This window comes from Cryobacterium sp. Y50 (assembly GCF_002929805.1).
Classification (GTDB): Bacteria; Actinomycetota; Actinomycetes; order Actinomycetales; family Microbacteriaceae; genus Cryobacterium.
Window position 1 is genome coordinate 1 of sequence record NZ_PJJM01000072.1, and the last position, 42,255, is coordinate 42,255.

Sequence of the window (42,255 nt, forward strand, 5' to 3'; positions counted from 1 at the left end):
CCATACCCGCCACCCGAGGGTGATCGACACACTACGACAGTCCCGAAATCACCCACCACAACAACGTAAGGAAGGAGACCTGATCTTAGGGTCACACTGCCGGTCGGCGATCGCTACGTTGGTGGAGCGTCGGACACGGTTCACGATGCTGGTCCACCTCCCCGGTGACCCGGCGCGACCACGGTTCGCGAGGGGCTGATGGCCGCAATTAAAAGTCTCCCCGAGCACTTGGTTAAGACTCTGACGTGGGATCAGGGCACCGAGCTAGCCCAGCACCGGCAGATCACGATGGCCACCACAATAGCTATCTACTTCTGTGATCCACATTCACCGTGGCAGCGGGGCACCAACGAGAACACCAACGGTCTGCTCCGCCAATATTTCCCCAAAGGCACCGACTTATCCATCCATTCGCCCGAGCGGCTACTCGAAGTCGCTACCGAACTCAACAATCGACCCCGCAAAACACTCGGCGGCATCACACCCGCTCAAGCCATGCAACGACTATTACCAGAGCCAGAAAAACCCATCGTTGCAACGACCGGTTGAATCCGCCGTTCGCCTTGCGGACTGCCCTCCAGGATCATCGGGTGACGGCGCTCACCGGCCGTGAACCGGACTAGGCCCACTGATCCTGCGACCGCACGAAGGCCCCATCCATCCCGGCCGAGCCATTGAATCTAACGCGAGCATTCAAAGAGCGGCGTGCTGCGTCCGTTCAAGTTCAGACGGAGAGTCATGGATCGCTTGAGGCCTGGCTGTGACTGCTCGCCGCCTACTTGCTCGAAAAGCGACGAGACACAGCAGCGCTGCGCCGTGGGCCATGGGCCCCCACCAATAGATGTTCATGATGAATCCGGACCCGAACTGCATTCCGATGCCGACAACCGCCAGCGTTACAGCCAGGGCCACGCTGACGCCCACTAATATCGCCCATGCGGTCCGACTGCCGCGCCACACGCCGAACAAGATCACCGCATGGAGGATCAACCAGAGGACAGACCATAGGGCATCCTCGCCGCCAAAGTATCCAACGACTGTCAGCAGAACCGCAATCGCAAACCATGTTGTTGCGCCTACGCGCATGATGCTTTCCCACAGGCCCATCATGCAACCACCCTATCGCCGGACGTCCGCAAAGGGTTCGGCATGCGGGTATTCGCTTGTTGCTTTCATTTAGATAGCCTGAAGGCATGTCATCGGCTCAGATCAGCTTATCGCGACGCAGGATGTGGATTTTCGGGATCGTTTACAGTGTGGTGATTCTCGGGGTCGGTCTGTGGGTGGGCCTGGGTACTGGCAACTGGCTTGTGCTCCTCTGCGCCGGAGGTTTGGTCGTTGTGCCTGTCGGTCGGGTGGCTCTTCGATCGCGTAAATCCCGCTAACCCTTCCTCTTGCGGATGCATGACAAAGCGAAGGCGGGCAGAAATTGCAATAGAGTCAGCGCAGGATGAAGAGCAGGATGGCACTGACGCGGTCTATCGGTATTTCTCTGATCGTGGTCGGTGTTATCGCTGCACTTTGCGTAGTCGCGTTGGCTTGGCTATCCGCCACGTACGGCGGACTCGACTACAAGTGCCTCGTTGAAGGACCATGGCGGGTGTCCGCCCCTTTCGCGGTCGCGTCGGAAGCCGTGCGGGTGCATGGATCTTTCTCCTGGTGGACGTTGGGGCGAGCCTGTAACTGGCAGCGTGCAGACGGGCAAGGTTTTGTGATGGCCGGCCCTGTCTGGACCACCACGATCACATTCCTCGTCTGTGCCGCCGTTGCATCCGTGGGCGGACTCCTCATCGCCATCGGAAATGCGCGCACGCGCTCCTTGGCCGCAGTGGGACGCCAAGGCCTTCGCGGCTAAGCGTCCCGCGAGAAGTTGCTTCTGCGGGCCTCTCTGTTCGTTCGGACCGCAGCCACAGCCACAGGTCATGGCGCAAGTCGAAGAGCCTGCATCAGGGCCGCGGCTCACGCATAGACCGCGCACACACGACCGCAACTGCCGAATTGTCCAACGAGCTCGGGCAGTGCAAAACTCAACGTGAACCGGTGGGTCGCCCACGCGCAGCCCGACGACGTCATCTCAACGCGGAGTAGACGATAAAAACCAAGGAGATTCTATGAAACGTGTGACGTTCGCATTAGCCGCAGCGACCGCATCGGCTGTTATCTTGTCAAGCAGAGCAACCCGTTGTACCTGATTCATCAGCGACTGTTTCGTCGACCCCCACCCAAACGGATGAACCCACTGCGCAGGAATATGCGCAGGCGTGGGCGGACGAGACATTCGGGACGTTTACGGCTTTCACCGATACCGGTAGTGGAGCTGATGATATTATCTTTCCCGACGACGCTAAAGCTGGCTTCTACACGATCACGTGGGCACCCGGCCACTGGGTTAATGAGGACTCCTATGCGCAGGTTTATGGGGAGGACGGCACCTTCCACGAAGCCGGAACGACGGATTACATGGGTGATTCTGCCAGCGTGGCCTACGGTTTGGACCCCACCGCTGGCCCGGCCGGCTGGATAGGTATTGAGGCCGGCGCGGGTGAATGGTCCATTACCGTGTCACCAATTTCGGCGCTTCCCCCATTGCCGCAGACCGGCGGCTACGACGCCCATTTGTATGCGGGCGCTGAGCAACCAGTCGTTTTCTCGTCCACAAACTCGGGACGGGTCAACGTTCGACAGTTCAATGGCATCGATCCGACCGACAGCATCCTCCCTCAGCAAGACTTCACGGCTGTCGGTACTCTCCTCGCTGGACCCAGCGTCGTCAACGTCCAACTGGACAGCGTGAGCCCCTGGGCGCGATCCACAAACTAGCCAGGGCGACACGAACTGATCAGCAGCCGGTTCGGTCTACGGGCCAGTTTGGTGAACCGCATCGCTGTCTCTGGCACAGTGAGAGCGAGTAAGAGAACATCGCTCCGCCTATTAGAACGTTCAGCAATGCACCACACGGGCGCAGTCCGCTATACGCGCTCGGATGTTCTCGCAGAGCGCTGGGTCACTCGGTGCTTCATACCGGCTTATATTTCTTTGGCCGGCTTCTCGATGGACGTGGTAAAAAATGCCGTCAGCCGCGAAGTAGGTCCTGGACAAATATCGATATGGATCGAATACGTGTAGCGCAGTGGTCGCCCCGGCGAGCATCGCCACAGCGCGTTTACATTCCCCATACGAGGCTCCGTGGCCTCGACATTGACTTGACCTAGGGGGGGGTTGTGTTGATACGTTTAAAAAGAGACAAAGGTCATCTCGAGCCAATAAACTAATGGGGATTCAAATGAAAAAGCGTCTTTCTGTATCCGTTTCCGCTCTATCTATCGCGGGTTTGCTTTGTCTTGGCGCATCGCCCGCCTTCGCCGATAGCCCCTCTTACGACCAACCTATGCCACAGGAATTACTTCCCACCTCAAATAACACCTCGATCCAGGTCAATGGGTCATCCAGCAAGGAGGACGATTCCTCGACAAATGCAACAGTAGTGATGGATGGCACGCTGAGCGGGTACTCGCAGGAAAACATAACGCCCCCTGGCGGTATCGCAAACGACATTACGACTGGATTTGCAAGCAACGTAGACTTTGGCGGCTCGTTGATAACCGCTGCCGTTCTCAATGGACAGTCGTACGGGATCTGGCACGGGACCAGCCCCTGGACAGCGACGTCGATTAAGTTGACTGATACGTTTTGGTCCACCGGCGTAGGCGTAACGGCAAGCTACCCCGGTGCAAACGTCAGCATTACCGGCCAGTCCGTCACGATAAATAATACCGTGAGCAACACGCGAGAAAATCGTCACTACTACTCGAATCTAACGTTTAGCGGGACGCTGTTCACAGTGAATCAAGAAGCAAATACAAGCTTCCAGTTTGGATCATCCTTTTTCAATGACTACGTTGACTAGGGATGAGTGAACGCACCATTCAGAGAGGGCGGGTCTTCGGACTCGCCCTCCTGCTTTCCCTTACGCTGATCTGCTTGTCTGGCTGCGCGTCACCTCCGCAAAAGCTAAGCATGCTCGAGAAAACGTGTAAAACCGTGTCGCCTTACGTGGGAGCATTAAGTGATCCATCCCGCGTCGGCGCTGTCGGTACTTTCGGCGACGTGCCTGGTTTCGAAGGCAATTTTTCCTTGTATGAGTCAGCGTGGAACACGCTGATTGTTAGCGCGACATCCTCTGGAAGAGAACAACTCAATTCACTTGGGCTGACCTCACAGTTTGAATTGAACCTGAACGAGTCCCGCGCCGTCGAAGGCGACCAACTGTCGCGGCTAACGAACCGTGCGCTAAGCGTCCGCGCGCTCGCTGCACTTGATTCTAAGCTCCCCATCTCCGATTCAACCTTCTTTGAATGGTTCGAGAGCGATCGCTATACGGAACTCGATAGTGCGGGCGAGAGCATCGATATGACTCCCGTCGTTGCGGAGGCTTACGCTGAGGCCGAACACGAACTTCCAAAAGCGGTAATCGAGTCGGCACGCGCGCGGACATTGCACTTGGATGAGTCAGACCCTTCCGACGAGGTGATACTTCGAGACGGAATTCCTCTCCTGTATGTAGCTTCCCTGGGTGACCGGCTGAGCGGCGCCGCGAATCACAAATTTGCAGAGATTTACGAACAATGGAACACCACTGCACTTAGTTTGGGCTCGGGCATAGTTGGACTGCGGTCCTTGTACTACCTGCACTTATCAGCCGAACTGCTTGGACTCACAAGCGCTGCCGTACCCCAAACCTTTCTATCAGGACTAGCCATTGACGTCAGTGCTTCCGGGAACTTGTCTAAAACCGGCACGAGCTACGAACCACAAGCTCACTTCTACGCGATCAAATTAGGATTGATACCGGCTGAATCGGCACACTATTTTGCCCAGCGTCAGCTTATTCCAGGGGGGTGGTTAGATGTTGTTTCACAGCCGACCCTCGCGTCGACGTTTCATGCAGCGATCATTTTTGCGGCGTGCGGAGGGGAAATGGGACTATCCGATGCTCAGACTGAGGCCTGGACAGAGCAAGTAAAGAGCACCCACGGTACGACGAAGGGAGCGGCCCAACTTTGCGTAGTTGAAGCTGCCAACGCTGCTCGTTCTTTGCAGGAAATAGAAAGCATCTGCAACGGCATGTTAGAAGACCTTGCTGTCGAAATGCGAGCCGAGACCCAGAGTATTCTTGCTGTGGCTGCCGGCGAATATTCAAGGACGGATACTGATCTGTCAGTATTTGAGGACTACAGCACAGGCTCTGATTTTGGCTTCCTCCAAGAGTCGGACGGGCCGGACATCGTAGCGACAGCTATAGCTCACACTTTCACGGGCGCGAACCAGGACGAGCGTGCCGAAAGTCTGCAGACATTCTCCACTGGCTCTCTTTGGGCGATCAACGCAGGCGATGAGCACTCAAACCTGCTGGCAATGATGTTCGCAACGGTCTTGTCCTTGGAGGGCAAGCAAACGGGCAGGCTGGCCATCGCCTTCTAGCCCGAAGTTACGTGGTCTGTCGACATGTTTATTTAGCTTGATCTCGGTTTTTGGTTGGGGTTGATCTGTTGTTTTGGCTACTTCAGCGTGGTGGGGATGGGTTGGCCGATGAGGTCGAAAGCGCGGCGCCGGATCGGGGTCGGTGTGGCGACCAGCTCAAAGCCGATGTTGGCGTCGTGGCAGCTGATGTGCATGCGGTTGCGGGTGAGGTCGCGAGGTGGCGGAGCAGACTGGTGAATCGCTGCGCGGGCTCGCCGCTGCCGGTGGTTCGAGTCGACGCCTTCGCGTGAACGGTCGTGGAGCACAGCGCTGGAGCGACGGGATCGGTGGGGGTGGACCAGTTTTCGCCGGTGAAGGTCAGCGACTCCCAGGCCCGGCGAAGGTGCCAGACGAGGTGGGCGGCGAGCATGTAGAGAAGTACGTGGACGCGCACTCGATTCTCGGTCCAGTGATGGATGGGACGCAGGTCCAGATCGATGCTCTTCCGACTGCAGAAGTCTCGCTCTACTCGGGCGAGAATGCGGGCCGAAGTAATCACGCCGCGGTCCCCGACCATGTCTGTGACCCCGAATGTTCTCTTCATCTCGATCGCAATCTGTTCGAACGCGGTCGGGTCTGCGGACTTGCCCAGCACCACCCGAATCGCGATCGGACGCCCGGTCCGATCGATGAGCAGGCCGTATTCAATGCGGAGGACCCTTCTTCCCATCCCGGAAGTACCCGCGCGCCGCGGGCTCGCAATGTTCCCCGTTCACCCGCGACGACGACAAGTTAAACAGCGCCAACCGGTCCGGGTCCGCCTCCAAGGTCAGGTGTTTTCGGGCGAGTTTCTTCTCCAGTGCTTGTTGCCGGCTGGCGCCAGTCCATCGCCGTGTAGACCTTGTCGGTGCTGACCTGACCGGGGCAAAAGTCTTCGGCGAGGGTGGTGTCTGCCCACCACCGGGTCGTGGCGAGTTTGGACCGAGGCTGGCAGACTCGAGCGACGATCAACGCCAGGACGATGTCCTGTGCTCGGCAATTCGGGCCGAGCATCGCGGGCGACCCGAGCTCTTTCGCCTGCGCGGCAACGGCCGCGGCATGGCCATGCGGGAGGGACCGGGTGATTTCTAGGCCGTTCCCAGCCACGACGAGGGCCTTGCTCGCCAGCGATGCTTTGAGGACCTCGATGGCGCTTTCCGGCGGCGCGGCCAAGGTCGCCAGCGTCGTGTGTTTGACCGGTGCGCCCTCGCGGTAGGAACGGCGCAAGAAAACCGATTCGTAGACGCGTTCCTCCCCAATCGTCGTCCGGGTCTTACTGCGCACTTTGTCCATATGCATCGCCGTCGATGACTTCGTCATGCCCTATTTTACCGCGATTCCTGACGTCTAATCATTAATCAGCCAGGAGTTTAGTGGCTGCAAATGCACAGGCGAAAGAGCTCTACTCCCTGTAACGACAGGGAGGCCGGGGCTCAGGACACTCGTAACTTCGGTCTCGTGCCTCTTACTACCTCAGTGCTATGCGTTCAAAGTCTGTTCGCGGAAAGCGAGATAGCCTGCTCCGGCGACGACCGCAGCGAGCATGACCCCAGCGGCTGCTACAGGCACAATCGTCAACCCCAAGGCCAAGAAAGCAAAATCGACAAGCAGAGTCGAGGCTGCAATTCCCGATGCAAACGATGCACGACGCCTTTGCTCGCCGACATTCAGGCTCTTGGCAGCAAATAGCGCAAGGAGTCCTCCTGAGACCGCCACTACCCAGAAAATTAGCCCGTAGGAAGCCCACCGGATAAAGAATCCGAAGTAGGCAGAAAAATCCGATGTCTGAAGAGGCATCGTCGCGATTAGAAGTCCGCTGGCAATGGTCAGGCTAAGGAAAAGACAGACTATAAGCAACCATATGACGGCTGGTTTCGTTGCATTATTCCCCGCGACGGTTTGAATTACCATTAATGAAGGCTACCCAATCCCTGGCTATCCCGCCAACCGTACCGTGGAGAAGTTAGGTTCCGAGATGCGAAAAAATGGGCGCGTTACCTGCACAAGGCATCACCAGCGGATGTCGACCGAGGTCGGCTCAATGACGCTTTGGCCGCTTTTCGAGACTTCCGCAACAGGGTGGCGCACCACGAAAACATCCTCGATGACTCGGAAAGCGTACGGCGCCGAACAGTCTTCGAGGATGTTTGCTCTCGAGCGACGCGCTGGCCCACGTCTCGGTCAACAGCGACGTGGCCACGATTCTGGTCCAACGACCTTTGGTGACGCGTAGATCATGGGACTGTCTGACGAGTGATTCCCAGAATCTGACTGTGCACGTCGTGCTGTCGCGCACGGTTCTCTTCCGGCCGCCGCTGTGAAGGAGACAAACGCGAGGCGCATCGTTGACGAATGGACGACTACGCACCAAGTGAAGTTCGTGCGCCCGGTTTCGCACGCTCCAGCGGTTCCGCGGAGATAGACGGCCAGGATAAGGCTCGAGCGGAGTCCATCCCGGACGGCTCTGGAACGATCAACATGAGTACTCGTGGGTTCCGGCCTGGGCTGGGCCCTGGATGCGATGGACGTTGGACTCATCTCCTTCGTCCTTGCCCAGTTGGCGGTGCAATGGAATACCACAGACGCGGAACTGTCCTGGATCGCATCAGCCGGGTTCATCGGCATGGCCATTGGCGCCGTCCTCGGCGGCTTGCTGGCCGACCGCATCGGTCGACGTCAGGTTTTCGCGCTCACCTTGCTCGTCTACGGACTCGCGACGGGAGCGTCGGCATTACCCGGGTTCGTGGCCATACTCATTGCCTGGCGATTCGTCGTGGGGTTCGGTCTCGGTGGTGAGCTTCCGGTCGCCTCGACGCTCGTGAGCGAGTTCGCGCGGCCACGAATTCGTGGCCGAATCATCGTCTTCCTCGAATCGTTCTGGGCCATCGGCTGGACTCTTTCCGCCGTGATCGGGTTTCTCGTTGTACCGTCTTCAACCGACGGTTGGCGCTGGGCGCTGGCTATTGGAGCGGCTCCGTCCGTGTACGCGGTGGTCATGCGGCTGCGGCTGCCGGAGTCGGTTCGCTACCTCGAGTCGCGTGGCCGTTCCCAGGACGCGGAGTCGACCGTTCGACGCTTCGAAAAGTCCGCCGGAGTCACCGCTACACCCGATGATTTGGCACTGCCTGCGGCGATGAGTCCAGGACCGACCATTCCCGCGGCCAAAACGCGCCTCATCGCGCTGTGGTCGCCTGGCCTGCGTCGCCGAACCGGTGCGTTATGGCTGGTTTGGTTCTGCGTGAACTTCTCCTACTACGGCGCCTTTATCTGGCTTCCGACCATCCTGGTCGCGTCGGGATTCTCCCTTGTTCGCTCCTTCGCGTACACGTTCATCATCACCGTGGCTCAACTGCCGGGATACGCTGCCTCGGCGTACCTGATCGAACGGTGGGGGCGGCGCCGGACTCTCGCCGTGTTCCTCATCGGCTCGGCACTCTCGGCGGCGCTTTTCGGCGGCGCCGGAGACGCCACCCGGGTGATCGGTGCCGGCATGCTGCTTTCTTTCTTCAACCTCGGCGCATGGGGAGCGCTGTATACCGTTCCCCCGAGCTCTACCCCACACGCATCCGAGCCACCGGGGCCGGATGGGCGGCCGGCATCGGACGGATCGCCGCAATCCTGGCGCCGCTGGCCGTGCCGATGCTGCGCGAGACGGGCGGGACCGGCCTCCTGTTCGCGGTATTTGCCCTGTTCTTCGTGGTTGCGGCCCTCGGCGCTTTCGGACTCCCCGAGAAACAGGGCGAAGCCCTCGAGGACTGAAACAGTATCGACGCCAGCCAGGCGCCCACATCGGGCGCTGTCACAAGCGTGATCCAGAACTGGCGTGACTTACAGTGTCAGAAGAGTTATAGACGTTGTCGTAGAAATCCCCATTTGGAGCGGACCGCGGAGCATCCGCAGCAGCCTGAACGCATACATTGCCCTGACGAAACCTCGGTCAATTGAGTCGCTTCTTCTGATTACCATTCCGACGATGTCCTCGCTGAGAACAGTGTTCCGAGCCTTAGGCTCGTGCTCGCGACGCTCGTGGGCGAGGCGTCGAGCGCAACTGTTACATCGACCGCGGCATCGACCGGGTGATGCTCCGCGCTCAGGGGCGCCCCCTAGCCACGGGCGAGCTCGGAATTTGTCAAGGTGAACAGCTATTCAGCCGCCGAGGCCACCATCGACGTTGCGTACACGATTACGTCAGAGGGCGGTTCCCTCGTGAGCTATCCGACAGTGGTCCGTTGGGAAGATGGCGATTGGAAGGTCGTCATAACGGAAACTGGGGCACCTATCGCGCCGGGCCCGTTGTCCAATCTTGGCGGCTACATTCCTTGGGCGGGTGTCTAGCTTGGCCGCGACGGATATTGATTGCTCAAACCCGGCCAACGCCATTCTCCACGCCGCTGAATGCGCCCAACAGGGCATGGGCGACTTCGTTGCGAATGCGTCGAACGATGCCGTTCAGGAGTTGGCCAACAGCGTTCTGGAAGGTTTCGGGAAGGCTTTGGCGAGTGTTGGGACGATGTGGGTCGCCGTGCCAACCCCCGTTCTTACCGCTGGTGACGGCACGACGAGGCTCCCCACGAATAGCCCTGGCTCAGCAGAGTTCTCAACGATCCTCGGGTACGTAACGTACATCGGTCTCACGCTTGCAGTGTTGTCGATCATCGCTCTCGGCGCGACCATCGCTCTTCGGATCCGGCGTGGTGAGGGTTTTCGTCATGTGGGCACCCTCAGGGTCATTTTCATAGCGACCTTGCTCATCTCGGGTGCGTCCGCGCTCGTCGGTGGGCTGTTGGGTGCGAATGCGCCCGGGGGATCATCGACGACCGTCGGGTTCTTGCAGAACTCGCTCTGGTACTACGTCGGTGGCCTGGCGATCCTCTCCGTGATCATCGGCGGGATTCGAATGGCGTGGGAACAGCGTGCACAGCCGGGCAAGGATCTCATCCAGTCACTGATTACCCTCATTGTGGTTTCGGGTACTGGGCTTGCAATTATTACCCTCGCGACGACTGCTGCCGATGCGTTCTCGATCTGGATCCTCAACGGAGCTACGGACTGTGATGTGTCAGCGGCCGGAGAATCCAACTGCTTCGGGACGAACGTTGCGGCGATGGTCGCCATTACCGCCAGCTCACCGATTGGACTTATCGGGGTCCTCATTCTGGGCTCGATCGCTCTTCTGATGACCTACGTCCAGGTTGCACTCATGGTCGTTCGCGGTGGACTGCTGGTCATCCTGGCCGGCGTGTTGCCGCTGACGGCAAGCTTCACGAACACGCAAATGGGTAAGCAGTGGTTCGGGAAGGTGATCGGCTGGACGATCGCCTTCATTCTCTACAAGCCCGCCGCGGCGCTTATCTATGCAGCGGCGTTCAGCCTCACCGGCACGGACGCTTTCCAAGATGACGGCGGAGGTATTTGGACAATCCTCACCGGGCTCGCGCTGATGCTCATGGCCCTGATCGCTTTGCCCGCTCTCCTCAAATTCGTCGCTCCCATGACAGGTGCTGTCGCCGGCGGCGGCACCGCGGGCATGGCCATGGCTGGCGCAGCAGGCGCGATCGGCGGCGACCTCGCCAGCGGAGCAATCAAACGAATGAGCAGCTCGTCATCGACCCCCACCAGCAGCGGTAACGGCGGCGGCGGTAGCAGCGATGCTCCGACCGGTTCAAGCACGCCCGGCGGCGGCAAGCCCTCGGCTCCCACTCCGACGCTTTCTGGCGCGGGGAGCAGCTCTGCATCTGGGGCAGGAGCCGGGGCAGCCAGCGGTGGCGGTGCCGCGGCAGCTGCGGCCGGGCCTGCCGCGCCCATTGTGATGGGCGCACAGATGGCGGGCACCGCCGCCCAGGGCGCCGCTGTCGCTGCGAAGAGTGCCGTGCAGTCGGCGGCCGATGACTCAACCGGACCTAGCGGTTCCTAAATAGGAGGTTCTCGATGACAACGCATAGCGCACCGCGCAGCTACGGCAATTGGACGAAACCCAAGACCGCCGGTCTTCTAGGCTTGGGGTCAATCGGCACGGCGATCCTATTCGTTGGGGCCGGTTTCAGCGTCATCGTGACGATGGCCTCAAACATTCTGAACGGCGTCGTCACGGCGTTCGTTTTCGGGGTGTTCCTTCTGACAGTCGCAGTCAAAGACAAGCATGGTCAGAGCCTGCTGATGCGGGCCACCACACGGGTTGGGTGGATGGTGACTAAGAGTACGGGGACGCATCTCTACCGGTCGGGGCCGCTCGGCCGGGCAGAGTGGGGCACGGCGCAACTGCCGGGCCTGGCCGCGGGCTCACGGCTGACGGAGTGGCGCGATAGCTACAACCGTCCGTTCGCCTTGCTGCAGATCCCCACGACGTCGGATTACACCGTCGTCATCGCGACGGAGCCCGACGGCGCAGCGCTCGTCGACCGCGAACAGGTCGACGTGTGGGTTGCCGAGTGGGGCATGTGGCTCGCCAGCCTCGGCGACGAACCCGGCATCGAGGCCGTATCCGTGACGATTGAAACAGCTCCCGACACGGGCACGCGGCTCCGCCGCGAAGTGAACAGTCGGATTGATCCAGCCGCCCCAGAATTTGCCAAAAGCATCCTCCACGACCTGGTGCGGCAGTACCCGGCCGGTTCCGCGACCATCAAGGCCTATGTCGCCATCACCTTCAACGCCGCTGCCCGCGTCGGAGGGAAGAAGCGCACCCCCCATGAAATGGGCCGCGAGCTGGCCTCGCGCCTGCCCGGCCTCACGCAAAGCCTCTCCTCGACCGGCGCGGGAGCAACACGCCCCCTGAGCGCACAAGAACTCTGCGAAGTCATCCGCGTCGCCTACGACCCCGCTGCAGCACGACTCATCGACGACGCGAACGCGGCCGGTGAGCCGCCCGAGCTCTATTGGCCCGAGGTCGGCCCCACAGCACATCAGGCGAACTGGGACACCTACCGGCACGATTCGGCTCTGTCGGTGACGTGGATGATGAGCGGCGCCCCGCGCGGCAACGTCCCCTCAAGCATCCTGGCCCGCCTGCTGGCGCCACACCGCTACGTCGCGCGAAAACGCGTCACACTGCTCTACCGGCCGATTGATGCGGCCAAGGCTGCGGCGATCGTCGAGGCAGACGTGCGCGCCTCGACGTTCAATGTGCAGTCCTCGAACAAGCCCACAGCACGGAGCATGACCGCGACACGGGCCGCTCTCGCTACGGCGCAGGAGGAAGCCTCGGGCGCTGGTCTGGTCAATTTCGGGATGCTCGTCACCGCCACGGTGACCGATGCCGCCCACGAGGCCGACGCGAAGGCCGCAATCGACAACCTCTCCGCTACCGCCCGGCTGCGCCTTCGTATCGTGCACGGTTCTCAGGATTCCGCGTTTGCGGCCGCCCTTCCGCTCGGTCTGGTCCTGCCGAAGCATGTGCGGATTCCGTCTGAGGTTAGGGAGCAGCTCTAATGCCCGCCATTGATTCCACCCGGCGCAAGGCTGCGAATTCGAAACTCACGTCGAAGCCACGCGAGCTGGCCCGGGCCAAGCAGACGAAGGCAGACAAGGAGAAGAAACCCGCTATCCGTCGTCCCGGTCCCCGGGGCTGGTTGGGGCGTGGTCGGGGTGAGGCCAGCGTCATCCAGCCGGCCGATGAGTGGCGCGGAACGACCGTGCAAGTGTGCGGCATGCACCCCTTCTCCGTCGGAACAGGAACCCCGATGATCGGCGTACCCATCGGACTCCAGCTCTTCACCGGGGCGACCGTCTGCGCCGACCCCATTTCCTGGTTCCAAGACGCCGGCCTCATCTCAAACCCCTCCGTGTTTGTGCTCGGCCTGCCGGGCCTGGGCAAGTCAACGCTCATCCGAAGGATGGCCGCCGGCGGCGCAGGATTCGGAAACCTGCCGCTGGTTTTGGGCGATCTGAAACCCGACTACGTCGACATGATCCGTGCCCTCGGCGGGCAAGTCATCACCCTCGGCCGTGGCCGCGGGCATCTCAACATTCTCGATCCCGGCGAAGCCACCGCCGCCGCCGAACGGCTACGCCTCGCCGGTAAAGAGAAGGAACGGCACATGGTGCTCGCCGACGCTCACGGACGCCGGCAAACGATGGTGTCCGCCCTATTGACGATCCTGCGCAAAGACCCACCCTCTGCTCGCGAGGAAGCCATCATCGACCGCGCCCTCACCGTCCTCGACGACCGCAATGGGGGAGTTCCCGTGCTGGGCGACTTACTGCGCGTGATTCAGGAAGCACCCGCAGAAGTACGCGCGGTAGCCCTGGACCGCGGCGACCTTGAGCGATATAAGAAGATCACGGAGGAACTGGAGGCCTCACTCATCAGCCTCACCTCGGGTGGACGTTTGGGCGAAACCTTTGCCCATCCCACCGACGTTCCCATGATGAGGGACCGACCCGTTGTCTACGACGTGTCCTCGATCGATGACTCCGACACCGACATGCAAGCCGCAATTCTCCTGGCCTGCTGGTCGGCCGGCTTTGGCACCGTGAACATCGCCAACGCTCTCGCTGACGCCGGCCTCGAACCACGCCGCCACTACCTCGTCGTCCTCGACGAGCTCTGGCGGGCACTGCGCGCGGGTGCGGGCATGGTCGACCGGGTCGACGCCCTCACCCGGCTCAACCGTCAACGCGGTGTGGGCCTGGCAATGATTTCACACACGATGAGCGACCTCCTCTCCCTGCCGAGCGAGTCCGACCGGATGAAAGCACGCGGATTCGTCGAACGGTCTGGCATGGTGATCGCCGGCGGTCTACCGGGCGCGGAAATGCCCATGCTCACCAGCGCCGTCCCACTCTCGCGCGCCGAACAGGAACTGCTCACGTCCTGGCAAGATCCCGGCACCTGGGACACCGGGTTGGGGCGCGAATCCGACCCTCCCGGCCGGGGCAAATTCCTCATCAAAGTCGGCGGCCACCCCGGCATCCCCGTCAAGGTCGAACTGATCGAATCAGAACGCGCCATCAACGACACCAACAAACTCTGGCACCCCGCATCCTCGTTCCCCGAACCCGACGAGTCCAACCCCATCAGTGGACAGGGCAACGCCGACGACGCCCGGCATGACATCGACGCCGACCGCACAATGGCCGAAGAGGACAGTGCGGCATGAGTGCATCGAATAGGCGAAACCAGAACGGCCTCGATGCGCAGACGATCATGCTGATCGTCTGCCTCGCGCTCGTCGCCGTAACCCTAGGCGCTGTGTGGGTGGCCGTGACGTGGGGCTCACACCTGGACGGGGTCAACCCCGACCTGACCGGTGACCCGTTCGGGCTGTTTTTCGGCGTGCTGGGAGGCTCCGTAATCTGGCCGGCCTCCGGGACGTGGATCCTCGCGGCCACACTCGTCGCGGTCCTCGTCCTAAGCATTCTCGTCGCCGTATCGGTCTCGCGTGCTCGGCGGCGTCGAAGCAACGTCGACGGAGCTGCAACTTATATGGGCAAGGGGCGCGATCTTCGCGCGCTGTCGGCCACGGGCGCGAAGGCCACCGCGCATCGTCTCGGCGTCACCGACTGGCTCGGCGTCCCGATCGGCATCACCGTTGCCGGAAGGCACAAGCTCTACGGCTCTGCCGAAGATATGCACGTCGATATCTGGGGGCCACGCACCGGAAAATCCACCAGCCGTGCAATCCCAGCGATCCTGTCCGCCCCCGGCGCCGTCCTCACCACGTCGAACAAACGAGACGTTCTGGACGCCACGCGTGATGTGCGAGCCGCCGGCGGCGGCCGCATCTGGGCGTTCGACCCGCAACGCATCGCTCTTGAGGAACCAACCTGGTGGTGGAACCCACTCAGCTACGTTACCGACGACGTGAAGGCCGCCAAGCTCGCCGAGCACTTCGCTACCGGTTCTCGCGCCGGCGACTCTCGCGCCGACCCGTACTTCGACAACGCCGGCCAAGACCTCCTCGCCGGCTTCCTCCTCGCCGCCGCCGTAGCCGGCCTACCCATCACCAAGGTCTTCACCTGGACCACAACCCCCGGCGATGAAGCTCCCGTCGACATTCTGCGCGCTCACGGATACGACCAGATGGCCGACGCCGTCGACGGCCAAGTGAACGGCGAACCGCGACGTCGCGACAGCGTCTATGGGACGGCCGCACAGATGGCGTCATGCTTGAAGGTCCGCGCGATCGGGCAGTGGGTGACCCCCCTAGGCGGCAACATGACCGGGGACTCCCGGCCACAGTTCGACCCACACGCCTTCGTACGCAGCCGCGACACCCTCTACAGCCTCTCCAAAGAAGGCAAAGGAACCGCCGGCCCCCTCGTCACCGCTCTCACCGCAGCCACCGTCGAAGCGGCAGAAGAACTGGCCACAACCCAGCCCGGCGGACGTCTCGCCGTTCCGTTGCTCGGCGTTCTGGACGAAGCAGCAAACGTGTGCCGCTGGCACGGCCTCCCCGACCTGTACTCCCACTACGGCTCACGAGGAATCGTCCTCATGACCATCCTGCAATCCTGGTCACAAGGCGTCGAAGTCTGGGGACGCGATGGAATGCGCAAACTCTGGTCAGCCTCCAACATCGCCGTCTACGGCGGCGGCGTCAAAGAACCAGAATTCCTAAACGAGCTCTCCCAAATGGTCGGCGACTACGGCAAACACACGACCTCGACCAGTGTCGGCCGAGGAAACCGGTCAACATCTCACCAAGTACAACGCGAACGCACCCTGGACGTCGCCGACCTTGGAGCACTACCCCGCGGCCGCGCCGTCGTGTTCGCCTCCGGCGCACCCGCAACACTGATCGAAACAGTGCCGTGGATGCGCAGCCCACAGGCAGACGCTGTGCGCGCATCCATCGCCGCACACGACCCAAGCCGCACGACGCAGGGCGACGACCACCCAACACCGATCACACCGGCCGGCGACACGCACGCCTGGTTGAACGCAGCTCCAAAACAGGAGGACGACCTGTGAGCGAGTTCGACGCACTCCGCGACGACGACGACGAAATAGAAGCGACCGAGGAGGCCGTGCCGCAGCTGTTCTACGGCTCGTCGGACGAGTTCATGCGCGACCGACTCCGCCACATGTACTCCCGCCGCGTCGGCCCCGGCAACGCCAGCTTCCGATGGGCCGCAAACTGGTGGAACTACCCCGAAGCCCTCGCCCGCATCGACGCCCTCTGGCGCGCCTGGGAACACCTCAGACTCGACGCCGCCACCGGATCAAGCACCTGGTGGATCGAACACGCCGACCACCACATGCCCATCCTCCTCAGCACAGAAGGACCCTTCGCAAAATCAGAAGACACAAACAAACCCGGCGAACCACTGCCCTACACAGCACCACCAGAAGGACTCTTCCGCGACATGCGAGAGAACTGAACGCGACCACCGCAGCGTCGAGCCTGCTCATTCTCGCTGTGCTCGAAGCGGACAGGCCTGGGCGTGGGCGTCACTGCAGAGCATCGGTGCTTTCATCATCGGCGGGTTGCTCCGTGTGGGATTCGTTTTCGCACAAACGGTGGCCGCCGAGCCGCGGACAGGTGCCGGTAACCGTCGAAGCAGCCTCCACTAGCGTGTTTATGGAAGTGCTGATCACTGCAACGGTCACCGTCGTCGCCGTGATCGCCATGCCACGCAAGCAGCGACGCCTGCACGCACCCCAGAGATTCGCTTAGTCGGCCGCTGGCAGCAGCCCCGCGACCGCGGCTTCGCGCAGGAGTTGGAGGCGCAGCGTGCGCGCTGTCTCCATGTGCTGGCGGGCAATGCCTCTGGCGTCCTCTATCCGTCGCTCGCCGATTGCCTGGGCGAGAGCCGCATGCTCATCCAGGGCATTTTCCCACCGATGAGCGACAATCAGCGTCGAATGCGGAGCGTGGATCGAATGGGTGGACAGTCGCTCGAGCAGGTCTTCGAGCACCCGGTTGTGGGCGGCTGACCACACCGCCGCATGAAACTCAAGGTTGCACCTCACCCGGGTCTGGTCGTCGGGAGTGATCAAACCGAGGTCCCGTTCCATGAGGGCCCCGAGGCGCAGCTGATCCGCTGCGCCCCGGCTCTGCGCTGCCTGACCCGCGGCATCCTCTTCCAGCATGACCCGTAGGTCATAGATTTGGATCACCTCTTGCGGATCGATACGGGGCACCCGCAGTCCACGGTCGGCGCGTTCAAGCAGGCGTTCGTGTTGCAGCCGACGCAGCGCCTCGCGAACCGGTGTCCTCGAAACGCCGAATCGTTCCGACAAGCCGACCTCGCGAAGTGGTGTACCTGGAGGATGCACACCGGTGAGGATTTCGTGCCGGAGGACCACGAAGATGGTCTCACCCCCGACGCGCTCAGACGAATCAGTCAATCCAGACAAAGCGCTGTCCTCACACTGGTAGCGACGACCCCAGGTAGCCCTGAAGACGGGAGTTCCAACTCTAGGCCAAGGTCCCGGCCCTGCGTCCGAACACCATGCCGGCGGCCAGTCCACTTCCACCCGGGTAGTTTTCGCTGAAGAGACCACCGAGCATTTCGCCGCACACATACAGCCCAGCAATGTACTCCCCGCCCTCGTGCAGAACCCGGCCGTAGGTGTCGGATTTCAGCCCGCCGAACGTGAAGGTAATGCCGCAGGTGACCGCGAACGCGTAGAACGGTCCGGTGCGAAGCGGAGCCGCCCAGTTGCTCTTGGGTGGTTCAACGTGTGCGACTCGTCCGTCTTTCAAGGTCGGATCCCACGAAATGCTCTCGTCGATGGAGTCGTTGAATTCCCGAATCGTTCCGCCCAGTGCGGACGCGTCGATGCCAATCTTCTGTGCGAGTTCCTCGATCGAATCGGCTGTTTCGACCGAGATGCCCGGCATGTCGTATTCCTCGCTGCGGAGCAAGGCCCGCTGCGGGGCGTCGAACACCTGGTAGGCGATCGAACCGGTCTGTTTGAGGATCTCTTTGCCGTACTTCGCATACGTGTAGTTGCGGAAATCTGCCCCTTCGTCAAGGAAGCGCTCACCCGCCCTGTTGACGATGATGCCGAGCGGATAGCCGCCACGGGTCAGCCGGTTCGTGAGTTCGCGATTGCTTTCGTTGCAATCGGAGAACGCATCCCACTGGACGCTGTGGCAGGTGTTCCAGTCCCCGCCTGGCACGGCACCGAGTTCGAGTGCAGCCATGAGGACCGAACCGTCGTTGTACGGGGTGCCCCGCACCTTTGCGTTCGCCCACCCCTGGCCCAGGTATTTTTCACAAAGCTCCGGATTGGATTCGAATCCACCGGCGGCCAGCACTACCGACTCCGCACGCAGCTGACCGGACTCCCCCTCGGCGGTGGTGAACGAGACACCCACCACGCGCTCGTTCTCGCTGGTCAGGCCGGTCACCGTGTGACCGTAGCGAACGTCAATTCCCAACTCGCCGGCGACCCTGGTGTGGTCTTTCATCAGACCCTCGCCGCCGCCGGTGTTACCCACGTGAAGCCCACCCCAAAACAGGTAGCTACCGTCGGGGCGCGAGTAGGCCTGGCGCTCGTACATCATCCTGTACCTCAGGCCGAGTTGGTTCAGCCAGCGCACGGTGGCCTGGCTCTCCTCAACGAGTACGCGGGTCAGCTCGGGATCGTTCTTGCCATTGGTCACCTTGCACAAGTCCGCAGCATATTCCTCAGCGGGATACGGCGGAACGTCGGTGAGGGCGTGGCGGTCATCCGGGTCGACCCAATCGCGAAGATCATCCATGCCGTTGTGGCTGAAGCGCGTCGCCCCAGCCGTGTAGTAGCTATTCCCGCCGGCCATGTCCCGCGCGCCCTTTTCGAGGAGCACGACCGATCGGCCGCGCACCGCGGCCGCATGGGCTGCGGTAAATCCGGCGTTGCCGCCACCGACGACGATGACGTCCACGGTGCTATTTGCGGCACCTGTCGCCTCCGCGAATGAACTAGAAGATGTCTGCACCAAAGCCTCCTCGACCATGTCGACCTCAATTGTATACACTGGCATACAGAAACTCAAGAACCCGCGTTGACTCATAAAAACCTCCACTTTGCGGCGTGGTTTCTGAATTGATGGCAGATCTGCGTTACGCCGTTTTTATGGAGCTGACAATGACGCAGCGGCACGCTGTGACGCTGAAGATCGTGAAACCGAGGCCGAGGCGGCCCGCATGTATGGGCCCGCCGTGACGACGGCGTTGGTGAAGTGTTGGGCGGTGTTGCGGGCGCCGGCTGGCCCCGGAGTGGGGGCGCTCGCATACGAAGCCGGGGACGCTGTTGAAATCACAGGTCCCGATCCGGAGATGGGCGGATTGAGATGACGCCGTGCCGGGTTTGTGGAGATTGAACTGGTCGGTCATGAGGGCGGCAACGCGTCCGAGGAATTCTGTTTCACCCTGACCGTCACTGACGTCTCACCGGGGTGGACGGTGAACCGGTCCGTACGAAACAAGGCGTCGAGGTGGGTGTTCGAAGCGTTGCAACCATTGACTAACGAAGCTTCATCACAGGACCTATCGCGTGACCTTGCCGCTCAACGAGGCGAGAAACCGGATCGTAAATGGCGTCACCGCTATCCAACCGACAATCGCGACGACCATTGACACGGCGAAGATCCAGAACCCGACCCAGTTGTCATCGTTTCTTCCGGCATACATGTGGTTGAGGTTGTTGAGTGCGCCGGTCGCGAAGACCAGCACCAGGTGGACGAAAGTGAATGCCACAAACCAGACCATTACATAGAAGTGAAGCTTGCGAGCGGCTGGAACGCTGATCGGGAATCTATTAATCCTGAGTCCAGTAGGGAACGTCCTCAGACCGGTGATCACCGCCAGCGGGGCCGCGATGAAAACGGTAACGAAATAGGCGATCAACTGCAGACCGTTGTAGTTGACCCAACCATTCTCCAGTGGCCACTCCAATGAGGCGTACTGAATCGCCACCGATATCGCGTTTGGGAAGACGTCCCAGTGCAACGGAACCAGGCGCATCCACTGGCCGGTGGCAAAAAGCAGGACAAAAAATACGACGCCATTTACGAGCCATAGCGCGTCAAGACTAACGTGCCACCAAATCCCCAAACTGAGCCGTTCCCCTTGCTCTCTTGCCGGGAAAGGGCCTCTAGCCAGGCGTGCACGAGGGGTCCAGAACCCTCGAGCACTGCCGGCGTGGATCGCCCAACCTGAGCGAATAATAAGGAGAAGGAAGAAAAAGTTCAAAAAATGCTGCCAGCCTAACCACCTCGGAAATCCGATGGGGGCATTGCCTGGTAGCTCCGAGGTGCCTGGGTACCGCTGCATAAGGGACTGCATCGCAGGCAACTCGCGAAGGAATCTCGCTAGCAGCACCATCAGTGCTAACAGGACCAACCCGGCAGGAACCATCCAGAGCAGCTTGTACCACGTGCTCTTGTTCTTATTAATTTGCGTCTCTCTTCCGACCCCAGCACCGTTATGCGGCGGGCGTGCCAACAGCGGTACTGCCCGCAGATGCGCCGGCGATACGCCCGAACACGGAACCGTTGGTGAGGCCGGAGCCGCCCGGGTAGTTGAAGTAGAAGATCCCGCCAACCATCTCGCCACAGGCATACAGGCCTGGAATCGGATCGCCCTCATTGTCAATCACCTGCGCATCGGCGTTGATCTTGACGCCACCGAAAGTAAACGTAACGCCACAGGTAATCATGTATGCCTCGAACGGGCCATCGTCGAGGATGTTAGCCCAGTTTGACTTGGGGACATCGAGGCCGACCGTGCCGCGTCCGTCTTTCACATTGGGATTGAACGGCACTTCTTTCTTAATAGCAGCGTTGTACTCGTCGACCGTCTGAAGGAACCTCGCTGGGTCGACACCCTCGAGTTTGCCGGCGAGTTGCTCGAGTGAGTTCGCGGTGACCTTGGTTACCTGCTTAATCCGATATTCATCTCTCAGCAAATGAGTGATCTTGCTGTCGAAGATCTGCCAGGCGAACTGACCGGGTTGTGCTAGCACTTCGCGTCCGTACTTCGCGTACGTGTAGTTGCGGAAATCCGCACCCTCGTCGACAAAGCGTTCACCGTCGGCATTGACCATGATCCCGAACGGGTAGCTGTGCTTCTGGAAACCATCGCCGACCGCGAGGTCGCCGTATGCGGGGGCGTTGAAGTCCCACCCGACAGCATGACATCCAGACCAATTGCCCCACGCCATGGCATTTGCGTCTAGCGCCATCTGAATACCGTCACCGGTGTTGAACCGGGTACCGCGCACCTTAGCCATCTCCCAATTAGGGCCGAGGTACCGGGTGCGCCACTCGACATTCGATTGGAATCCGCCAGCAGCAAGAACAACCGACGCCGCCATGACCTTATGGGTCACACCATCCTTACGCACGCGAACGCCAGTGACTCGAGCCTCATCTGTGATCAGAGACATCGCCCGGGACGAATACACGATTTCGATTCCTGCATTCTGCGCTCCCTGGGTCAGCGAGTCCACCAGACCCGGACCGCCGCCATTGGCCTCCAGGGTGAGGCCGCCCCAGAACGTGAACTTCCCATCAACCTCGAACGCCTGCCGACCGTAAATCGGCAGGAACCGCACCCCTTTTGAACGCATCCACTTCAACGTCTCGAAGCTGTTCGAAACGAGGATGTCGGCGAGTTCGGGATCGGTACGCATTTGGGTGATCCGCTCGAGGTCGCCATAGAACTGCTCCGCGGTGTATGAGCCAAAATCCGTGGTGGCGCGCTCCTGCTCCGTCAGATCCGGCACCAATTCGAGGATCTCTTCAACGCCGTCGTAGGCGAACCGCATGGCGCCGGCGGTAAACGTCGAGTTGCCGCCACGTTCTTTCTCTGGAGCACGTTCCAGGACCAATACTCGAGCGCCGGTTTCGCGCGCCGACAAGGCCGCACACAACGCGGCATTGCCCCCACCCACGATGACAACGTCATATGAACTTTCCATGTGATACTCCTCTAGAAAATAAGTTGCGCGATATCTAAATGTTGATCAGTTCATCACTGCGTCGCGCGTTAACCGCCTTGATTAGTTGCGGAACGATCTCAAAAAGGTCGCCGACTATGCCAAAATCAGCGAATTGGAATATAGGAGCGTTTGCGTCCTTATTAATGGCGACAATAGTTTTCGCGCTCTGCATCCCAGCCAAATGCTGGATTGCTCCAGAGATCCCGACGGCAACATACAGCCGGGGTGAGACTGTTGCCCCAGTTTGGCCAACTTGAGCCTTGTGTTCGATATAGCCGGCGTCGACAGCAGCTCGTGACGCTCCCACTGCCGCGCCTAACGCATCCGCCAATTGCTCGATAATGGCGAAGTTTTCCTTTGACCCGATGCCGCGGCCGCCTGACACAATAATGTCGGCGGTACGCAAGTCTGGTCGCCCACTGGAGGCGATTTCGTCTTCGTCCCTGGCAACGACCTGGCCGGATCCCACCGGGTCCACAACGATATCGATAGTGATCTTGCTTGGCTGAGCGGAAGTGGGCTGGGTGACCTCGATAGTCCCGGGCCTTATGGTGATTATCGGAATGCCTCGGACCGTCGACTTCACCGAGTAGGTCCCACCAAGGACCTGCTGGGTCGCCATAACGGTGCCGTCACTTTCTTCGACGTTAACAGCATCGGCGATTAGACCGGTGTTCAGACGCACGCTCAGTCGCGCCGCGACGTCCTTGCCATCAACACTTGAGGCAATCAGGATTCCTGCAATGTCGTCGACAGTGTTCGCTACCGTTTCCAACGCCAACACGGCCGGCGTGGCGAGAACGTCCTCGGCATGCTCCGTTTCGGCTACATACGCCGTCTTCGCCCCTGCCGCGCCAAGCTCCGCGAGAAGCGCGTCACCGGTGCCGGGAAGCCCGACAACGACCGCGACCGGCTCTCCTATGCGCGCCGCAGCGGCGAGTAACTCCCGAGTGACGTCCTTCAACGCGTGCTGGTCGTGCTCGGCCAAAACCAGAATCTTTCCCATGTCTCTCCTACTTGCTAAATCAGTTTGGCCGCGGCCAAGAAGCCTGCGAGCTGGGTCCCGGCTGTGCCGTCATCCGTGATGACCGTGCCGCTGGTACGAGCTGGCTGAGCGATGACGTCATTAACCTGTGTCCATGAGTTCTCGCCTCCGGCTTCTAAGGGGAAAAGGCCGAGGTCCGAGATTGACAGAGTGGTAATGGGCTTCCTTCGTGCGGCCAACACGCCTTTGAGTTTCGGGAAACGTGGATCCGCGATCTTTTCAGCAACTGAGACCACGGCAGGAAGACTCGCGCGGACCTCCATGGTGCCGTTCTCAACGGAGCGGGTGCCGGCTACGGAGCCTTGTGCAACGGACAAGGTCACCAAGTTGGTTAACAGCGAAACTTTTAGCCGCTCGGAGAGCATCGCCGGAACTGCGGAGGACCTTCCATCGGTCGACTCGTTGCCAGCAATGACCAAATCGAACTCTATAGTTTTGAGCGCTGCTGCGATTGCCCCGGAGGTTTGGAGGGCGTCTGAGCCGGCCAACCCGTCGTCGACGATGTGGATCGCTTTATTCGCTCCCATCGCGAGTGCCTTGCGTATTGTGTCAACCGCGCTTTTAGGCCCCATGGTCACCACTGTGACCTCGCCACCTACGTCCTCCTGGAGCTGTAATGCAATTTCTACCGCCCGTTCGTTGATCTCATCGATGATCACGTCGGACACGTCCCGATCCAGCCTCCCCTCCGGGCTGAGTTTGCGCTCACCATAGGTATCAGGAACCTGCTTTATTAGTACGACTACGTTCATCTACTGCTCCAAGCTTCCAGCGAAAATTGAATTATCCACACACTTTCCTACAGGTTGCGTGCGCGGTAATTTTGGTTGGACTGCTGATCGAGGAGAAACGCGGGTGGCAGTCGCATTGAAGTATCTGCGGTACTCGGCCAGGAACTGACTCTTCGTATTAGCGAACTTTGCAAGCTGATTGACGTCCTTGGAGACCCCGTGTTGTAGCTGATTCCGCCGGATGGCATCCACGCTGCTATTCGCGGCACCTGCTGCTTGCGCGGATGAACTAGAAGATGTCTGCACCGAAGTTTCCTCGACCATGTGAATTTCATTGTATACACTGGCATACAGAAGTTCAATAGTCGGTCTTCCCGCCTGATCTTCGCTGGCATCCGCGCGGATTCTCCGCACAGAGCGGGCAACGGATAGTGAACCTGGAGTGAACCATGAGCCGCGACAACGCTGAGCGCCACCTCACCGAGGCAAACCATTCGACCGACGCAGCAGACTCGCCACAGGTGGTGAACCTCACTGCCCTCGCGGGCGATGGCATCGGCCCGGAGCTGGTGAAGAGCGCTCTCACTGTGATGGAGTCTGCCTGTGCCATCAAAGGGGTCGAGCTCGTTCTGAACGAGGAACGCGGCGGTGCCGCGCTGTATCAGGAAACCGGCGCTGCCCTTCTTCCCGGCGCCCTTGACAGGCTCCGCAGGGCAGACGGCGTCCTCAAGGGTCCCGTCGGACTTCCCGAGGTTCGGAAGCCCGACGGGACGGAGGCTGGCCTGCTGGGCGGCCTGCTTCGGATCGGACTTGACACCTTTGCCAATGTCAGGCCGATCAGGCTCCTCCCCGGTGTCGCTGCGGCGACCCGCGCCGAGCCTGGCTCCATCGATTACGTGATCATTCGTGAAAACACAGAGGGATTGTACCTTTCCCGAGGGGCCGGTGTGCGCAATTACCACGCCGCGGTCGACCAAATGCTCATCACCCGCGCGGGTACCGAACGGATCGCCCGGTTCGCGTTCGAGAAGGCGACGCACCGCACCGGGGCGCCGCGCGACGGCGTGCGGCGGGTCACCTGCGTAGACAAGAGCAACGTGCTTCGAAGCTTCGCCTTGTTCCGTGAGGTCTTCGACGAGGTCGCCGCCGAGTACCCGCATATCGAGGCGGACCACATCTATGCGGATGCCGCGGCGCACGCCCTCGTGGTTGAGCCCGATCGTTTCGACGTGCTCGTGATGGAGAACTTCCTCGGCGACATTCTCAGCGATCTCGGGGCCGGCACCGTCGGCGGGCTGGGCATGTGCCCCTCCGGCAACATCGGAATCGACGCAGCCTACTTCGAACCGATCCACGGCACCGCCCCGACAATCGCCGGCCGCAACCTGGCAAATCCGATATCCCAAATTCTCAGCGGCGCCATGCTCTTGCAGCACTGCGGGCAGGAGGGCAGCGCGCGCCTGATCACCACCGCGGTCGAGCGTGCCTTTGCCGACGGAAGCATCCGGGTCCTCCCGTCCGGCGGCCCGGCCAACGGCACTGAAGCCGTGACCGAGGCGGTCGTGGAGCGGCTCACTGCCTAGGCACCTCCGGTCCCGGTTCATCCGGGCGCGTCACGGGCCGGTGCGCCTGGGCGCTTCCATCGTGAGGCCCAGCGCACGAGGAACGGAAGCATCCACAGTGTGATCAGCAACCGGATGACGTGGACGCCGGCGACCAGCGCGCTGTCGGCGCCGAGCGCCGACGAGGCGGCCACCATTTCCCCGACTCCCCCTGGCACCATACCGAGCAGCGACTCAGCGGGGCCGATGAGATGGAAGTAGCTCATGACAATGGCGCTGCTGACGCCTGCCACCACTAGGGTCAGTACCACGACGATGGCGGGCAGGATCAGCGCGCCGAGCGCTTTCAGGAAGCCGGGCAGCACCGACGCGCCGACGGCGGTCCCTACCAGAACCTGAGCGAAGAAACTCAGCCCGAAGGGCATCGTGACGGCGCTGGCCTGAATGATGTTCGCAGCAGCCGACCCGAGCAGAGCTCCGGTGATCGGCCACATCGGCAACTTCAGCAGGCGACCGATGGCCGCCCCCGCGGCGCCGCTGGCAATGAGCACAAGCAGTTGGATGCTCATAGCGTTTTCAGAATATGAAGCAGGATCGGCAAGACGAGCAGCACCACGACCAGCACGCGGAAGAGGTGAATGGCCAGGACGACGTGCATTACGGCCCCCTGCCGCTGGGCCGTAATCGCCAATTCACTGATTCCACCGGGTGCCGCTGACATGACCGCCGTCAAAGGATCCACGCCGTGGCGGGTGAACAGGTACCGGGCTAGGAGCATGGACAACGCGAGGATGAAGACGACCGCAATGATGACCGGCAGTAGCGAGCGGAGCAGGGTCACCAGGGTCTCCTCGTTCAGTCGTGCGCCAGCCAGGACTCCGAGGAGCACCTGGCCGATGACACGAACTGATCCCGGAAGACGGCGCAGGTAAGCCCGGGCGACACGTCCTGATCGCCGGTGCGAGAGGGAATCGGACACCTTGCTCATGGCCATCGCGCCGAGCACGGACCCGATCAACGCACCGGCAGGCACGTGCAATACGCTCAGCAGGATCGCTCCGCTGAATCCTCCCGCCAGCAGGAGGAGCGTACTGAGCAGGATCTGTCTTCGGCGCGGCCAATTGGTTCCACTCGGCTCTGGAGTCACGATTGATGAATGCCCCTCTAGTGCCGGGTCCCTCCTGCGAGACCGCCGTGTGCCGATTCACGGATGACGACGGTTCCATCGAGCAGTTCGCCCCGGTCGAGCGTTCCAGCCAGATACTGTTCTAGCTGATCGGCCGCGATATCGGCGAATTCGGTGAGGACTTCTTCGACAGTCCAGCCGATGTGCGGGGTGAGAACAACATTGGGCAGCATGCGAAGCGGAGAATCACCTGCCAACGGCTCGTGCGTGAACACGTCAAGTGCTGCCGCGGAAAGCGGCCCAGTCTGCAACGCCGCGATGAGGGCATCCTCGTCGACGATCGTCCCCCGTGACGTGTTGACCAGGATCGATCCCGGCTTCATCTGGGCCAGCCGTTTGGCGTCCAGAAGCTCCCGCGATTCATCGCTGAGCTTAAGGTGGATGCTCACGACATCGCTTTCGGCCAGAAGTTCATCAAGCCCTACGCGTTCCACGTCGCCCTGCACTGGCCCGCCTTCGGCACGTTGCCACACCAGGACCTTCATCCCATACGCCTTTGCGATGCGAGCGACGTTGGTGCCATGGCGCCCGTAGCCGAGGATGCCCAGCGTTCGGCCGCCGAGGGTGCGTCCCATGAACGGCCGCCACTGCCCGGCGACCATCGACTGGTGCGCCGCCGGAATCATGCGCAGCGCGGCAACCGCGAGCGCGAACGTGAGCTCGGGAATAGCTGCCTTGGGGCCGAGCGCCCGTCGTCCAAGGCTCACCGGAATGCCGTGTACCGCTGCATACTCGGCATCCAAGTGATAGGCGTGCCCACCGGTCTGCAGGATGAGTTCCAACGAGGGGAGCCGTGCCAGCGTGGCGGCGTCCAGGCGTGTCCGTTCCCGAACCGCCATGAGCACCTGCACGCCGACCAGGTCGGCGTCGGTCACCTGGTCAAGTGACCCCTCGAGGATTCGGACATCCGCAAGCTCCCGCATCTGCCGGACGCCGGGCGACCGCGAGATCAGTCCTTCCTTGTCATCGATGATGAGCAGCGATGTCGCTCTCATGAGGCTGCCAGCGCTTCGGCCGCGGCCCCGGCGCCGGCAAGTCGCCCGAACACCGCACCCCGAACCAGTCCGGCCCCGGCCGGATAGTTGTGGTAAAAGAATCCGCCGGTCAACTCTCCCGTTGCGTGTAGGCCGGGCATGACACGGTCGGCCACGTCCTTGACCCGCGCGGTGTCATCCACGTCCAGACCACCGTAGGTGAAGGTGATCCCGCAGGTGACGGGGTACACGACGTACGGTGCGGTATCAATTTTCTGCGCCCAGTTGGATTTCACCGGCTGGCCGGCGGGGGCGGCACTGAGACCGTCCATGCTAAACGGATCAAATTCACCGTCGCCGCACGCCGCATTGAACGCGTTCACCGTGTCGACCAGGGCGGCGGGGCTGACGCCGAGCAATCCCGCGAGGGTAGGCAGGTCGTCGGCCACGATTGGGGTGCCGGTCGAATAGCGCGGTTCGAGCAGGTGGGAGGTCTTGGCGTCGAAGAGCTGGAAGGCCCAGGCCCCCGTCTGTCCGCGAATTGCTGCGCCGGTCTTCGCGTACGTTAGCCAGACGTGCTTCTCTCCTTCGTCGACGAAGCGTTCGCAGTCCGAGTTGAGCAGCAGTGCGTACGGATAGCTGTAGCGGCTCATCTTGTCGGTCACACGCAAGTCGCCAACATCCGGGGCGCTGGCATCAATCGGAACGGCGTGGCAGCCGCCCCAGTGGCCGACCGGCTTCGCTCCGGCCTCCATCGCAGCGTTCAGGACCGCTCCCATGTTGAAGCGGGTTCCGCGAACCTTGACGAGGTCCCATCCCGGCCCGAGCCAGCGCTGGCGCATCTCCGAGTTTGCCTCGAACCCACCGGCAGCCAGCACTGTGACGGCGTGGACTTCGCTGAAGCCCGATGTTCCCTGGATGACGACCCCGCGACAGGTGGAACCCTCCATCAGGAGTTCGGAAACCGGGGAGTCGTACCAGACATCGATGTTTGCTTTCTCGACCGCCGCGAAGAGATCGTCGATGAGGCCAACGCCTTCGTCGGCTGCACGCAGGGCGCCCCCCGGTGGCAGAGCGTAGACCTCTCCCTCGGGGATCTTGTCCGGGTCGATCAGCTTGCCGACGGTCAACTCCCAGCGCACGCCGTGGTCAGCCATCCACTGCACGGTCTCGTAGGACTCATCAATGACCCGAGCCGTCAGCCCCTCGTCGTTTCGACCCAGGCTGGACTGGTCGTATTCGGCCTTGTAGACCTCGGCCGGGTAGGGGGCGACGGAGACTCGGTCTGCCCAGCGGGCCGACTCTTTCGTGATCAGCGGCAGCAGGGATTCCATGCCATTGTGCGCGCAGCGAAAGATTCCGCCGCTGAAGCGACTATTGCCGCCCCGTTCCGCCTCCGGCGCGGCTTCGAGTACCAGTACCCGGGCCCCGTCGTCGTTTGCAGCCAATGCCGCCACCAGACCGGCATTGCCTGCTCCCACCACCACGACGTCGTACTGGTCGTGAATCCGGGAGCCGGATTCCACAGTTGTGCGTTCACTCATAGTCAAACTCCTAGATTCCGAGATTCATGTAGCCGTTAGGAAGAACGATGCCGACGTATTGCTGCGCCACGAGCAGAATGGCAACGACGACGATCGGATAGATGATGAGCGCCCGGACTCTGGCCCGCGCAACGCGCCAGAGGAACAATGGAACGTAGATCGCGGTGGCCACGACAACGCCGAAGATGTAGATGAGCACGACGAACGCGAGCAGCCACAGGATGGACATCGCGATCACTCGCATCGTGTGCCGCCATCCTGCGGCTGCGGCTTCCGAAGCCGGGCCCTCCTTCTTCCACTTGCGAAGGTCCACCAGGAAACCGGCCAGGGAGAGGGCAGCTCCCAGGACCGTGATCACGTTGGGCATCAACTGTGCGGCTTCCGCGAAGTCCTGCGCCAGGATGAAGGCGCCGACGAACAGCACGAAGAATGCGGCGGACACGATGGCGGACCATCTGCGGGGTCCCTGGTCTTCGTCGACCTCAGCCTCGTCATCGTCGAAGGTTTCAATCCGCTGCGGGTTTCTCTTCGCCCGGATCCATCGGATCGCCGCGAACACCAACGGCAGAACCAGGATTGCGGCCATGACAAGTACCCCGGGGCGAACGGCCCACTCCGAGAACTCATAGAGGTTGTCGGTGAGGTAGTAGTAGCGCTCCAGCGGGATGCTAAGCACGAAACCGATCAGGAAGGGCGCCCGTGGAAAGTTGAACGCCTTCATCAACCAGCCGACGACGCCGAGCACGAGCATGAGCGGGATGATTTGGAGTTGCTTGGCACCCTGGAAACCGGCGATGAACAGGATCGGGATCAGGCCAGCGGCCAGGAGGGGGAACGGGACGAACGAGAGCTTGGACAGCGGCTTGGCGATGACGAAACAGAGCAGGGAACCGAGCACGCTCGCAATGGCGAACGACCAGATAATCACATAGATCACATCGAGGTGATCGGTGATGATTCGGGGGCCGGGCTCGATCCCGAACATCAGGAGGGCACCCAGCAGCAAGGCGGAGGGAGCGCCGCCGGGAATTCCAAACAGGAGCGTCGGGATCAGGTCGCCGGCCTCGACCGAGTTGGCGGCGGACTCGGGGGCGATGATGCCTCGCGGATCGCCCTTGCCGAATTTGCGCTTGCTCTCACCCTTCGCTGTGGCCTGTGCCTGGCCGTAGGCCATCCAGGTTCCGGCCGTCGCACCGACGCCGGGCAGGACACCGGCCCAGATTCCGATCAGCGCACCCCGGAGTACGTGGGTCCAGTGGTGGAAGAACTCCCGAACCCCCTCGCCCCAACCGGTGCCCAGGGTGTTGACGGTTGCGATGGCTCGCTTGCGTGCCACGAGGGAGATGACCTCGGCGATGCCGAAGATGGCCAAGGCGACCGCCACGAGGTCGATGCCGTTTGAAAGCCACAGGTTTCCGAACGTGAACCGGTAGTCCGGTGATGCGGGCGCGGCGCCGATCTGGCCCAGCAGCACGCCGAAGGCACCGGCGATGAGGCCCTTCAGCAGGTTGCCCTTGGATAGCAAGGCGGTGAGGGAGATGCCGAGCACTGTGAGCATGAAGATCTCCGGTGACCCGAAGAGCAAGACCAGGGGCCGCGCGAGGGGAATAGAGATGGTCAGTCCGATGGCGCCGAGCAGCCCGCCGGCCATGGATGACATGAACGCTAACGAAAGGGCTTTGGCGCCCTTTCCCTGTTTGGCCATCTCATGGCCGTCGAGCAGCAGGACTGCCGCCGCCGACGAGCCCGGTATCCCCATCAGGATGGAGGCGATCGCGTCGGAGTGGTGCACGACGGCGACCGCGCCGATGATGAGGGCCATGGCTGGACCGGTGTCAAGCACGAAGATGAAGGGAAGCAGGATCGCGACCGCAGCGGTGCCGCCAAGTCCGGGGATGACCCCGACCACCAGTCCGGCGATCACTCCGATCATGAGGAAGAGCAGCATCGATGGATCCAGAAAGGATCCAAGTGCGGCGAAAGCAGCGTCCATTGAGAAGCGTCCTTGCTAGGTGGTGGATGAAGTCGGCGGCCGTTGCCTGGCCTAGGGATTCTCCCTGGGCCAGGCAACGGCCACGCAGTCGTTACGTTGTTACGTCCTTGCGCTTCTACTTCGTGACTGTGTTACTTGGCCTCGATCGTGACGTCGTATTTGTCGGCGAGCAAATCCAACGTGTATTTGCGAACATCATCGGTGATGGCAAACGCGTCCGCGAGGGCTGTGGCCGCTTCCTCACCAGAGATCAGCGGATAGCCGCCGAGGAATTCCTCGCTCTTGCTCACGAAGTCCTTGTCGTTGGCAATTTTTTCCGAAGCGTCGCGGTACGCCTTCACGATCGAATCTGGGGTGCCTTCGTGGGCCCAGATGCCCTTCTGATAGAAATACGCGGCCGAAAGGAAGGCACGGTAGGCGTCGTACGCGTCTCCCTCAGGAGCTGCGCCGTTCACGGTTTCGTATACTTCTTCCAGTGTGGGCAGGTCAGGCAGAGCGGGATCGCGAACGATCTTGTCACCCTCGGGAACACCGAACGAGAACAGCGGCACTGCTTTCTTGTCCGCGACCATCGGCTCGACCTGCGTGAGATAGGCGGATGTCGTCTGGTAGTCCAGGTTGATCTCGCCGCGCTCGAGGGCAAGCCGGGCCGGACCACGGCCTTCGAACCCGAAGGTCGCGTCGATGTCAATGCTGAGGACGTCCATCGCCAGGAGTGCCACGAGGTCGTTACCGGTCGCACTGATGCCGCCGTAAACGAGCGTCTTGTCATAGCCGGCCAGGTCCGCGGCCTTAGTAATGCCGGTATCGGGCGATACGTATACGGCTCCGCCGGTTCCATTCACCATGATCGGGATCAGCGTGGTGAAGTCGTATTCAACTTCTTTGCGGTTCAAAAGGGCCGGCAGATACGTGCTTCCGGAGGTGACCAGGAGCTGGTCCCCGGCCGTGCCGGTATCGCGGACGAACGCATTCGCACCGGTGATCGACTCGCCGCCCTCGACGTTCTCCACAACAACCTTGGGCGTGCCCTCGACTTGCTCCTGCAGGTATGGCGTAATGAACCTAGCCCAGACGTCGGTTCCACCACCGGCAGCGAATGGAACGATCAATTTGATCGACGATGGCACTTTCGCGTCGGCGTTGGTATCGCCACCTCCACCGCCCTGTTGGGGGGTTGAGCACGCTGCGAGTGCAAGTGCGGTCACAACCCCGACAGCCATGAACGCTGCGCGTTTTACTGACTTAATCTTCACGTTCGTTCTCCCCTTATACGGTGCAGTAGTCATGACCGATTGATCATGACCAGGGTTTGCCTAGTGGAGTCGTTCATCAGGCACCAGCACGTGCCCCTCCATCAGACGGCGTGAGGTTCGGAAGCCGGAAACGCTGTTAACTTTCCAGCCGGAGCCCTCCTGCTCGATGTCGACGGACATGGGCAGAAGTCCTGACGGGTGGCCGATGACGACCTGGTCCCCATTGGTGACTGCTACATCGTGAACGAGGGTTCCGGGGATGTTCGCTGCCACGGCCGTCGCTATGGCGCCGGTAAGCGGATAGGACGGATGCAGATACCCCATCGACATCATGGCAGCACGCACACTCATCTCGCCGGACGCAATCTTCGTTCCATCCGTCGTGGTGTAGTCGCGTGGCGCCCCCACAATGGAGAGCTTGGGAACCGACGGTGCGAGTCGTGTCGCGTCTTCGACGGTTTCCGCGATACCGGCCAGCACGGATGCGTGCGCACGGATCGATTCGATCCGCTTGCGGAGTTCGACGTCAGCATCGAGGTCGACCGGAAATTCTAGCCCCGTGAGTCCGAGGTCTTCCCAGCGCACAAAGACAAGGGGGTTCGCGGCATCGACCAGGGAGACGGGAATCTTTCCAAGCCCTGGCACGTATAAATCGTCAACCACGTTCCCACTGGGCAGCAGCTTGCCGGTGACGGATCCCGCCGGGTTCAGATAGTCCAGCTGGAGTCGGGAACCAGTGCCGGGGATTCCAGGCAATTCGAAATCGCCGATCGGGTCGAAGCGGCCGTTCCGCGTCGGCACGTGGGCGACAATCACTTTGTTCGTGTTTGTGTTCAGGAACTTCACGATCGTGATCGGGTCGGTCGGTGTGACTAGGCCCTCGTCGACCGCGAACGGACCCACGGCAGAGGAGATGTTCCCGCAATTGCCACGACGGTCGATCAGCGCCTGGTCGATGCCGACCTGCCCGAATTCATAGGTGACGTCAACGCCGTGTGCCGCGCCGTCGCCGATGATGGCAACCTTGCTGGTAGAGGAGACCGCCCCGCCCAAGCCGTCGATCTGGCGCCGGTAGGGATCCGGACTGCCGAACGCGGAAAGGATGAATTCGTCACGAACCGTTCCGTCGGTCGGAAGATCCTTCTCGTGAAAGAACAGGGCCCGACTAGTCCCGCCGCGCATAACAGTAGTTGGAATTCGCATGAAAGTCCCCTTTGGCTTTCTCAGACCGTCACAATGTATACGGCTGTATCCAAGCTCCTCCTCTGGTCACGCTTAAGCAAGTCCAGAGTTCTGAACGGTAACTTAAGGTGTGCTTAAGCCGCCAGGGATATCGACAGCCGTTCCTGAACGCGCCTCAAATCGTGCAAGGATGCCAATATGACTGGAATCAACGCACCCCGCCTCGTCGACCTCGGAACGCGGATTCTCGTGGCGCTCGGCGTTCCGGAAGCAGACGCCCGCCTGGTCAGCGACAGCCTGGTGACCGCGGATATGTGGGGTCATGCCTCGCACGGCATGTTGCGGCTACCCTGGTACGCCGCGCGGCTCCGCTCCGGAGCGATGAATTCCGTCACCGCGCCGCAGACGGTCCTAGACAACGGGGCCCTTGCCGTTCTCGACGGGCGGGACGGGATCGGGCAGATCATCACGAATCTCGCCTGCGAAGAAGCGGTGCGCCGGGCGGGGGTGCACGGTGTGGGCGTCGTCGCCGTGCGAAACAGCAATCATTTCGGCACCGCTGCGTATTGGACCAAGCGGATGACCCGGGCCGGCTGTGTCGGCATTCTGACCACCAACAGCTCTCCGGCCATGGCCCCGTGGGGCGGCATGAAAAAAACCGTCGGCGCGAACCCGTGGTCCATTGCGACCCCGGGCGGAAGCCACACTCCGGTCGTCCTCGACATCTCCAACACCAGCGTCGCCCGCGGGAAGATCTACTCCGCCCTGCAGAAGAAGCAGGGGATCCCACTAGGGTGGGCCATCGACCAGGACGGACAACCAACCACCGATCCACAATCGGCGCTGGACGGGATCATGCTCCCGGTTGGCGAGCACAAAGGCTACGGCATCTCGTTCATGATGGACATCCTCTCCGGTGTGCTCACGGGAAGCTCCTATGCCACCGGGGTCACCGGCCCATACATAGCAGACCAGAAAAGCGGCTGTGGCCACCTCGTCATCGCGCTCAAGATTGACACCATGGTCGGCGATGCAGTGTTCGGGGCAGGCATCGACGACCTGATCGAATCCACCAAGGCGGTGCCGCTGGCACACGGCGTCTCCGAGATCTACTACCCGGGTGAGATCGAAGCACGGGCGGAAGAAGCTGCGCAGACCTCGGGAGTTGCACTGCCCGAGAAGACTCTCGCAGACCTGCGTGACCTGGCTGCCTCCGCGGGCGTCGAATTCAGACTCGACGAAGAATGACGCCCGCGTGATGGACCGATGATTTGCCTGCCCCGGACTCTGGTACTCGTCGTCAGCCACGCGGTGCTGGTTCAGATCATCACCTTCGCCCTGCAGCCGACACTGCCGTACGCGGTGCTGGATTCCGGTGCTTCGCCGGCGATTTTGGGAATCATCTCGGCAGTTTTTGCCTTCCCGGGGCTGCTCCTGGCCTTGCCGACCGGCCACGCACTCGACCGGTTTGGGGAACGACTCCTGCTTGTCCTCGGACTGCCCTCCCGCATCGGTACGGCCCTCCTCGCCGTCATCGCTGGCTCGTCCATTGTCCTGCTCATCCTGGCCACTGCACTGCTCGGCATGGGCCACCTCGCTCATCGGACAACAGTCTATGGTCGCCAACACCACACCACGAGGACGGTTCGATTCGGTCTTCGGGATGGATGCCTTCGGGGTCTCGCGCGGCCAGACACTCGGTCCGCTTCTGCTGATCCTTCCCGGTGGCTCTGCGCCCCCCTCCGCTCCAGCTGATCTTTCTGGTGTGCGGTGGGATTAGTGTCGTCATGCTCCTGCCGTCGGCGTTCATAAGAAGTTCCGTGCGGGAACGCCTCGAAAGTGCGCCAGGGATGCTGCGAATCGCGGCTGTGCTCATCCGCACCCCCGGCCTGCCGCAATCGCTGATTGCGACAAGCATTGTGATGTCTTCGCTGGGACATCTTCCTCACCTACATGCCCACTCTCGGTCATAAGCGCGCGGGCTCTCGGCTGGTCAGTACGATGCTGCTGGTCGCACGGTCAATGTTCTCCATGCTCTCGCGGTTGTTCCCGGGCCGCATGGTCCGCGCCTTCGGGTGCCGGAGGCATCGCGCTGCCCATGATCGAGACCGCAGAGGATGCCAGGAAGATCTTCCGTCTCTTGCGCTATTCGCCGGTGGGCGACCGGACGCTCTGCTCCACCGCACGGGCCTCGGGCCACGGCACCCAGAGGCACGAGTTCGGAAAATTCCTAGAGTGGTCCAACGACAGCATCGCCACCGTATGCCTGATGGAGACACCGCAGGGCCTGGAGAACGTCGAGGTGATCATCGCTGAAGGAATCGACGTACTCATGCTCGGCCACGGAGCCAGAACCCGCGCCACGGCTCCGGTATCCGCGACACGTCGCACGAAGTCGCACCCCGCAGCAAGGACCGAAGGGTGGTTCGGGGCATAACCAAGGCCAATCTTAACCGACACACGGCCACTGATGCCCGCGAGTGGATCGACCTCGGCGCGCGCTTCATCATGTACTCGCAGCCGGAGTGCTGTCGGACACCTACCGAGCTGCTCGGGACGCCATCATGGGCGCCGACGCTTAATCATCACGAGAGCATTCGGAATAGAGGTTAAGCTACTCTTAAACCCGTGATCGCAACCGCCAGTGTCGAACGTATCCTTCTGTTTGCCAACGTTGCCCGGCACGGCACGATGACGCGGGCAGCTCAGGCGGTCGGGTATTCAGTCTCCGCGATCTCCCAGCAGATTCGCAAGCTTGAATTGGAAGCCGGGCAGCCTCTCCTCCAGAGGCACAGTCGTGGAATCGTGCTGACTGATGCCGGGCAGGCGGTCTTGGCGCATGCGGAGCAGATCCACAGCCAGCTCAAATCCCTGCAATACTCGCTGGACGACATTGCGGGGATCCGTGCGGGCTCGCTGCGCATGGGCACCTTTCCCACGGCGGGGTCTTCCCTGCTTCCGCTGGCCATCAGCCGGTTCCGAAGCGAGCACGCCGGGATTGATCTCACCGTTCGCAGCTTCCGTCTCGCCGCGCTTCTCAGCATGCTCAACAGCCGCGAGATCTCGATGAGCCTGCTGTGGGACTATGAATGGTCGCGCCTGGACCTGCCCGACATGGAGGTGCGACTTCTTCTCGACGACCCGACCGACCTTGTCGTCTCCGCGACACACCCGCTTGCCGCACGGGACACGGTCACCATCTCAGAGCTGCTAGACGAATCCTGGGTCGTACGTGCCGAGAACCATCCGATGATTGACGTCATCGTGCGCGCGGCCAATGACGTCGGTTTTCAACCCAAAGTTGCGTACGAGGCCAATGACTACCAGGAGGTCCAGGCCATGGTGGCCGTGGGAGTCGGCGTTTCCCTCGTTCCTCGCCTCGCCCTCACGGTTCTCCGGAACGACGTGCAGGTCATTCCGCTCTCGGGTGTGGTGCCCAGACGGCGGATCCTGCTGGCGCGGGTCAAGGACAGCCACCCGACCGGCGCGGAAATCGCCATGACAGCGATGCTCGTCGAAGCGGCCGACGACCTCACTCTCGCGTCACATGGATGAGCACCTTGCCTACGGCGGCGGACTCGAAGGCAGCGTGGGCGTCAGCGGTGCAGGCGTCAGCGGTGCAGGCGTCAGCGGTGCAGGCGTCAGCGGTGCAGGCGTCAGCGGTGCAGGCGTCAGCGGTGGACAAGGTCGAAACGATGCAACGGCAGGCCTTGGTAACGCGGAAATTCGGTGACACTGCAAAGGTGACTCACTCTGAAAACGTCATCGTGAGAGCCCGCCACGGTCACGTTGTTGCACGCCACTCTTACTACTACTGCGGCGTGGCTTGGCAGCCTTGCCCGACTGAGACATAACTGCTTCGCGCGGGTGCTTAGCGTTTTCACCGTCTGCGAGGATTCGCGCGTTGATGGTCTTCTGGTCTGCTTTGCCTTCAAGGCTCGCGGCGAATCGTTCGCGTCGCTCTGAACTGTCATATTCCAATTCCCCCGAACCTCGCTCGACGCGCGCCTGGTCGGTGACGTCGGCGACCTGCTTGCTGTCCTCGTCACGGTTGTTGAGATCGGTACTGTCGACTCCGTCGAGGTCGCTGGCATTCCAGTCGTGGTCGGCCGCTTCCTGAGCCTCCCGTTCGTGACGGTCGGCGTTGGCGAAGAGGAGCTGGCTCGCGGTGAGGTCGTCGCCCGCTCGCTGCCGCTCGGTAACGGCATCGGCACGGTCGCGCTCAGCGTCCCGCAGTGCCGCAGCAACAGCTGCGGGATCTGCTCCGGGGGAGTCGATGTCGATGCCGTAGCGTTCCTGCACCTCGTGCTTGACGGTATCGCCAGCGCCACGAGCAACATCATCGACGTCCCGCCAAGCGGTGGCAGTCTCATGCACGCCGGCGATGTCCTCAGGGCTGGCCTGGTTCCACCATTCAGGTTGCGCGACCGGGGCGAGGCTGGCCCGGGCGGCTCCACGCTCAGCCTCAAAGCGTGCTTCCAGCTCGCGCGCCTCCTGACTTGCACTCGCTTCGCGCTGTCGTGCCAGCTGCTCGCGCAGACGGGCGATGCGTTCTCCGAACTGTGACGCAATGGTCAGTGCGATGCGCAGCGAATCGTCGAACGTCTCTCCAACACCGTCAGTTTCTTCGGCCATGATCTTCCTTTCGTCTAGTCTCTGCCCAACCCATCACGCTCGCGCGGAGTGGCGGGGGTCTTGCGTTTGGTGGGTTGCAGCTTGGTTGGCACCGGCGAACCGGTTCCCGGCGCCGCGAGCCCGTCGGTCGCCTGTCGCATAACGACCGGAACGTCAGCGGGTCGTGTGCGTGAGTCCGGCTGTGCGGACTTGCTCGGCACAGCCGGCAGGCGATCGGTGACCGCGGCGAACTGGTTACGCAACATCATCGTGACTTGCTCGGCCCGGCGGGCATCACCGACCGAGCTGTGCATGTCAAGAATCGCCACCGAGACACGGCCCAGCTGCCGGAGCATGATTGCCTCGGCCATCGTGCCCTGATCACCGCTGGCTGCCTGCATGAGAATCATGGCAGCGTTCGACGCCGACCCCAGCTGAGCGGGTTTTGGCCGCGACTGGTACGCCCGAAGATGCGCCGACCGGGCCAACTCCCGGGACGTCTGCGCGAGGGGTCCTGGTGTCGTCTCAACGCGCTGCGACCACGCGGCGAATGCGCCAGCGGTCTCGCGGGCAACGTGCGCCCACGTAGCCCGATCCGTCACGGGAACATCGCGGAGCTGCTTCCGCAGCTGCCCAATTTCGTCGCTGTATTGCTTCCACATCTCCGGGGACGGCGTCGACTCTTCCCGGCCCGGTGCGACAGGTCGGTACTCCCACGGGTTCTTCGCCGTGGCCCGCCATTCATCCACAGCTCCTTGTGCCGCCTGGGGGCTGTCTGGCCAGCCTTCCCGGAGCCTGGGCAACGTGAGGTCACGAGCCAGCCGGCCACCTCCATACCAAATCGGTTTCTCGCCAGCAGGGGGCCGCACCGCTACGGAGTAGCCGGCTACAACGTCATCACGCCCGGCGGCGTAGCGAGGCCGGATGAGCACACCGCCACGGCGCAGCCGGCGAACAAATTCACCCTCGTCAACGGAGGCGGTCGCCGCCGCCCGGACAGAACGCTCCATCTTGTGAGCGTCAACTTCAACGGAGCTCGAACGCGCGGCACGCTCGCGCTCGGCCGGCTTCACGCCGCGCTCTCCGAGCCCCAGGCCGCGGCTCTCCAACTCCTCGAGTCCGTAGTCGCGTTCAAGGTCACGACACACCTCCTGGGCGCGCGTGAAGTCATTGTGCGTCGTTGCTTTGGTACCGTCCTCACGCACCAAAGACACAGCCAGGTGAATGTGATCGTTGCCGTTCGTGGACAGTCCGTGGCGGACGGCAACCCATCGGCACGCGGCTTTTCCACTGCTCTCGGTAAACCCCATCCGATCGGCGAAGTCCTCTGCGATCGTTCCCCACTTCTCATCCGAGAGCTGTCCCTCTTCGGCGCGCAACGACAGCGAGCAATGCCACACATCCCCGGCGACACGTTTACTTGTCACCGCGCCCGTAACAGGGTCGGAATCCTTCACCATTCGCAAGACTTCAACGTCGAACGCACGACGTGGAGCGTCCAGGCTCCGCGCAATCGCCAAAGCACTGTTGGTGTCCAACACGCTGTAACCATGCTGCGCCATGATCGCGGAATCACCCGCAACGAGGTGCTGTTCCTCATGCTCGTTGTGCCGACCGCCCCCAGCCAGGTACACCATCAGGCCGCCCATCTGGCCGCCCCGGCGAATGTTCGGCATCATGACTCGGCCAGCCTGTCAATAACGTCCTCAACCTTGACGGCGAGCGTACGGTACTCAGCTGCAACGGCGGCAGCCGTGTCCGGGAATTGGCCCTCCGTATTGGCGAACTTCGCCAACTGATTGACGTTGTTCGAGACGTTCGCCATCAGGCGCGTCACGATGAACAACTCCGCAATCACACCCTTACGATCCGTCGTCGTCTCAATATTCGCGTTCATCGCCGACTCAAACAACAACCGCGGCACCGTCACATCAGCAACCACCGCACGAGCACGCAACTGAGCATCCTCCTCAGCCGTCACATACACCCGGTAACTCTTCTCTCGCCCACCATCAACATTCGCCCGGCGCTGACGACCAAACAAACGACGCTCATTCTTCTCCGTCAACGTGTTCACCTCCTCCGGCCCAGCGCAGCGACCCCGAAAACCGGGGACATATCTCAAGTATGCCAATTCCGGCGCGCGGCGTCCAGAATTCAAAGCCATTTACCACCGGTAAATGTATAGCTTGCTCCAAATCGACACCGCCGGTATGGAGCGTTTCCGCTCTTGATGCTTCAGTAGAATGAGGCTGAGGCGCACTCGGCCGAGGCGTGTGCCAGACCTGTAATCTGGGGAACATGAGCGATGCGAATGTGAAACCAGAAGATGCAGCCGCCCGAGCGCGGGCAATCATCGAAGCGAACGTGGACGCCCGCGTAGAAGCGGTACGAGTACTCGCCGATGCCGGCAACGAGTACGACAGTGCAGACCAGCAACTGAAGTTGGCGACCCTCGCTCACGAACACGCGTGGACTGCAGCCCTGGCCTCCGGATGGAGCGAGAAGGACCTCCGCGCTACCGGCGTCAAAGCACCCGGTCAGTCCACCCCGAAAGCACGCAAACGACGCACCACTGCCCCGGTCACGACCCCAAACGCCGAGGTGTAGCCTCCGGCTTTATACCTGTAACAAACAAGCCCCGTCGAGCACAGCTCGACGGGGCTTGTTCGTGCAACTTCCGTTGCCTTTTCGGCTGTTTATCGTACGCATCATTCCTCTCTTGGCAAGGGCTTTCGCGGCATATCCTCACTCGCTGCGCTCCCATGCGGTATTCCACGGTCCCTGGCCAATTCACCCCTGACGCTGTAAAACGGCGTGCGCCAAAAGGCAATGGGGTTATAGAAAGGACCACACCATGATCGAACCGCTCACCGTCTACACGCTGCCGAACTGTATGCAATGCACAATGACCGTACGAGCACTCGACGCCGCCAACCTGCCCTACACCGTGATTGACCTCACAACCGATACGCGAGCCACCGACCTGATGCACCAGTTCGGCTACACCTCAGCACCCGTCGTCATCGCCCGCGTGGTGTCCTGGTCAGGCTTCCGACCCGACCGGATCGCCAAGATAACGGCCCTGCGCAACCACCCCACCCTCACCAGCGAGTAAGCGCCCCGCGATGGAATTCAGCACCCTACAGACGACCCTGCCCATCAGCGACCTGCAGCACGCGGCGCGCGCACGAAAGATTGCCGAACGCCTCGACGACCTGCGCGCCGACGGCCGCCGCGGCTACACCCTCGCAAGCACACTCACCGTCACCGGAACCAACTACGCGACCATCATCGTCACGCTCACAAAGGACCAAACCAAATGATCACAGCAACTTGCACCTCACCAGCATCACCCCTGATGACACCTGATCAAACCAGCGATGCCCTGGGCATCTCACTCGAGGAACTCAGCACTATGAGACACGGCAACGCCGGACCCAAGTACCACGGCATCGGCTGGGGCCTCGTGCGCTACAACACGGCAGACGTCATGCGCTGGCGCGCGTCACGGGCCGTGGCATAGAGCCATACTCCTGATTGCGGCAGATCACTTCAGCACCGAGCCAAAGTCCATCGCACGTAGCTTTATAGCTAATCGTGCGGCCCCAGGGCTTCCCCCTCCCACCCCAGAGCCGCTGCAAGCTCATCCGCATCGGGGAGCGCATTCTTCTCCGAAGGTGGCAAGGAGTCGTATGTATACGTGGACACCGCCATCGGAGAGCCCGAACGACCGAGCGCGTACCGGACTGTGTGATCGTTTCGATCGCCGCAGATAAGCATGCCGACTGTG

The 42,255-nt window shown here is 61.6% G+C and carries 41 protein-coding genes and 3 pseudogenes; 23 read left to right on the plus strand and 21 right to left on the minus strand.

Annotated elements, in window-relative coordinates; translation table 11 throughout:
• Positions 1 to 70: 70 nt before the first annotated feature.
• A pseudogene (locus CXY73_RS04180) lies at positions 71 to 549 on the plus strand (IS30 family transposase); the annotation flags it as partial.
• A 144-nt stretch (positions 550 to 693) separates the two neighbouring features.
• Here the strand turns inward: CXY73_RS04180 and CXY73_RS04185 are convergent.
• Positions 694 to 1,110 (minus strand): hypothetical protein, encoded by a 417-nt coding sequence (locus CXY73_RS04185; protein WP_104176927.1) that lies wholly within the window; start codon positions 1,108 to 1,110, stop codon positions 694 to 696.
• 352 nt (positions 1,111 to 1,462) lie between these two features.
• Here CXY73_RS04185 and CXY73_RS04190 point away from each other — a divergent pair, with 352 nt between their 5' ends.
• The 4 genes from CXY73_RS04190 to CXY73_RS04205 all read left to right on the plus strand — a co-directional run bounded on the left by CXY73_RS04190 (position 1,463) and on the right by CXY73_RS04205 (position 5,481).
• Positions 1,463 to 1,855, plus strand: coding sequence for a hypothetical protein (locus tag CXY73_RS04190; protein WP_104176928.1), 393 nt, complete (start codon positions 1,463 to 1,465; stop codon positions 1,853 to 1,855).
• Between the two features lie 605 nt (positions 1,856 to 2,460).
• Positions 2,461 to 2,820 carry a hypothetical protein gene (locus CXY73_RS04195; RefSeq protein ID WP_104176929.1) on the plus strand — a complete coding sequence of 120 codons (360 nt, stop codon included), beginning with the start codon at positions 2,461 to 2,463 and terminating at the stop codon, positions 2,818 to 2,820.
• A 463-nt stretch (positions 2,821 to 3,283) separates the two neighbouring features.
• A complete protein-coding gene (locus CXY73_RS04200) occupies positions 3,284 to 3,907 on the plus strand; it encodes a hypothetical protein (RefSeq protein WP_146072691.1) in 624 nt (207 codons plus the stop codon).
• A gap of 110 nt (positions 3,908 to 4,017) precedes the next feature.
• Positions 4,018 to 5,481, plus strand: a complete 1,464-nt coding sequence (locus tag CXY73_RS04205) for a hypothetical protein (RefSeq protein WP_146071615.1) — start codon at positions 4,018 to 4,020, stop codon at positions 5,479 to 5,481.
• Between the two features lie 82 nt (positions 5,482 to 5,563).
• Here the strand turns inward: CXY73_RS04205 and CXY73_RS22240 are convergent, their stop codons facing one another.
• From CXY73_RS22240 to CXY73_RS04215, 3 genes are all read right to left on the minus strand, one after another.
• Entirely contained in the window at positions 5,564 to 6,190 is a 627-nt protein-coding gene (locus tag CXY73_RS22240; protein WP_199185283.1) for a hypothetical protein, read from the minus strand.
• A gap of 62 nt (positions 6,191 to 6,252) precedes the next feature.
• Positions 6,253 to 6,819 carry a hypothetical protein gene (locus tag CXY73_RS22245; RefSeq protein WP_199185284.1) on the minus strand — a complete coding sequence of 189 codons (567 nt, stop codon included), beginning with the start codon at positions 6,817 to 6,819 and terminating at the stop codon, positions 6,253 to 6,255.
• Between the two features lie 159 nt (positions 6,820 to 6,978).
• Positions 6,979 to 7,410 (minus strand): hypothetical protein, encoded by a 432-nt coding sequence (locus CXY73_RS04215; RefSeq protein WP_104176931.1) that lies wholly within the window; start codon positions 7,408 to 7,410, stop codon positions 6,979 to 6,981.
• A 571-nt stretch (positions 7,411 to 7,981) separates the two neighbouring features.
• Between CXY73_RS04215 and CXY73_RS04220 the strand changes: the two are divergent.
• The 9 genes and pseudogenes from CXY73_RS04220 to CXY73_RS21410 all read left to right on the plus strand — a co-directional run.
• Positions 7,982 to 9,258 (plus strand): annotated as a pseudogene (locus CXY73_RS04220) (MFS transporter); the annotation flags it as partial.
• A 106-nt stretch (positions 9,259 to 9,364) separates the two neighbouring features.
• Positions 9,365 to 9,620 (plus strand): annotated as a pseudogene (locus tag CXY73_RS22590) (protoheme IX farnesyltransferase); the annotation flags it as partial.
• A 13-nt stretch (positions 9,621 to 9,633) separates the two neighbouring features.
• Positions 9,634 to 9,834, plus strand: coding sequence for a hypothetical protein (locus CXY73_RS21405; protein WP_146071616.1), 201 nt, complete (start codon positions 9,634 to 9,636; stop codon positions 9,832 to 9,834).
• The gene (locus CXY73_RS04225; RefSeq protein WP_233198131.1) at positions 9,827 to 11,413 is read left to right on the plus strand and encodes a hypothetical protein; all 1,587 of its coding nucleotides are present in this window, start codon (positions 9,827 to 9,829) and stop codon (positions 11,411 to 11,413) included. The genes CXY73_RS21405 and CXY73_RS04225 overlap by 8 nt, the downstream gene beginning before the upstream one ends.
• Positions 11,414 to 11,427: 14 nt before the next feature.
• Entirely contained in the window at positions 11,428 to 12,927 is a 1,500-nt protein-coding gene (locus CXY73_RS04230) for an SCO6880 family protein (protein WP_199185285.1), read from the plus strand.
• On the plus strand, positions 12,927 to 14,597 hold the full coding sequence (locus CXY73_RS04235; RefSeq protein ID WP_233198132.1) for an ATP/GTP-binding protein: 1,671 nt from the start codon (positions 12,927 to 12,929) through the stop codon (positions 14,595 to 14,597). Before CXY73_RS04230 ends, CXY73_RS04235 begins: the two co-directional genes overlap by 1 nt.
• Positions 14,594 to 16,411, plus strand: coding sequence for a type IV secretory system conjugative DNA transfer family protein (locus CXY73_RS04240; RefSeq protein ID WP_104176934.1), 1,818 nt, complete (start codon positions 14,594 to 14,596; stop codon positions 16,409 to 16,411). The genes CXY73_RS04235 and CXY73_RS04240 overlap by 4 nt, the downstream gene beginning before the upstream one ends.
• Positions 16,408 to 16,821 carry a DUF4913 domain-containing protein gene (locus CXY73_RS04245; protein WP_233198133.1) on the plus strand — a complete coding sequence of 138 codons (414 nt, stop codon included), beginning with the start codon at positions 16,408 to 16,410 and terminating at the stop codon, positions 16,819 to 16,821. Before CXY73_RS04240 ends, CXY73_RS04245 begins: the two co-directional genes overlap by 4 nt.
• Positions 16,822 to 16,934: 113 nt before the next feature.
• The gene (locus CXY73_RS21410; protein WP_146071617.1) at positions 16,935 to 17,117 is read left to right on the plus strand and encodes a hypothetical protein; all 183 of its coding nucleotides are present in this window, start codon (positions 16,935 to 16,937) and stop codon (positions 17,115 to 17,117) included.
• Here the strand turns inward: CXY73_RS21410 and CXY73_RS04250 are convergent.
• The 6 genes from CXY73_RS04250 to CXY73_RS04280 form a co-directional block, all read right to left on the minus strand.
• Positions 17,114 to 17,800: a GntR family transcriptional regulator gene (locus CXY73_RS04250; RefSeq protein WP_104176935.1), complete on the minus strand. Its 687-nt coding sequence runs from the start codon at positions 17,798 to 17,800 to the stop codon at positions 17,114 to 17,116. The genes CXY73_RS21410 and CXY73_RS04250 overlap by 4 nt on opposite strands.
• A gap of 61 nt (positions 17,801 to 17,861) precedes the next feature.
• Positions 17,862 to 19,415, minus strand: a complete 1,554-nt coding sequence (tcuA, locus tag CXY73_RS04255; protein ID WP_233198134.1) for an FAD-dependent tricarballylate dehydrogenase TcuA — start codon at positions 19,413 to 19,415, stop codon at positions 17,862 to 17,864.
• 505 nt (positions 19,416 to 19,920) lie between these two features.
• A complete protein-coding gene (locus CXY73_RS04265) occupies positions 19,921 to 20,625 on the minus strand; it encodes a cytochrome b/b6 domain-containing protein (protein ID WP_369831207.1) in 705 nt (234 codons plus the stop codon).
• Between the two features lie 232 nt (positions 20,626 to 20,857).
• Positions 20,858 to 22,354 (minus strand): FAD-dependent tricarballylate dehydrogenase TcuA, encoded by a 1,497-nt coding sequence (tcuA, locus tag CXY73_RS04270; protein ID WP_104176938.1) that lies wholly within the window; start codon positions 22,352 to 22,354, stop codon positions 20,858 to 20,860.
• Between the two features lie 34 nt (positions 22,355 to 22,388).
• The gene (locus CXY73_RS04275) at positions 22,389 to 23,381 is read right to left on the minus strand and encodes an electron transfer flavoprotein subunit alpha/FixB family protein (protein WP_104176939.1); all 993 of its coding nucleotides are present in this window, start codon (positions 23,379 to 23,381) and stop codon (positions 22,389 to 22,391) included.
• A gap of 14 nt (positions 23,382 to 23,395) precedes the next feature.
• A complete protein-coding gene (locus CXY73_RS04280) occupies positions 23,396 to 24,172 on the minus strand; it encodes an electron transfer flavoprotein subunit beta/FixA family protein (RefSeq protein WP_104176940.1) in 777 nt (258 codons plus the stop codon).
• Positions 24,173 to 24,600: 428 nt separating this feature from the next.
• Between CXY73_RS04280 and CXY73_RS04285 the strand changes: the two genes are divergently transcribed.
• A complete protein-coding gene (locus CXY73_RS04285; RefSeq protein WP_104176941.1) occupies positions 24,601 to 25,734 on the plus strand; it encodes an isocitrate/isopropylmalate dehydrogenase family protein in 1,134 nt (377 codons plus the stop codon).
• A 17-nt stretch (positions 25,735 to 25,751) separates the two neighbouring features.
• On the opposite strand, the gene CXY73_RS04290 is transcribed toward CXY73_RS04285, so the two are convergent.
• The 7 genes from CXY73_RS04290 to CXY73_RS04320 form a co-directional block, all read right to left on the minus strand.
• Complete coding sequence (locus tag CXY73_RS04290) at positions 25,752 to 26,282, minus strand: AbrB family transcriptional regulator (protein WP_104176942.1); 531 nt, start codon at positions 26,280 to 26,282, stop codon at positions 25,752 to 25,754.
• Positions 26,279 to 26,860 carry an AbrB family transcriptional regulator gene (locus CXY73_RS04295; RefSeq protein WP_158254020.1) on the minus strand — a complete coding sequence of 194 codons (582 nt, stop codon included), beginning with the start codon at positions 26,858 to 26,860 and terminating at the stop codon, positions 26,279 to 26,281. Before CXY73_RS04295 ends, CXY73_RS04290 begins: the two co-directional genes overlap by 4 nt.
• A 17-nt stretch (positions 26,861 to 26,877) precedes the next feature.
• The gene (locus CXY73_RS04300; RefSeq protein ID WP_104176944.1) at positions 26,878 to 27,894 is read right to left on the minus strand and encodes an NAD(P)-dependent oxidoreductase; all 1,017 of its coding nucleotides are present in this window, start codon (positions 27,892 to 27,894) and stop codon (positions 26,878 to 26,880) included.
• Positions 27,891 to 29,417, minus strand: a complete 1,527-nt coding sequence (tcuA, locus tag CXY73_RS04305; protein ID WP_104176945.1) for an FAD-dependent tricarballylate dehydrogenase TcuA — start codon at positions 29,415 to 29,417, stop codon at positions 27,891 to 27,893. Before tcuA (CXY73_RS04305) ends, CXY73_RS04300 begins: the two co-directional genes overlap by 4 nt.
• Positions 29,418 to 29,427: 10 nt before the next feature.
• Positions 29,428 to 31,410, minus strand: coding sequence for a tripartite tricarboxylate transporter permease (locus CXY73_RS04310; RefSeq protein WP_104176946.1), 1,983 nt, complete (start codon positions 31,408 to 31,410; stop codon positions 29,428 to 29,430).
• Positions 31,411 to 31,541: 131 nt separating this feature from the next.
• Entirely contained in the window at positions 31,542 to 32,666 is a 1,125-nt protein-coding gene (locus tag CXY73_RS04315; RefSeq protein ID WP_146071618.1) for a tripartite tricarboxylate transporter substrate binding protein, read from the minus strand.
• Between the two features lie 60 nt (positions 32,667 to 32,726).
• Positions 32,727 to 33,869 carry a 2-methylaconitate cis-trans isomerase PrpF family protein gene (locus tag CXY73_RS04320; protein WP_104176948.1) on the minus strand — a complete coding sequence of 381 codons (1,143 nt, stop codon included), beginning with the start codon at positions 33,867 to 33,869 and terminating at the stop codon, positions 32,727 to 32,729.
• A gap of 177 nt (positions 33,870 to 34,046) precedes the next feature.
• On the opposite strand from CXY73_RS04320, the gene CXY73_RS04325 reads away from it, so the two are divergent.
• The 4 genes from CXY73_RS04325 to CXY73_RS04340 all read left to right on the plus strand — a co-directional run bounded on the left by CXY73_RS04325 (position 34,047) and on the right by CXY73_RS04340 (position 37,403).
• Positions 34,047 to 35,096, plus strand: coding sequence for an Ldh family oxidoreductase (locus CXY73_RS04325; protein ID WP_104176949.1), 1,050 nt, complete (start codon positions 34,047 to 34,049; stop codon positions 35,094 to 35,096).
• 18 nt (positions 35,097 to 35,114) lie between these two features.
• On the plus strand, positions 35,115 to 35,603 hold the full coding sequence (locus CXY73_RS04330; RefSeq protein WP_104176950.1) for an MFS transporter: 489 nt from the start codon (positions 35,115 to 35,117) through the stop codon (positions 35,601 to 35,603).
• Between the two features lie 214 nt (positions 35,604 to 35,817).
• Positions 35,818 to 36,285, plus strand: a complete 468-nt coding sequence (locus CXY73_RS04335; RefSeq protein ID WP_255411355.1) for an aldolase/citrate lyase family protein — start codon at positions 35,818 to 35,820, stop codon at positions 36,283 to 36,285.
• Between the two features lie 191 nt (positions 36,286 to 36,476).
• On the plus strand, positions 36,477 to 37,403 hold the full coding sequence (locus tag CXY73_RS04340; RefSeq protein ID WP_199185286.1) for a LysR family transcriptional regulator: 927 nt from the start codon (positions 36,477 to 36,479) through the stop codon (positions 37,401 to 37,403).
• Here CXY73_RS04340 and CXY73_RS21825 read toward each other — a convergent pair.
• The 4 genes from CXY73_RS21825 to mobC all read right to left on the minus strand — a co-directional run bounded on the left by CXY73_RS21825 (position 37,381) and on the right by mobC (position 40,530).
• On the minus strand, positions 37,381 to 37,533 hold the full coding sequence (locus CXY73_RS21825; protein WP_199185287.1) for a Cys-every-fifth RiPP peptide CefA: 153 nt from the start codon (positions 37,531 to 37,533) through the stop codon (positions 37,381 to 37,383). The two genes, CXY73_RS04340 and CXY73_RS21825, sit on opposite strands and share 23 nt — an antisense overlap.
• 77 nt (positions 37,534 to 37,610) lie before the next feature.
• Positions 37,611 to 38,483 carry a hypothetical protein gene (locus CXY73_RS04345; RefSeq protein ID WP_104176952.1) on the minus strand — a complete coding sequence of 291 codons (873 nt, stop codon included), beginning with the start codon at positions 38,481 to 38,483 and terminating at the stop codon, positions 37,611 to 37,613.
• 14 nt (positions 38,484 to 38,497) lie between these two features.
• Positions 38,498 to 40,141, minus strand: coding sequence for a relaxase/mobilization nuclease domain-containing protein (locus tag CXY73_RS04350; RefSeq protein WP_104176953.1), 1,644 nt, complete (start codon positions 40,139 to 40,141; stop codon positions 38,498 to 38,500).
• Entirely contained in the window at positions 40,138 to 40,530 is a 393-nt protein-coding gene (gene mobC / locus CXY73_RS04355) for a plasmid mobilization relaxosome protein MobC (protein WP_158254022.1), read from the minus strand. The genes CXY73_RS04350 and mobC overlap by 4 nt, the downstream gene beginning before the upstream one ends.
• A 233-nt stretch (positions 40,531 to 40,763) precedes the next feature.
• On the opposite strand from mobC, the gene CXY73_RS04360 reads away from it, so the two are divergent.
• The 4 genes from CXY73_RS04360 to CXY73_RS21830 all read left to right on the plus strand — a co-directional run bounded on the left by CXY73_RS04360 (position 40,764) and on the right by CXY73_RS21830 (position 41,988).
• Complete coding sequence (locus CXY73_RS04360; RefSeq protein ID WP_104176955.1) at positions 40,764 to 41,072, plus strand: hypothetical protein; 309 nt, start codon at positions 40,764 to 40,766, stop codon at positions 41,070 to 41,072.
• A 247-nt stretch (positions 41,073 to 41,319) separates the two neighbouring features.
• Positions 41,320 to 41,580: a glutaredoxin domain-containing protein gene (locus tag CXY73_RS04365; protein WP_104176956.1), complete on the plus strand. Its 261-nt coding sequence runs from the start codon at positions 41,320 to 41,322 to the stop codon at positions 41,578 to 41,580.
• A gap of 10 nt (positions 41,581 to 41,590) precedes the next feature.
• Positions 41,591 to 41,788, plus strand: coding sequence for a hypothetical protein (locus CXY73_RS04370; protein ID WP_104176957.1), 198 nt, complete (start codon positions 41,591 to 41,593; stop codon positions 41,786 to 41,788).
• Between the two features lie 35 nt (positions 41,789 to 41,823).
• Complete coding sequence (locus CXY73_RS21830) at positions 41,824 to 41,988, plus strand: hypothetical protein (RefSeq protein ID WP_233198135.1); 165 nt, start codon at positions 41,824 to 41,826, stop codon at positions 41,986 to 41,988.
• Positions 41,989 to 42,255 lie beyond the last annotated feature (267 nt).

Coding starts and splice junctions, on each gene's coding strand:
- CXY73_RS04185 (WP_104176927.1), bottom strand. CDS start 1,110: ATGATGGGCCTGTGGGAAAGCATCATGCGCGTAGGCGCAACAACATGG.
- CXY73_RS04190 (WP_104176928.1), top strand. CDS start 1,463: ATGGCACTGACGCGGTCTATCGGTATTTCTCTGATCGTGGTCGGTGTT.
- CXY73_RS04195 (WP_104176929.1), top strand. CDS start 2,461: ATGGGTGATTCTGCCAGCGTGGCCTACGGTTTGGACCCCACCGCTGGC.
- CXY73_RS04200 (WP_146072691.1), top strand. CDS start 3,284: ATGAAAAAGCGTCTTTCTGTATCCGTTTCCGCTCTATCTATCGCGGGT.
- CXY73_RS04205 (WP_146071615.1), top strand. CDS start 4,018: ATGCTCGAGAAAACGTGTAAAACCGTGTCGCCTTACGTGGGAGCATTA.
- CXY73_RS22240 (WP_199185283.1), bottom strand. CDS start 6,190: ATGGGAAGAAGGGTCCTCCGCATTGAATACGGCCTGCTCATCGATCGG.
- CXY73_RS22245 (WP_199185284.1), bottom strand. CDS start 6,819: ATGACGAAGTCATCGACGGCGATGCATATGGACAAAGTGCGCAGTAAG.
- CXY73_RS04215 (WP_104176931.1), bottom strand. CDS start 7,410: ATGGTAATTCAAACCGTCGCGGGGAATAATGCAACGAAACCAGCCGTC.
- CXY73_RS04230 (WP_199185285.1), top strand. CDS start 11,428: ATGACAACGCATAGCGCACCGCGCAGCTACGGCAATTGGACGAAACCC.
- CXY73_RS04235 (WP_233198132.1), top strand. CDS start 12,927: ATGCCCGCCATTGATTCCACCCGGCGCAAGGCTGCGAATTCGAAACTC.
- CXY73_RS04240 (WP_104176934.1), top strand. CDS start 14,594: ATGAGTGCATCGAATAGGCGAAACCAGAACGGCCTCGATGCGCAGACG.
- tcuA (WP_233198134.1), bottom strand. CDS start 19,415: ATGCCAGTGTATACAATTGAGGTCGACATGGTCGAGGAGGCTTTGGTG.
- tcuA (WP_104176938.1), bottom strand. CDS start 22,354: ATGGAAAGTTCATATGACGTTGTCATCGTGGGTGGGGGCAATGCCGCG.
- CXY73_RS04275 (WP_104176939.1), bottom strand. CDS start 23,381: ATGGGAAAGATTCTGGTTTTGGCCGAGCACGACCAGCACGCGTTGAAG.
- CXY73_RS04280 (WP_104176940.1), bottom strand. CDS start 24,172: ATGAACGTAGTCGTACTAATAAAGCAGGTTCCTGATACCTATGGTGAG.
- CXY73_RS04285 (WP_104176941.1), top strand. CDS start 24,601: ATGAGCCGCGACAACGCTGAGCGCCACCTCACCGAGGCAAACCATTCG.
- CXY73_RS04290 (WP_104176942.1), bottom strand. CDS start 26,282: ATGAGCATCCAACTGCTTGTGCTCATTGCCAGCGGCGCCGCGGGGGCG.
- CXY73_RS04300 (WP_104176944.1), bottom strand. CDS start 27,894: ATGAGAGCGACATCGCTGCTCATCATCGATGACAAGGAAGGACTGATC.
- tcuA (WP_104176945.1), bottom strand. CDS start 29,417: ATGAGTGAACGCACAACTGTGGAATCCGGCTCCCGGATTCACGACCAG.
- CXY73_RS04310 (WP_104176946.1), bottom strand. CDS start 31,410: ATGGACGCTGCTTTCGCCGCACTTGGATCCTTTCTGGATCCATCGATG.
- CXY73_RS04320 (WP_104176948.1), bottom strand. CDS start 33,869: ATGCGAATTCCAACTACTGTTATGCGCGGCGGGACTAGTCGGGCCCTG.
- CXY73_RS04325 (WP_104176949.1), top strand. CDS start 34,047: ATGACTGGAATCAACGCACCCCGCCTCGTCGACCTCGGAACGCGGATT.
- CXY73_RS04330 (WP_104176950.1), top strand. CDS start 35,115: ATGATTTGCCTGCCCCGGACTCTGGTACTCGTCGTCAGCCACGCGGTG.
- CXY73_RS04345 (WP_104176952.1), bottom strand. CDS start 38,483: ATGGCCGAAGAAACTGACGGTGTTGGAGAGACGTTCGACGATTCGCTG.
- CXY73_RS04350 (WP_104176953.1), bottom strand. CDS start 40,141: ATGATGCCGAACATTCGCCGGGGCGGCCAGATGGGCGGCCTGATGGTG.
- CXY73_RS04360 (WP_104176955.1), top strand. CDS start 40,764: ATGAGCGATGCGAATGTGAAACCAGAAGATGCAGCCGCCCGAGCGCGG.
- CXY73_RS04365 (WP_104176956.1), top strand. CDS start 41,320: ATGATCGAACCGCTCACCGTCTACACGCTGCCGAACTGTATGCAATGC.
- CXY73_RS04370 (WP_104176957.1), top strand. CDS start 41,591: ATGGAATTCAGCACCCTACAGACGACCCTGCCCATCAGCGACCTGCAG.
- CXY73_RS21830 (WP_233198135.1), top strand. CDS start 41,824: ATGACACCTGATCAAACCAGCGATGCCCTGGGCATCTCACTCGAGGAA.